The 57,671-nt window shown below is 43.4% G+C and carries 61 protein-coding genes and 2 tRNA genes (2 of these 63 cut by a window edge); 11 read left to right on the plus strand and 52 right to left on the minus strand.

Going from position 1 to position 57,671, the window contains the following annotated elements; genetic code table 11:
• The 9 genes from rplP to rpsJ all read right to left on the minus strand — a co-directional run.
• Positions 1-139, minus strand: the 5' portion of a protein-coding gene (gene rplP, locus QU661_RS07280) for a 50S ribosomal protein L16 (RefSeq protein WP_094233374.1). It extends 293 nt beyond the left edge of the window; 139 of the gene's 432 nt are visible here — the first part of the coding sequence; the start codon lies at positions 137-139; the stop codon falls past the left edge of the window.
• A 22-nt stretch (positions 140-161) separates the two neighbouring features.
• Positions 162-1,025 carry a 30S ribosomal protein S3 gene (gene rpsC / locus QU661_RS07285; protein ID WP_304989563.1) on the minus strand — a complete coding sequence of 288 codons (864 nt, stop codon included), beginning with the start codon at positions 1,023-1,025 and terminating at the stop codon, positions 162-164.
• Entirely contained in the window at positions 1,009-1,398 is a 390-nt protein-coding gene (gene rplV / locus QU661_RS07290; protein ID WP_094233376.1) for a 50S ribosomal protein L22, read from the minus strand. Before rplV ends, rpsC begins: the two co-directional genes overlap by 17 nt.
• Positions 1,399-1,415: 17 nt before the next feature.
• Positions 1,416-1,685, minus strand: coding sequence for a 30S ribosomal protein S19 (rpsS, locus tag QU661_RS07295; protein WP_094233377.1), 270 nt, complete (start codon positions 1,683-1,685; stop codon positions 1,416-1,418).
• A gap of 14 nt (positions 1,686-1,699) precedes the next feature.
• A complete protein-coding gene (gene rplB, locus QU661_RS07300; RefSeq protein ID WP_304989564.1) occupies positions 1,700-2,533 on the minus strand; it encodes a 50S ribosomal protein L2 in 834 nt (277 codons plus the stop codon).
• 17 nt (positions 2,534-2,550) lie between these two features.
• Entirely contained in the window at positions 2,551-2,841 is a 291-nt protein-coding gene (gene rplW / locus QU661_RS07305) for a 50S ribosomal protein L23 (RefSeq protein WP_304989565.1), read from the minus strand.
• Positions 2,841-3,464: a 50S ribosomal protein L4 gene (gene rplD, locus QU661_RS07310; RefSeq protein WP_304989566.1), complete on the minus strand. Its 624-nt coding sequence runs from the start codon at positions 3,462-3,464 to the stop codon at positions 2,841-2,843. The genes rplW and rplD overlap by 1 nt, the downstream gene beginning before the upstream one ends.
• A 23-nt stretch (positions 3,465-3,487) precedes the next feature.
• Positions 3,488-4,123 carry a 50S ribosomal protein L3 gene (rplC, locus tag QU661_RS07315; protein ID WP_106057521.1) on the minus strand — a complete coding sequence of 212 codons (636 nt, stop codon included), beginning with the start codon at positions 4,121-4,123 and terminating at the stop codon, positions 3,488-3,490.
• A gap of 80 nt (positions 4,124-4,203) precedes the next feature.
• On the minus strand, positions 4,204-4,515 hold the full coding sequence (gene rpsJ / locus QU661_RS07320; protein ID WP_009644436.1) for a 30S ribosomal protein S10: 312 nt from the start codon (positions 4,513-4,515) through the stop codon (positions 4,204-4,206).
• Between the two features lie 651 nt (positions 4,516-5,166).
• Here rpsJ and QU661_RS07325 point away from each other — a divergent pair.
• On the plus strand, positions 5,167-5,547 hold the full coding sequence (locus tag QU661_RS07325; protein ID WP_304989567.1) for a desulfoferrodoxin family protein: 381 nt from the start codon (positions 5,167-5,169) through the stop codon (positions 5,545-5,547).
• A gap of 185 nt (positions 5,548-5,732) precedes the next feature.
• Here the strand turns inward: QU661_RS07325 and QU661_RS07330 are convergent, their stop codons facing one another.
• The 5 genes from QU661_RS07330 to QU661_RS07350 form a co-directional block, all read right to left on the minus strand.
• A complete protein-coding gene (locus QU661_RS07330) occupies positions 5,733-6,074 on the minus strand; it encodes a histidine triad nucleotide-binding protein (protein WP_106057523.1) in 342 nt (113 codons plus the stop codon).
• Between the two features lie 14 nt (positions 6,075-6,088).
• Positions 6,089-7,441, minus strand: a complete 1,353-nt coding sequence (mtaB, locus tag QU661_RS07335) for a tRNA (N(6)-L-threonylcarbamoyladenosine(37)-C(2))-methylthiotransferase MtaB (protein WP_304989568.1) — start codon at positions 7,439-7,441, stop codon at positions 6,089-6,091.
• A gap of 29 nt (positions 7,442-7,470) precedes the next feature.
• Positions 7,471-10,596: a VaFE repeat-containing surface-anchored protein gene (locus QU661_RS07340; RefSeq protein WP_304989569.1), complete on the minus strand. Its 3,126-nt coding sequence runs from the start codon at positions 10,594-10,596 to the stop codon at positions 7,471-7,473.
• Positions 10,597-10,617: 21 nt separating this feature from the next.
• The gene (locus QU661_RS07345; protein WP_106057526.1) at positions 10,618-10,884 is read right to left on the minus strand and encodes a YdbC family protein; all 267 of its coding nucleotides are present in this window, start codon (positions 10,882-10,884) and stop codon (positions 10,618-10,620) included.
• 415 nt (positions 10,885-11,299) lie between these two features.
• Positions 11,300-11,821 carry a gamma carbonic anhydrase family protein gene (locus tag QU661_RS07350; RefSeq protein ID WP_304989570.1) on the minus strand — a complete coding sequence of 174 codons (522 nt, stop codon included), beginning with the start codon at positions 11,819-11,821 and terminating at the stop codon, positions 11,300-11,302.
• A 219-nt stretch (positions 11,822-12,040) separates the two neighbouring features.
• On the opposite strand from QU661_RS07350, the gene QU661_RS07355 reads away from it, so the two are divergent.
• Genes QU661_RS07355 through QU661_RS07365 form a run of 3 tightly spaced genes read left to right on the plus strand, consistent with a single transcriptional unit; the run spans position 12,041 to position 14,209 of the window.
• Entirely contained in the window at positions 12,041-12,559 is a 519-nt protein-coding gene (locus tag QU661_RS07355) for a YfbM family protein (RefSeq protein WP_304989571.1), read from the plus strand.
• A gap of 9 nt (positions 12,560-12,568) precedes the next feature.
• The gene (locus QU661_RS07360) at positions 12,569-13,198 is read left to right on the plus strand and encodes a hypothetical protein (RefSeq protein ID WP_304989572.1); all 630 of its coding nucleotides are present in this window, start codon (positions 12,569-12,571) and stop codon (positions 13,196-13,198) included.
• Between the two features lie 27 nt (positions 13,199-13,225).
• Positions 13,226-14,209, plus strand: coding sequence for an SMI1/KNR4 family protein (locus tag QU661_RS07365; protein ID WP_304989573.1), 984 nt, complete (start codon positions 13,226-13,228; stop codon positions 14,207-14,209).
• A 209-nt stretch (positions 14,210-14,418) separates the two neighbouring features.
• Here the strand turns inward: QU661_RS07365 and QU661_RS07370 are convergent, their stop codons facing one another.
• From QU661_RS07370 to pdxR, 15 genes are all read right to left on the minus strand, one after another.
• On the minus strand, positions 14,419-14,964 hold the full coding sequence (locus QU661_RS07370; protein WP_106057534.1) for an SMI1/KNR4 family protein: 546 nt from the start codon (positions 14,962-14,964) through the stop codon (positions 14,419-14,421).
• Between the two features lie 216 nt (positions 14,965-15,180).
• Entirely contained in the window at positions 15,181-16,374 is a 1,194-nt protein-coding gene (gene tuf / locus QU661_RS07375; protein WP_304989574.1) for an elongation factor Tu, read from the minus strand.
• A gap of 38 nt (positions 16,375-16,412) precedes the next feature.
• A tRNA-Thr gene (locus tag QU661_RS07380) sits at positions 16,413-16,489 on the minus strand.
• 137 nt (positions 16,490-16,626) lie between these two features.
• Positions 16,627-17,772, minus strand: coding sequence for a butyrate kinase (buk, locus tag QU661_RS07385; RefSeq protein ID WP_304989575.1), 1,146 nt, complete (start codon positions 17,770-17,772; stop codon positions 16,627-16,629).
• Positions 17,773-17,890: 118 nt separating this feature from the next.
• Positions 17,891-21,598: a phosphoribosylformylglycinamidine synthase gene (locus QU661_RS07390; protein ID WP_304989576.1), complete on the minus strand. Its 3,708-nt coding sequence runs from the start codon at positions 21,596-21,598 to the stop codon at positions 17,891-17,893.
• A 68-nt stretch (positions 21,599-21,666) separates the two neighbouring features.
• Positions 21,667-22,992: a phosphoribosylamine--glycine ligase gene (purD, locus tag QU661_RS07395; RefSeq protein ID WP_330692438.1), complete on the minus strand. Its 1,326-nt coding sequence runs from the start codon at positions 22,990-22,992 to the stop codon at positions 21,667-21,669.
• Positions 22,929-23,525, minus strand: coding sequence for a phosphoribosylglycinamide formyltransferase (gene purN, locus QU661_RS07400; protein ID WP_304989577.1), 597 nt, complete (start codon positions 23,523-23,525; stop codon positions 22,929-22,931). Before purN ends, purD begins: the two co-directional genes overlap by 64 nt.
• A gap of 37 nt (positions 23,526-23,562) precedes the next feature.
• Complete coding sequence (purM, locus tag QU661_RS07405; protein ID WP_304989578.1) at positions 23,563-24,597, minus strand: phosphoribosylformylglycinamidine cyclo-ligase; 1,035 nt, start codon at positions 24,595-24,597, stop codon at positions 23,563-23,565.
• 1 nt (position 24,598) lies between these two features.
• Positions 24,599-26,041 (minus strand): amidophosphoribosyltransferase, encoded by a 1,443-nt coding sequence (purF, locus tag QU661_RS07410; protein ID WP_304989579.1) that lies wholly within the window; start codon positions 26,039-26,041, stop codon positions 24,599-24,601.
• A gap of 111 nt (positions 26,042-26,152) precedes the next feature.
• Positions 26,153-26,644, minus strand: coding sequence for a 5-(carboxyamino)imidazole ribonucleotide mutase (purE, locus tag QU661_RS07415; RefSeq protein ID WP_304989580.1), 492 nt, complete (start codon positions 26,642-26,644; stop codon positions 26,153-26,155).
• A gap of 397 nt (positions 26,645-27,041) precedes the next feature.
• Positions 27,042-28,676, minus strand: a complete 1,635-nt coding sequence (locus QU661_RS07420) for a sensor histidine kinase (protein WP_304989581.1) — start codon at positions 28,674-28,676, stop codon at positions 27,042-27,044.
• Positions 28,676-29,371 (minus strand): response regulator transcription factor, encoded by a 696-nt coding sequence (locus tag QU661_RS07425; protein WP_304989582.1) that lies wholly within the window; start codon positions 29,369-29,371, stop codon positions 28,676-28,678. Before QU661_RS07425 ends, QU661_RS07420 begins: the two co-directional genes overlap by 1 nt.
• A gap of 234 nt (positions 29,372-29,605) precedes the next feature.
• Positions 29,606-30,835: an MFS transporter gene (locus QU661_RS07430; protein ID WP_304989583.1), complete on the minus strand. Its 1,230-nt coding sequence runs from the start codon at positions 30,833-30,835 to the stop codon at positions 29,606-29,608.
• Positions 30,836-31,002: 167 nt separating this feature from the next.
• Positions 31,003-32,328 carry a 5'/3'-nucleotidase SurE gene (surE, locus tag QU661_RS07435; RefSeq protein ID WP_304989584.1) on the minus strand — a complete coding sequence of 442 codons (1,326 nt, stop codon included), beginning with the start codon at positions 32,326-32,328 and terminating at the stop codon, positions 31,003-31,005.
• On the minus strand, positions 32,321-33,742 hold the full coding sequence (gene pdxR, locus QU661_RS07440) for a MocR-like pyridoxine biosynthesis transcription factor PdxR (RefSeq protein ID WP_304989585.1): 1,422 nt from the start codon (positions 33,740-33,742) through the stop codon (positions 32,321-32,323). The genes surE and pdxR overlap by 8 nt, the downstream gene beginning before the upstream one ends.
• 169 nt (positions 33,743-33,911) lie before the next feature.
• Between pdxR and QU661_RS07445 the strand changes: the two genes are divergently transcribed.
• Together QU661_RS07445 and QU661_RS07450 are read left to right on the plus strand one after the other, a co-directional pair.
• On the plus strand, positions 33,912-34,514 hold the full coding sequence (locus QU661_RS07445) for an ECF transporter S component (RefSeq protein WP_304989586.1): 603 nt from the start codon (positions 33,912-33,914) through the stop codon (positions 34,512-34,514).
• Between the two features lie 44 nt (positions 34,515-34,558).
• On the plus strand, positions 34,559-35,392 hold the full coding sequence (locus tag QU661_RS07450; RefSeq protein ID WP_304989587.1) for a pyridoxamine kinase: 834 nt from the start codon (positions 34,559-34,561) through the stop codon (positions 35,390-35,392).
• Positions 35,393-35,573: 181 nt separating this feature from the next.
• Here QU661_RS07450 and QU661_RS07455 read toward each other — a convergent pair whose 3' ends face one another.
• From QU661_RS07455 to QU661_RS07465, 3 genes are all read right to left on the minus strand, one after another.
• Positions 35,574-35,843, minus strand: a complete 270-nt coding sequence (locus QU661_RS07455; RefSeq protein ID WP_330692440.1) for a SemiSWEET family transporter — start codon at positions 35,841-35,843, stop codon at positions 35,574-35,576.
• A 122-nt stretch (positions 35,844-35,965) separates the two neighbouring features.
• Positions 35,966-36,823, minus strand: coding sequence for a PHP domain-containing protein (locus QU661_RS07460; RefSeq protein ID WP_304989588.1), 858 nt, complete (start codon positions 36,821-36,823; stop codon positions 35,966-35,968).
• A gap of 100 nt (positions 36,824-36,923) precedes the next feature.
• Complete coding sequence (locus tag QU661_RS07465) at positions 36,924-37,964, minus strand: FAD:protein FMN transferase (protein ID WP_304989589.1); 1,041 nt, start codon at positions 37,962-37,964, stop codon at positions 36,924-36,926.
• 42 nt (positions 37,965-38,006) lie between these two features.
• Here QU661_RS07465 and QU661_RS07470 point away from each other — a divergent pair, with 42 nt between their 5' ends.
• Both QU661_RS07470 and QU661_RS07475 read left to right on the plus strand, forming a co-directional pair.
• The gene (locus QU661_RS07470) at positions 38,007-38,384 is read left to right on the plus strand and encodes a NusG domain II-containing protein (protein ID WP_304989590.1); all 378 of its coding nucleotides are present in this window, start codon (positions 38,007-38,009) and stop codon (positions 38,382-38,384) included.
• Positions 38,365-38,910: a Gx transporter family protein gene (locus QU661_RS07475; protein WP_304989591.1), complete on the plus strand. Its 546-nt coding sequence runs from the start codon at positions 38,365-38,367 to the stop codon at positions 38,908-38,910. Before QU661_RS07470 ends, QU661_RS07475 begins: the two co-directional genes overlap by 20 nt.
• A 189-nt stretch (positions 38,911-39,099) precedes the next feature.
• Here the strand turns inward: QU661_RS07475 and QU661_RS07480 are convergent, their stop codons facing one another.
• Both QU661_RS07480 and QU661_RS07485 read right to left on the minus strand, forming a co-directional pair.
• Positions 39,100-39,720: a hypothetical protein gene (locus QU661_RS07480; RefSeq protein WP_304989592.1), complete on the minus strand. Its 621-nt coding sequence runs from the start codon at positions 39,718-39,720 to the stop codon at positions 39,100-39,102.
• A gap of 96 nt (positions 39,721-39,816) precedes the next feature.
• Positions 39,817-40,017, minus strand: coding sequence for a DUF1858 domain-containing protein (locus tag QU661_RS07485; RefSeq protein WP_304989593.1), 201 nt, complete (start codon positions 40,015-40,017; stop codon positions 39,817-39,819).
• Between the two features lie 216 nt (positions 40,018-40,233).
• Between QU661_RS07485 and QU661_RS07490 the strand changes: the two genes are divergently transcribed.
• Both QU661_RS07490 and QU661_RS07495 read left to right on the plus strand, forming a co-directional pair.
• Positions 40,234-41,121, plus strand: a complete 888-nt coding sequence (locus QU661_RS07490; protein WP_304989594.1) for a DUF2156 domain-containing protein — start codon at positions 40,234-40,236, stop codon at positions 41,119-41,121.
• Positions 41,111-42,079, plus strand: a complete 969-nt coding sequence (locus QU661_RS07495; protein ID WP_304989595.1) for a GNAT family protein — start codon at positions 41,111-41,113, stop codon at positions 42,077-42,079. Before QU661_RS07490 ends, QU661_RS07495 begins: the two co-directional genes overlap by 11 nt.
• A gap of 161 nt (positions 42,080-42,240) precedes the next feature.
• Here QU661_RS07495 and QU661_RS07500 read toward each other — a convergent pair whose 3' ends face one another.
• The 8 genes from QU661_RS07500 to mscL all read right to left on the minus strand — a co-directional run bounded on the left by QU661_RS07500 (position 42,241) and on the right by mscL (position 49,585).
• Positions 42,241-42,648 (minus strand): GNAT family N-acetyltransferase, encoded by a 408-nt coding sequence (locus tag QU661_RS07500; protein ID WP_304989596.1) that lies wholly within the window; start codon positions 42,646-42,648, stop codon positions 42,241-42,243.
• Between the two features lie 105 nt (positions 42,649-42,753).
• Positions 42,754-43,278, minus strand: a complete 525-nt coding sequence (locus tag QU661_RS07505; protein WP_304989597.1) for a hypothetical protein — start codon at positions 43,276-43,278, stop codon at positions 42,754-42,756.
• Between the two features lie 125 nt (positions 43,279-43,403).
• Positions 43,404-44,093 (minus strand): uracil-DNA glycosylase, encoded by a 690-nt coding sequence (locus QU661_RS07510; RefSeq protein WP_304989598.1) that lies wholly within the window; start codon positions 44,091-44,093, stop codon positions 43,404-43,406.
• Positions 44,094-44,116: 23 nt separating this feature from the next.
• Positions 44,117-44,680, minus strand: a complete 564-nt coding sequence (locus tag QU661_RS07515) for a phosphatase PAP2 family protein (protein ID WP_304989599.1) — start codon at positions 44,678-44,680, stop codon at positions 44,117-44,119.
• Between the two features lie 29 nt (positions 44,681-44,709).
• Positions 44,710-45,882, minus strand: coding sequence for an alanine racemase (gene alr, locus QU661_RS07520; protein WP_304989600.1), 1,173 nt, complete (start codon positions 45,880-45,882; stop codon positions 44,710-44,712).
• Positions 45,883-46,021: 139 nt separating this feature from the next.
• Positions 46,022-47,365: an adenylosuccinate synthase gene (locus QU661_RS07525; protein WP_330692442.1), complete on the minus strand. Its 1,344-nt coding sequence runs from the start codon at positions 47,363-47,365 to the stop codon at positions 46,022-46,024.
• A 90-nt stretch (positions 47,366-47,455) separates the two neighbouring features.
• Positions 47,456-48,826, minus strand: coding sequence for an acetyl-CoA hydrolase/transferase family protein (locus QU661_RS07530; protein ID WP_304989601.1), 1,371 nt, complete (start codon positions 48,824-48,826; stop codon positions 47,456-47,458).
• 360 nt (positions 48,827-49,186) lie between these two features.
• Positions 49,187-49,585: a large-conductance mechanosensitive channel protein MscL gene (gene mscL / locus QU661_RS07535; RefSeq protein WP_304989602.1), complete on the minus strand. Its 399-nt coding sequence runs from the start codon at positions 49,583-49,585 to the stop codon at positions 49,187-49,189.
• A 334-nt stretch (positions 49,586-49,919) separates the two neighbouring features.
• On the opposite strand from mscL, the gene QU661_RS07540 reads away from it, so the two are divergent.
• Positions 49,920-49,995, plus strand: a tRNA-Arg gene (locus QU661_RS07540).
• Between the two features lie 242 nt (positions 49,996-50,237).
• Here QU661_RS07540 and QU661_RS07545 read toward each other — a convergent pair.
• The 10 genes from QU661_RS07545 to QU661_RS07585 form a co-directional block, all read right to left on the minus strand.
• The gene (locus QU661_RS07545) at positions 50,238-51,170 is read right to left on the minus strand and encodes a CHAP domain-containing protein (protein WP_304989603.1); all 933 of its coding nucleotides are present in this window, start codon (positions 51,168-51,170) and stop codon (positions 50,238-50,240) included.
• Between the two features lie 2 nt (positions 51,171-51,172).
• Positions 51,173-51,517: a phage holin gene (locus QU661_RS07550; RefSeq protein ID WP_304989604.1), complete on the minus strand. Its 345-nt coding sequence runs from the start codon at positions 51,515-51,517 to the stop codon at positions 51,173-51,175.
• 45 nt (positions 51,518-51,562) lie between these two features.
• Positions 51,563-51,796, minus strand: a complete 234-nt coding sequence (locus tag QU661_RS07555; protein WP_304989605.1) for a hypothetical protein — start codon at positions 51,794-51,796, stop codon at positions 51,563-51,565.
• A gap of 17 nt (positions 51,797-51,813) precedes the next feature.
• Complete coding sequence (locus tag QU661_RS07560; protein WP_304989606.1) at positions 51,814-52,233, minus strand: hypothetical protein; 420 nt, start codon at positions 52,231-52,233, stop codon at positions 51,814-51,816.
• A gap of 10 nt (positions 52,234-52,243) precedes the next feature.
• Complete coding sequence (locus QU661_RS07565) at positions 52,244-52,972, minus strand: hypothetical protein (RefSeq protein WP_304989607.1); 729 nt, start codon at positions 52,970-52,972, stop codon at positions 52,244-52,246.
• Between the two features lie 12 nt (positions 52,973-52,984).
• The gene (locus QU661_RS07570) at positions 52,985-54,172 is read right to left on the minus strand and encodes a Gp37-like protein (protein ID WP_304989608.1); all 1,188 of its coding nucleotides are present in this window, start codon (positions 54,170-54,172) and stop codon (positions 52,985-52,987) included.
• Positions 54,169-55,017, minus strand: a complete 849-nt coding sequence (locus tag QU661_RS07575; RefSeq protein WP_304989609.1) for a phage distal tail protein — start codon at positions 55,015-55,017, stop codon at positions 54,169-54,171. The genes QU661_RS07570 and QU661_RS07575 overlap by 4 nt, the downstream gene beginning before the upstream one ends.
• Complete coding sequence (locus tag QU661_RS07580) at positions 55,018-57,036, minus strand: phage tail protein (RefSeq protein WP_304989610.1); 2,019 nt, start codon at positions 57,034-57,036, stop codon at positions 55,018-55,020. It lies immediately after the preceding gene.
• The gene (locus QU661_RS08405; protein WP_416388971.1) at positions 57,037-57,264 is read right to left on the minus strand and encodes a DUF5361 domain-containing protein; all 228 of its coding nucleotides are present in this window, start codon (positions 57,262-57,264) and stop codon (positions 57,037-57,039) included.
• A 164-nt stretch (positions 57,265-57,428) separates the two neighbouring features.
• Positions 57,429-57,671 carry the 3' portion of a hypothetical protein gene (locus QU661_RS07585; RefSeq protein ID WP_304989611.1) on the minus strand. 33 nt of this gene lie beyond the right edge of the window, so 243 of the gene's 276 nt are visible here — the last part of the coding sequence; the start codon falls outside the window, past its right edge; its stop codon occupies positions 57,429-57,431.

Consider the following 57,671-nt stretch of genomic DNA (forward strand, 5'->3'; position numbering starts at 1 on the left):
TCTGCTTTGAGTCAATCCATGCTGGCTCTTCAGCAACTAGACCGAACTGACCATATGTAACGGTGTTACCCTTTGTTGCAACACCCTTCATTCTGCCTCTGTGGACTCTTCTGCGTTTAACGCGCTTTGGCATTAACATGGCAAGTCTCTCCTTTCTATGATTATTCTTCTGTTCCCTGTGCAGTTTCAACTACTTCAGGAGCAGGAGCCGCCTCAGTTACCTTTGGAGCCTTTCTAACTCTTGTAGTTGCTGGCTTAACCTCTGGTCTGCTTTCGCGGTTATCATTTCTTCTGTTTCCGAAGCTTCTCTTTTTATCTCTCTTATCGTTTCTTCTCTGCTTACGATCTCTTCTATCGTTTCTGGACTGCTCTTGAATAGCCTCCTTGAGCCCCTTATCTAGAATCTCGCCGTGGTTAACCCAAACCTTAACACCTATCTTTCCATAAGTGGTGTCTGCCTCTGCAAATCCATAATCAATATCAGCTCTGAGAGTATGTAGAGGAACATTTCCTTCGCTGTACTTCTCGCTTCTAGCGATTTCGGCACCGCCAAGTCTTCCGGAAACAAGAACCTTGATACCCTTAGCTCCAGACTTCATCGTTCTCTGGATTGCGGACTTCATAGCTCTTCTGAAAGAAACTCTTCTCTCGAGTGCCTGTGCAATGCTCTCAGCTGTTAGCTGTGCATCAAGCTCAGCTCTTCTAACCTCTTCGATGGAAATATCTACAGTCTTACCTGTTAGTTTAACGAGGTTCTTCTTGAGCTCGTCAATTCCATCTCCGGATCTTCCGATTACCATTCCTGGTCTAGCTGTTGCAATTATCACCTTTACCTTGTCAGCTGCAGATCTCTCAATTACGACACTTGCAACACCGGCAGCGTAAAGCTTCTTCTTAACGTAGTTTCTAACCTTATTGTCTTCAACTAGGAAATCAGCGAAGTTGCTCTTGTCAGCAAACCACTTTGAGTTCCAATTCTTGTTGACTCCAACTCTGAATCCATGTGGATTAACCTTCTGACCCATCTGGCTGACCTCCTTCTACTGTTTCTACTGCCTTAACAGCTTCTCTCTCCTTAAGAGTTACTCCAATGTGGCTTGTTCTCTTGAGGATCATGGATGCTCTACCCTGAGCCCCAGCTCTGAATCTCTTCATTGTAGGACCCTGGTTTGCATAAACCTCTGCAATGTATAGCTCATCACGGTTCATGTCAAAGTTATTTTCAGCATTTGCTGCTGCGGACTGAACAACCTTCTCTACAAGCTCTGCACCCTTTCCAGGTGTGAACTTGAGGATTGTTAATGCCTCGTTCAAATCTTTTCCTCTTACTAGGTCAGTAACAGGCTTTAGTTTGCTAGGAGACATTCTTACATATTTAGCAATTGCTTTTGCTTCCATATCAGCTTCTCCTTTCTTTATTTCGCCTTGTCACCAGCGTGACCCTTATAAGTTCTAGTTGGAGCGAACTCTCCAAGTCTGTGACCTACCATATCTTCTGTGATGTATACAGGAACATGCTTACGACCGTCGTGAACAGCGATCGTATGTCCAACCATCTGAGGAAAAATCGTCGATGGTCTCGACCATGTCTTGATTACACTTTTTTCATTAGACTCGTTCATCGCCTCGATTCTCTTGATGAGTTTCTTTTCGACGAAAGGGCCCTTTTTAAGCGATCTTCCCATTATATGCTCCTTTCTTATTTAGCATTTCTTCTTCTAACGATGTACTTGTTGGAATCCTTGTGCTTGTTACGTGTCTTGTAACCAAGAGTTGGTTTACCCCAAGGTGTAACTGGGCTCTTACGTCCAACTGGCGCTCTACCTTCACCACCGCCATGTGGGTGATCGTTAGGGTTCATTACGGAACCTCTTACTGTAGGTCTCCATCCCATATGTCTCTTTCTACCAGCCTTACCAATCTGGATGTTAGCGTGGTCAAGGTTGCCAACTTCTCCGATTGTAGCTCTGCAGTTGATTCTTACCATTCTAACTTCGCCGGATGGTAGTCTTACCTGAGCATAATTGCCTTCCTTAGCCATAAGCTGAGCACCGTTACCAGCTGATCTTACAAGCTGAGCACCCTTTCCAGGCTTTAGCTCGATGTTGTGAATGATTGTGCCTACTGGGATATTCGCAATTGGTAGTGCGTTTCCTACCTTGATATCCGAATCTGGTCCAGATTCAACTACGTCTCCAACGCGCAGCTTGTTAGGAGCAACGATGTATCTCTTTTCTCCGTCTGCGTAAACTAGAAGAGCGATGTTTGCTGTTCTATTTGGATCGTACTCGATAGTCTTAACCGTTGCTGGAATACCGTCTTTAATTCTCTTAAAGTCGATAATTCTGTACTTAGGTCTATATCCGCCACCTCTATGTCTAACGGTGATCTTACCTCTTACATTTCTTCCTGAGTGTTTCTTCAGAGTTTTAGTAAGGGATTTTTCTGGCTTGTTAGCTGTTATCTCTTCGAAAGTCGAAACAGTCATGCCTCTCAGACCAGGAGTGGTTGGATTATACTTCTTAATTCCCATTATTTACTCCTCCTATTTTACAGTCCCTGGAAGACTTCGATCTCTTTGCTATCCGCAGTGAGAGTAACGATTGCTTTCTTATAAGAAGCTGTTCTTCCTACTGTTCTTCCCATTCTCTTAACTTTTCCATTAACGTTCATGATATTAACCTTAGCAACATCGACTCCGAAGATTTCTTCGACAGCCTGTCTAACTTCGGTCTTGTTAGCTGTATCAGCAACCTTGAAAACATACTTCTTGTCAGCCGACATGTCCATGCTCTGTTCGGTGATGATAGGCTTAAGTATTACGTCGTAACCGCTCTTCATTATGCGTATACCTCCTCAATTCTCTCAGCTGCTGCCTTAGTGAGCACGAGGCTGTAATGATTGATGATCTCATATACATTCATTGTGCTTACAAGTGCAGTTCTCACACCCTGAATGTTAGAAGCAGATCTAACAACGTTCTCGTCCTTCTCATCCATTACGATGAGGGCTTTCTTATCAGCCTTGATATTCTCGAGAACCTTAACCATTTCTTTAGTCTTTGGCTCAGCGAACTTTAGCTCGTCTAGTACGATGACTTCCTTATCAGCAACCTTAGCAGAAAGCACGGACTTAAGAGCAAGCCTCTTTACTTTCTTAGGAACTGCATATCTGTAATCCCTTGGCTTTGGCGCGAAGACAATTCCACCACCTACCTGTGTAGGATCTGTTGTGCTTCCCTGTCTGTGACGACCTGTACCCTTCTGTCTGAAAGGCTTGCGTCCGCCTCCTCTTACTTCACTTCTTGTCTTGGCAGATTGGGTTCCCTGTCTCTGGTTTGCCAAGTAATTCTTGACTACAGTCTGTACTGCGATTTCGTTTGGTTCGATTCCAAAGATTTCGTCGTTCAATGTAACTTCGCCAACCTCAGCACCGGCCGTATTAAGCATCTTTACTTTTGCCATTAGTGATTCCTCCTTTCTGCCTCTTATTTATTCTGTCCTTTTACCGCACCCTTAACCTTAAGGAGTCCGCCCTTCTTTCCAGGAACAGCTCCCTTAACGAGAAGTAGGTTGCGATCAGCAATAACCTTTACGAGAACGATGTTCTGTACTGTAACCGTATCTCTACCCATTCTTCCTGGAGCCTTGTTGCCCTTGAAGACTCTTGATGGATACGTACCAGCAGCAAGAGCACCTGCAAGTCTCTTATGCTTGGAACCGTGAGTCATAGGTCCTCTGCGGTGTCCGTGTCTCTTGATGTTACCCTGCGTCCCTTTACCTTTGGAAACGCCCGTAACGTCAAGCTTCATTCCCTCTTCGAAATCAGCAACTGTGATTTCCTGTCCTACCTCGTAAGTCTCGCCATCTTCGACTCTGAACTCAGCGAGGTACTTCTTAGGAGCTACGCCGCACTTCTCAAAATGACCAGTCTCTGGCTTGTTGAGTCTGTGTGCCTTCTGCTCCTCGTAGCCAACCTGCACAGCATTGTAGCCGTCGGTCTCTACTGTCTTAACCTGTGTTACTACTTCAGGTCCGGCTTCGATTACGGTAACTGGTACTACAGCACCGTTCTCATTGAAGATCTGTGTCATGCCGATCTTCTTGCCCAAAAGTGTTTTCATAATTCTCCTCCTAGTGTCTTACAGCGGATCGCCCTGGTTTGGCCGAATTGCCCTCTCATGCGATCTTTCTAAAATCTAGCTTAGAGCTTGATTTCAATATCAATACCTGCTGGCATATCGAGCTTAGCAAGAGCATCTGTTGTCTTAGTCGAAGCATTTGTAATGTCGATTAGACGCTTGTGTGTTCTCTGCTCAAACTGCTCTCTGCTGTCCTTGTACTTGTGAACAGCTCTGATGATTGTTACAACTTCCTTCTCTGTTGGAAGAGGAATAGGGCCAGATACTGTGGCGCCCGTTCTCTCAGCAGTCTCAACAATCTTCGCTGCCGACTTATCCAATAGAGCATGGTCATAAGCCTTCAGTCTGATTCTGATTTTCTGTAGTTCGCTCATTAGTAGTTCCTCCTGTTTGTTTTGTACTGTTTTCGCTATGCTTGTACAGGACTTCGTCCGTTTTCACTTGCTCCGCTTTAGCCCTTACACCCTTTCGTGCGTTTCCTAAAGGTTTACACAAATTAAAAATGGCGAACCCCCTCGCCCTCGTCTAGCGAGGACAATTCTCCGCAGAAATTACCTGATAGCTCAGCAACTTCCTGCTTCATCGCCTTAAACAAGCTTTTAAATTATACATGACAAGGATTTACAATGCAAGGCTTTTTTGTACTTTTTTGCGAAAGTAATTACAGTGTTTTCAAGTGTTACAGGCAGTCCTTCACTAACACGGTTACGTGCGTTTCCTTGGTGTTGATATTTCATCAAAAACTATTCGTTTTTTTATGTTTTTACATAAATTGTACTATTTTAGGTGTTTTTCATTCATTTAACTCAACTGATTAAACATAAATAATTTATATGTTTTCTCAAAAATACATTATTTTGAAGATAATACTTACCAAATATATCCTTAGCAACCTTTTATCATCTGTTATATTTTATATTTCTATATGTATTTGGTTCTAATATCGATACTATTTGACTTTATATATGATACAATTCATTTATAAGATATTGGGTTTCAGTATTTCTGAAAGGAGAATTAACAAAATGAAGAAGTTATATAAAAGCAAAAGTTGCGGTACTATTGTAGGTAAAGTATTTGATGATGGTGGCATCCTCTCATGTTGCGGAGAAGATATGGAGGAACTTGTACCAAAGACTGCTGATTCAACTACGGAAAAGCATGTTCCTGTTGTCGAGTGTGAAGGAAACCTCGTTAAAGTTACTGTTGGTAGCACACTCCACCCAATGACAGAGGAGCATCATATTCAATTCATAATACTTGAAACTAATCTGGGATTCCAAAGAAAACCTCTTAAGATCGACGGAGATCCAGTTACAACATTTGCCATCCAGAACGGAGAGAAGGTTGTCGCTGCATACGAGTGCTGTAATATTCACGGATTCTGGGTTAACGAGTTAAACTAATATTATATGATTTTTTGGGGGTATGCCACCAAATAGTCTGCCTCAGGAGCTTTGTCCTGGTTGATACAGATTGATTAAAATAATTGGGTGCAAATTTCCTAGAAAAGCATAAGCGGAAGGCAGACGCCTTCCGCTTATTTAATTCCTATACTTTATTTGTTCTTCTATAAGTCTTTAGTATATCTCTAGCCTGGTGGCCATGTCATCTTTCTACGCCCAAGAATATGTATGTGTAGGTGGTGAACAGTCTGCTGTCCGTCTTCTCCAGTATTGATAACGGTTCTATATCCATTATCCAGACCTTCTTGAGCCGCGATATCCTTAATCTTGAGCATCATGTGTCCCATAAGCTCTCTGTCTGCGTCTTCTAAATCATTAAGAGATGCAACGTGCTTCTTGGGAACCATCAGAACATGTACAGGTGCCTCTGGAGCAGCATCACGGAAAACCGAAATCAGATCATCCTCGTATACCATATCAGTCGGTATCTCACCTTTTGCAAGCTTGCAGAAAATGCAATCTTCCATATGACTCCTCCTTTCTAGACCACTTCAGCTAAGCAGCCTTCCTTATAGTTAGCTACTAGCTTAACCTCTGTGAATTCACCCGAGGTAAGCTTCCGCTCCTTATCCTTAATATACACCTTTATATAGTTAGATGTATATCCTGTAGCATAATCTTCTTCAAAAGTTTCCACAAGCACTCTGTGTACTACGCCAAAGTTACGCTTCTGGAACTCCTGTGCGACGTATTCCGCTCTACCGATCAGCTCATTTACACGAGTCGTCTTGTCTGCTGGCGTCACTGTTTCCTTATACTTCGCAGCCTCAGTGCCCTGCCTCGGTGAGAATTTAAATGCGTGTACCCTGCCGAATACCGCTTTATCAACGATATCAAGAGTATCAGCAAAATCTTCCTCTGTCTCCCCTGGAAAACCCACTATTATGTCCGTCGTAATCCCGTACAGTGGATCCACACTGCGTATGGCCTCTACAATCGCGAGGTATTCATCCCTAGTGTATCTGCGTTTCATGCCCTTTAGAACATCGTTACTACCACTTTGTATAGATAAGTGCAGGTGTCTACAAAGTCTCTTGTACTTGACGATTCGTTCAACGTGTTCCTTGTCCACAACATTGGGCTCAAGCGAACTCAATCTTACCCTGAAATCTCCTTCTAATTCATCAAGCCTCTTCAGCACTGCTTCAATACCAGAAAGACCTTCTTCATCATCCTGTCTCTCAAACGTAAAGCCTTTTTCGCTGCCATAGAGAGCTGTATTGATTCCGGTCAGCACAATTTCCTTGTAGCCTCTATCCACAAGCGCCTTCGCCTCAGCGATGATCTCATCTATACCTCTACTTCTAACTGTGCCCCTTGCATAAGGGATCTTGCAGTAGGAACAGAATCGGTTACAGCCCTCTTCAATCTTGATATATGCCCTCTGCATCTGCGACTCACTTGAGATTACAATGCCAGTCTCCTCATAACCGACAAGTTCGCTAAAAGGAAGCACTCTGGTCTCAGTATCAGTCTCTTTGCCAGCTTTCCTAAGCTCCATAGCCTTCATAACCTCATCGCAGATAGTAGATTTGAGGTTGTTTCCAATAACGATATCAACATCAGGCATGACCTCAAGCTCTTCGCTGGCAGTCTGGGCGTAGCAGCCCGTAACGGCCATCACAGAATCAGGACTGATCTTCTTCATGCGTCTTATATATTTTCGTGACTTGCTATCAGCAACGCTTGTCACAGTGCAAGTATTGATGACATAAGCATCAGCAGCTTCATCTTCCCCCACGACTTCAGCACCGCGGGATATGAACTCTTCTTTCATAGCCTCTGTCTCATATTGATTAACCTTGCACCCAAGCGTATGAAAAGCAATCTTCATATGTGTTACCCATCCTTTACAATGATGGGTTAAAGTCTAACACACCTCCTTATAGCGGTCAACGAGGCTAAGGCGATGAATGACGCTAGAAATAGTCCAAGATACATATATAGCAGTGAACCATCGCCAGTTCTTGGAATTGTTGGATGTGTAACTCTGATCGTTTGATCTCGGTTATTTATATCTTCATGTGTTGCAATGAGCTGTCCTTTCTCGTCATACACCTTTTCATATGCTACGAGCTCCTTGCCGGCAATCTTGGCCGTATTAAGTTTAAATGATACTGATGCTGTGCCATTTCCTCCACTTGTAAAAGTGGTACTTCCTGTCACAACTTTTCCGTCTTCTTCGTAGGGCTTGCTGGTCTTCTTGTCCATTAAAACACCTTTTACAGTATAGATACGTCCTGAAATCAGATTCTCATACTTGACTGTATCAACCAGCGGTACATTCTTTGCCTTTGGAACTACTTTCGCGCCGCCATTACCAGTCATCTTGGTTCCAATAGCTGGGTAGCAGATGGATTGCGCAGAATCATTGATATCAGCATGCACTGCCACAGGAACATTTCTGTATGTCAGTGTTTCGAATACTACGGTCACCTTATTCTGGCGTAGGCTCGAGTCGTATCTGAATTCGAGCTCTGTTTCTCCGTCTGCATTCTCAGCTGTGAATTCTTTTTCTGCAGTAATCTCTTTGTCATCCTTATCAAGGATAGGTTTATTCTTATCCTTGTCCATTAGGACTCCTGTCACCTTATACTTTTTGCCGATGATAAGGTTCTTGTACTTAACCTTGTCGATGATTTTCTCTTCCTTGCTAGGGGCACCTGTATTTGTTCCGGACTCAACTGAATGTGCCTGCGTTTTAATCTCCGGATGACGAAGTGTCTGGTTGTCATCGTTTATATTGCGGTGATTTGCAATCTCTTTACCTTTATACTTTAGTGTCTCAAAGACAACAGTGTCCTTTCCAGCTAGCTTAGTAGTATCAAAGGTGAACTCTAGCCCTATCTCTCCACTTGCAATGCTGTCAGAAATGGTCGAATTCTGTGCGGTAATCGTGAACTCCTTCTGAGAAGTAATTTTGTTACCATTCTGTTCAAGCGGTTTTCCTGTACTCTTATCCATCAGCACGCCTTCGAGAATATATGTTTCCCCTTCATACAAGTTAGAGAAGCTCACAACGTCCTTTACCTTAGTCTTAGGACCGTACATCGCAAGTGAATCCTCTGTCGCAATGTCCATAGCCTTAGTTCCGATTTTAGGGATAGCAGGATTGTTGACATGCGAAGATGGCTCTCCTGAGTTGAAGTACACCGCAGCTCCCGCACCATCACCATCGATTTTCTTGGTATATACAGTTTTATCTAGAAGATATCCCGCTGGCGCCTTAGTCTCGCGAATAGTCACTGTTCCGCGAGGCAGTACAGCATCGCCCTGTTCTGTAACAAAGAGAGGATCACTGCCCTTTACGAGGTTCTTATCTCTGAGCTCTGCAGTGTATTTACCAGAAGCATCCTTAGTCGTTCTTAGTTTCCATGTGCGTACAGCCTTGGAATTCTCAATCGGTCCAATAGTATCGTAATAATTAACTTCAAACTCAGCACCAGTCATATCACTAGGGTTCATGTAGCTATCACCACTAGTTTTTTTCTCAAGGAAAATCTTAACAGGCGCAAACACAGGTGAATCATACGACTGCACTGTGCTCGTAGTTTCAGCCTTGCTCTTAACCTCATAAACAGTCTTGTCTAGCTCATATCCGACAGGCGCAATCGTCTCCTTTACAGTGTATTTTCCAGGCTTCACTTCCAAAGTTCCAGTTCTACCCTTCTCGTCTGTCGTCAGTTTTCCGACTGCAGTTCCTGCTTCATCGTAGACGGTATACACTGCACCAGCTAGAGAATATGTGCCTTTACACTCTCCAGCAATCTTGATATTATTGCCGATGGATTTAACAACTTCGATCTTTCCATATGGTTTTAACCCCCATGCCAGCATCATCTGTGATCCATTCGTTGGATAAGCTAGATAAGATTTAAAGTTTTCAGGAATTTCGCCCTTGTAGGCCTTCGCATCCTGCATCATTAGATTGATTAGAGGTCTTGAGTTAACTCTTTCATATGCAGGTCTGCCATTAACTCTTCTAGCCGCACATACTAATGCAAAGTAATACTCTTTCTCATCATAATTGCTCTTCTGCCACTTATCTGTACTGGCAAGGTACGCGAATTTTGCAAACAGAGAATCAGATGCCTGCTTTGTAAGTGTCACGACCTGCCCTGCTTCTGCAGTTCTAAAGTTCTTACCATCTGCACATGCCGCATCATGGATAAGCCCATCGATATTCACCTTGAATATACTCGCATGATTACGGTTATTATCCTTGTACTGCTTATGCCAGGTTACTGTTCCTCTCGTTGGTTCAGTCGCTGAACTTGCTGCCACAGACCTAAACGAGGAGGCGCCTCTAGGAGTTGCTGCCCCTACGCTCATAGTCATCCTTCTACTGACATTATCATATGACGCAGACTCTGGTATTCGCTCTAAAGTATTAGTATTATGAACATTTCCTCTTCTGCCTGTTTCGTTATCGAACTCACCTTCCATTACAATGTTCGCTTCGGTACTACGCGCTTTACCATCTGACTCGATATTAGCTGAATCTGCTACGCTTGAACCTTCATTGATATTCACCGCTTTGATAGTAAAATCCGCATGACCACCTGTCAGCTTAATAATGAATTTTCCTTCGCTATTTTTATTTACAAAGCGAGTAGCCGAGTCTCCTTTCATATCCACATCGCCGTACACGCTCGCGTTCTTTCCACCATCGAGAGCTATAATTTCAAGAATTACGCCTCTGTCCAGCTTGTAATTAATCTGGTACTCATCTCCCGTCCTTGCACTGCGGGCAAATGTCTCTCCATTTGATAGATTTGCAGTATCTGAAGTCCCAGACTTCAAAGCTGAAAGCTTCGCCCCACTTCCAGTTACCTTGAGCTGAAGTCTCGCAGCCGTATCAGGCGGAATGATATTTACACTGCCATCAGGAGCTTTACTTGAACTTAGCGCAAAAACCTGTGATGTTCCAAGAAGCATCACTATACACAGCATCGAGACGATGCAATTATAAATACGTTTAATATTCATTGCTCACCTCAAAATCCAGTTCTAATTGCCTTCATCTTCTGAAGCTGGCATATCCTCGAACCTATCAGCGAGGAGCCTAGAGAGTTCCCTAGCCTCATCCTCATGCAAAGTAATCCCTCTGCTCATATGCTCGTGATCAGAGTCCCAGTCACGAATATCGAACTTTGGTGTTCTGTCATTCCACTGAATTAGATTAAGTTCCTTGCTCCAATTGTTCTTATAGGTAGCAAGTACCCCGATGTGGTCCAAAATCTTGTAGGTTACACTTCTTTCATTATTAGTTGCCATTCTAAAACTCCTTCCATTTATACACGGTGCTCTCGCACCTCACTTTCACGTAAATTATATGGTTTAAGATGAGTTCGTAACAATGCAAGAAGTGCACTATAAATAGCGAGATTATCCTTTTTATGAGAGTTTTTATAATGTGATTTAAAGCGACCTAGAAATATTAGTTTTAATACGGATTTTATGATACGAATTAAAATTTAGAAACAAAAAATTAAAAGGACCTCTGCACGGTAGAGATCCTAAGCGCCCTTTGGCGGTTTTTATATTTAACACACTTATTGTGTCTAAATATTAGCATAAGTATGTCACATAAAGTTCGTTGATGTAATGAAATGCACATTTTATGTTCCGAATGACACAAAAATGTGTTTTTCATGCCATCGGGACTCGATTTTGGTTCTTCATAGGCTCTCTAATCACGAATACTTTTCATCTCTTTGCGAGCTGTCTCCACATACGAAGCTGCTTCACCAGCGATTTCCGCTCTTTCTGCAGGGCTGAGTTCTCTGATCACTTTGGCCGGACGACCCATTATGAGCACGCCATCGGGGAATTCTTTGCCCTGAGTTACGAGAGAGCCCGCTCCGACGATACATTCACACCCGATTTTTGCATCATCCATTATTATCGACCCCATACCGATAAGCGTCGAAGCGCCTATCGTACAGCCGTGAATAATCGACATATGACCTATTGTCACATCAGCTCCTATGTATGTCCCGCCATTTGTCGCGATATGAATTACAGAGCCATCCTGGATATTGGTTCTGTCCCCAATTACAATGTCTTTGCCACTAGAGCGCAGCACAGAATTGTACCAGATATTCACGTCCTTACCAATTTTAATATTCTCAGGTCCGCTAAGCTGCACACCATCAGCGATGAATACGCTATCATCGTATAACCCTAGCTTTTTTACCTCTCTATTATCCATATTATTTATGTGATGCCTTTCTATTTTCTTTAGCCTCTAGCCGCAGACTGTTTTCCTTATAAATTATTTCAATACTAAATATACACCTCTTTGCAATATTCTACAAAGTTTGTATTCCAAACTCACCTCGCGAGGTGTACAATTCAAATAATAAATGTATTGTAAATCTCGTAGCTTAAGCTAGCAACCAGTAATTAGCTTGTGATGGAGGATAAACCAATGGGATTGATTGCTAACTACCAATATATCGATGACGCAAACCTCGACGTTCTTCTGCGCCTTGCGAATCTCGATGATGAAGAAGAAGTTTTTGAAACTATTGAAGATTTAAACGAAGAAGCTGAAATTTTTCTTGATACTGATAAGATGTGGGATGTGATGCACTTCGTTCTAACAGGGGTGAGCACCGATGAGAGGTCTAGTAATAACCCCCTCAGCGTGGCAGTTATCGGCGTGGACTTATTTGAAGATTTAAGCCAATTCGTCGCATGTGTAAAAAATGACCGTGTCCCTGAAATAATTTCGGCGCTCGAGGGTTTCGATTATGAAAAAGCTCTTGAAAATTTCAATATGGAAGATTGTGCAAGTGCTGGCCTGTATCCAAACATATGGGATATGGATGATGAGGACTTGGTCGATGAGCTAATAGAAGAAATCGCTGATTACATCGAAGGACTTCGAGACTTTTATAAGAAGGTGCTCGAAGCCGGAGGACATGCACTTATTACGATTTATTAAGGGAGATATATGACGATTAATTTAGCGGATGCGATTTTGAAAACAGCAGGCTTAAATGAAGCCCTGATGCGAGAATGCGATATATTTTTCTGCGATAAGCCTAGAGACACAGAGTATTCGGGGCATGGTGAAGTATATTCGTCTTCGTTTGAAACATTTGCATCCGATGGAAGCGGTGGCGAATATGTAAAGCTTGAAGACGGCAGCATCGGATATATTAGCAGCGAAGGGAGCGTCGGAAGAGTTGCTGAAAACATGGAGGATTTACTTCTGTTTCTAATTCATGCGGGATGCATTTCGGATTTTAACTGTAAATACATCTACAAAAGCGATGAGCTGTTATCCGCATTTTGCAGCGGTTACATCGAGAAATCACGCAAGTCATATAATGAGAAAGGTGCTGATTTCGACGAGATTAGAGGCGAGATTGCGAAGAAGTTATCGCTCGAGTATGATCCTGGTAAGCTCCCCGAGTACGCGAAGAGATTTTACGAAGCTGCCAGCAGAGAGCCTTCATTCACATGCAAGTTCGGAGATGGAGAAGACGAGTTTGTATGTGACGGGATTATTTCGGATATTCTCGGACTATGGGTATATGAGCTGGTGGGTATGACTAGGGATGAGATTCTAAATTATTAGCAAGTGAAATTATTGGGAGACGATAATATGAAACCTTTTGAGAACTTTGACTGGAAATCATTTTGGGACAATTCTGATGGCTATACCGATGATTATACAGGCAAGGCTCCTACTGACTGGGATATATTAGATATAGAAAAAGCGACTGGATATAAGCTTCCAGAGTCCTATATTGAGCTTATCAAGCACCAAAACGGTGGCATTCCTGCAAATAACATCGTAACAACAGACAACCTTTGTGTCAATCTAGTTGGAATCTATGGCATCGATAAGGATAAAGAATATTCCGTTTGTGGTGATTGTGGAACTGAGTTCTGGCTTGAGGAGTGGGGATATCCTGCAATAGGTATTGTGATTGCAGACACCATCTCCGGTGGACACGACATGATATTCCTCGATTACAGCGAATGCGGACCAGAAGGTGAACCTATGGTTACATTAGTTGATCAAGAAGATGACTACAGCCAAGAGATATTAGCAGATAACTTTGAGGAGTTCATATGCAAGATTGAATCCGATAATGTTGTTAATAGTATAGAAGAATTTAATCAGCTCGATGATAAAAAGCAGATTCTTGCTCTGAATAAGCTCCGTAACATGAAGGGTTTTAGGGCTCTGATAGAGCTTCTTGAGCAGGCAGAACCTAGCTCATATAGTGACGAGGTTCTCGGCATGCTCGCAAGTTCATATAACAGCACAGACCAAGAGGATCTTGCTATTCAGACTCTAGGCTTAGTACCAGAAGCTAACCGTGATGCGATGTGGTATTGCCGTTACGGCTACTCTTATGCTCTTAAGTCTAAAAAGGCAGACAACGCTCACCACGAGAAGAAAAAAGCCGCTGTAAGGAATCTTGAAAAAGCAATCGAGTTAGCCGAAGGTAGTAGGGAAGATGACGTAATCGACCACTGCATGATGATCTTTGATAAAATACTATACCTCAAACCAGCCGACTTACGCGGTGGATATAGGCTAGCTTATACGTACTACCACCAATATACCGAGGATTAATCGTCAACCTACTTCACTGAATCTCATAGGACAGAATTTAAAAATCTAATATTAGTAAGAATGGGGGCTTGCCTTTGCAACCCCCACCTTTATTTTATATGTGATTGAACTCTTAAATTTAGTCCACTTTTATATATGACGTGTTCTCAACGCTGATTTCCGCTGAATTTTAGTATCATCTTATCGCCGATGCTATAATATCTGAATTCTTATCTGCCAGCTCTATTCTTCAGCTTCTCGACCTTCTTATCCTTACGTTCCTCTAGCTCAGCGATTTGACCAAGTAAAAAGCTCTCAAAATCGCCTTCAACATCATGCATCTCATAGCCATCGAAAACAACTATCTTGCCTTCTCTATCGAAACAGAATATCTGCTCACCGTCACCTATTACCGAGAAGAACGGGATGCAGTCAGATAGCCCACTTTCATGGAAAGCCCTTGTATTTGCACGTAAGTCTAGGTACTCTGGGACTTCGCTTGAGATGCCGTAAACCATGATTCCTCGGCAAAACTCCCAGAATGGTGCAACTTCATACTCCTGTGCCATAGGCCAGATTTCTTCTCTTACTTCCATGTATAGACCACCAAGCGGAGACATTGTAAACTCTTTGAAATCCTCCGGTAGCTTTATATTGAACTCGCTCTCGAAAGCTTCTATATCTTGTTCTGATGGCGTGTCATCTCCACATGCGAAAACCTGATATGTTTCTTTGTCGTAGCTTCTAAAATAATCGTAAATCTTTTCTATAGACATATTTCACCTCGTTATACTCCCGACAATTTGCCTGGATACTGATTTCACTAATATATTCATTATACTTTCTGTCATATATTTATTTTAGTGATTCAGTATAAAGAAATCAATAATATCCAAGTTAGTATGCCAGGTATACAAAGTAAGCAACATAAAAACAGGGGCGCATGCGCCCCTGCTTCTTAATATACTGGTGGTCTACCTCGTAATCTATGATTACTCGATAATCTCTGTAACTACTCCGGATCCTACTGTTCTTCCGCCTTCTCTGATAGCGAAACGTAGTCCCTCTTCGATAGCTACTGGTGTAATCAGTTCGATCTCCATTACTACGTTATCTCCAGGCATGCACATCTCTGTACCCTCTGGTAGCTTTAGATCTCCTGTTACGTCTGTCGTTCTTAGGTAGAACTGTGGTCTGTATCCATTGAAGAATGGTGTGTGTCTTCCACCCTCTTCCTTCTTTAGTACGTATACCTGTCCCTTGAACTTTGTGTGTGGGTGTATTGAGCCTGGCTTTGAGAGTACCTGTCCTCTTTCGATTTCGTCTCTCTGGATTCCTCTTAGTAGTGCTCCGATGTTGTCTCCTGTTTCTGCTGCATCAAGAGTCTTCTTGAACATCTCTACTCCAGTTACAACTACCTTTCTCTTCTCGTCGCTTAGTCCTACGAGCTCTACTTCGTCTCCTACCTTGAGGGTTCCTCTCTCAACTCTTCCTGTTGCTACTGTTCCACGTCCTGTGATTGAGAATACGTCCTCGATTGGCATTAGGAATGGCTGATCGTTTGCTCTCTGTGGCTCTGGAATGTATGTGTCTACTGCTTCCATTAGCTCGCAAATCTTATCTCCCCACTCTCCGCTTGGATCCTCTAGTGCCTTTAGTGCGGATCCTCTGATGATTGGTGTATCATCTCCTGGGAACTCATACTCATCTAGTAGCTCTCTTACTTCCATCTCTACGAGGTCTAGTAGCTCCTCGTCATCTACCATGTCACACTTGTTCAGGAATACGATGATGTATGGTACGCCTACCTGTCTGGATAGCAGGATGTGCTCTCTTGTCTGAGGCATTGGTCCATCTGTTGCTGCTACTACTAGAATAGCTCCGTCCATCTGAGCTGCTCCTGTAATCATGTTCTTTACATAGTCAGCGTGTCCTGGGCAGTCTACGTGTGCGTAGTGTCTGTTTGGTGTCTCATACTCTACGTGTGCTGAGGAAATCGTGATTCCTCTTGCCTTCTCTTCTGGTGCCTTGTCGATCTGGTCGAATGCTACGTCTGCTCCGAGTCCATATCTGTCGTGAAGAGTCTTTGTGATTGCTGCTGTTAGAGTTGTCTTGCCGTGGTCAACGTGGCCGATTGTACCGATGTTGATATGTGGCTTGGTTCTCTCATACTTCTGCTTTGCCATGATATCCTCCTTAGAATTGTGATTAAATTTAAAATAATTGGAGCTGTTGAGCAGACTCGAACTGCCGAACCTCTTCCTTACCAAGGAAGTGCTCTACCAACTGAGCTACAACAGCACGTATACAAGAATAGTACACGAAATAATACAGACTGTCAATAAATGAAAAGCCACCATCACGCGTTGGAATGCACCCAAAATTCTGGCCACATGTCGCATGGGTGGTGGCTTTACATTTAAATCAACTTTTTCTAATTACTTCGCTGGTGTTGTATAAGGCTCCACACCCTTGCAGATGCGGATTCTGTCAACTGCCGCAGCCTTGATTTCTCCGAAATCCTGAAGCTTCTCTTCGCCTCTCAGAACTCTTAAAGCTCCAGCTGCTAAAGCTTCCATCTCATATTCGCCAGGCATCATCTCAACTGGAGCAATCCAGCTTACCATGTCTTCGATGATATCTGTGAGGAACTTGGAGTAAGCTACTCCGCCTGTGAGGATGATCCTATCAACCTTGCCAGCCACTGGAGCAGATAGTTTAGCGATGTCTTTGGCAATTCCGTATGCCATTGCCTCGTATACGACCTTTGCATACTCGTTACCTGCATCTATCATCTTCTCTACCTCTATAGCATCTGTAGTGCCGAGATGAGCTTTGAGTCCGCCCGCACCGTGGAACTTCTTCATTACAGTCTTTGCATCATTACCTGATGTGAAGCAATAATTTACGAGATCCTTGCAGCCTACTGCACCACCACGTTCTGGAGAGAAGTTTCCTTCATCGTCGTTTACACAGTCGATATTTACACCATTGTGATACAGTCTGATTGAGCTTCCACCACCCATGTGAGCGACGATGAATGTGCACTCGTCAAATGGCTTCTTAAGCACCTCTTCAGCACACTTGATAGCCATTGCTCTCGTGTTTAACGTGTGTCCAACTGTGTAACGAGGAATCTCCGGAACGCCGGAAACTCTTGCTACTGCCTGCATCTCATCTGTTCCGATTGCATCATAGATGCACGCAGGAATTCCAAACTCTTTTTTGAGATCAAAAGCAATCATGCTGCCGAGCAGCGACGCATGCTTCGCTGTGTCCTCAGGTCTCGTCAGGTAATCGATCATCTCCTGGTCGATTCCGATAGCACCGTGTGGGCAAGCGATAATATTTCCACCTCTCGAGCATACTGCTGTGAGTGTATTCACGCCGATACCGTTGCTCTCAAGAGCCTCTCTTACTTTCTCATTACGGAAGTTAAACTGCTCAAGCACATCATCGAACTGAGCCATCTCCTCCTGTGTATGTCTGATTGTTTCCTTAAAAACCTCCTGAGCATCATCGTATACAGCAATCTTACTTGATGTAGATCCTAGATTAAGCACAAGAATTCTTTCCTTACTCATTTTTCCAGTTTCCCTTTCTGAATAAATTATACATACGTTACCTTCGTATTACGAAAAGTAGTATATCACACTCGCAGGCCTCAATGTCAGCACGAACTGAACGTTTTTTTCACTATCCCTATTCTTCGCCTCTGAAGTACGAAACCGCTGACTCAAATAGCCCTAGCTCAAACTCCCCTGGTACGTTCTTGTATAGACCCTCTCCAATTCTCTCGGAGTGTCCCATTTTGCCGAGAATCCTTCCATCTGGCGAGAGTATTCCTTCGATAGCCATAGATGAACCGTTTGGATTGAACTGGATGTCCATAGTTGGATTTCCTTCAAAATCAACGTACTGCGTCAGGATCTGCCCATTCTCGAGCATTGTATCTATATCGTTAGTGTTAGCTACAAATCGTCCTTCGCCGTGAGATATTGGCACAGTCAGGATCTGTCCAACACTTGCTTTCCTCAGCCAAGGCGATCTAGTCGAGCAGAGTTTCGTTCTAACAAGCTTCGACTGATGTCTACCGATGTTGTTGAATGTTAGAGTTGGACTATTTTCCTTCTGCACGCCGATCTCGCCATATGGCAGTAATCCAAGCTTGATGAGCGCTTGGAATCCATTGCAAATTCCCGCAACCAGTCCGTCTCTTTCATTGAGCAGTTTCATGAGTTCTACAGAAATCGCTTCATTTCTCAGGAACGAAGTGATGAACTTACCAGAGCCATCTGGTTCGTCAGCACCAGAGAATCCCCCTGGAATGAAGAGTACATTTGCCTTGGAGAGTGCTGTCGCGAACTCCTTAACGGAGTACTTTAGATGATCTGCTGTAAGGTTATTCACAACGAATATCTCTGCCTCTCCGCCAGCCTTCTCAACGGCCTTAGCCGTGTCGTATTCGCAGTTCGTACCTGGGAATACAGGAATTAAGAATCTTGGCTTCTCCACGGTCTCGCTTGGAACTGCATCACTCCTTGTTCTGTATATCATCTCAGGGATTCTTTCCTCTGAAGTATTGATGTTGCAGCTATATACAGGTTCTAGCTTGCCCTCGTAAAGTGCGTTAAGAGCTAGTAGGCGCACGCGTCCCTTCTTGCTGCCTATTGATTCGCGAGAAACTGTCTTGCCCATAAGCTTCATATCCGCTGTCAAATCTATATTCTTGCTAGTCTCGATGATGAAGCTACCATACGCATAGCCGAACATCTCTCTCATGGAAACGCCCTCGTCAAATTCGAAGCCGATGTTGTTACCGATTGCCATTTTAAAGACGGCCTCAGCTGGTCCGCCAAATCCAGGCGTGTAGCATGCCGCAACTAATCCGTTATCAACGAGCGTTCTCACTAGCTTGAAGTTCCTGATGAGCGATTCAGCCTTTGGAAGCCCGTCTTCGCCTATCTCCGGTTTCAGCCACACAACTTCATGACCTCTGCTCTTAAACTCCGGTGAAACCACTTTGCTCAGTTCATCTGTAGTTACTGCAAAAGAAATCAGGGTCGGTGGTACGTGGATATCCTCGAAGGTTCCGCTCATAGAATCCTTACCGCCGATAGCTCCGATTCCAAGTTCCATCTGCGCTCTAAATGCACCGAGAACTGCGCTGAACGCTTTGCCCCAAGACTTGTCGTTATCACCGAGCTTCTCGAAGTATTCCTGAAGGCTTAGATATATGTGATCATAGCTAGCGCCTGTTGCTACGAGCTTCGCTACACTCTCCACAATTGCGAGGTATGCACCATGATAAGGGCTCTGCTCTAGGATATATGGATTGAATCCGTATGACATCATCGATACAGTGCTGCACTCTCCCTCGAGCATTGGGATCTTGTGAACCATAGCCTGAATAGGTGTTCTCTGCTTGATTCCGCCAAAAGGCATCATGACCGTATTGCCACCAATTGTTGAGTCAAAACGCTCCGAAAGCCCTCTCTTGGAGCAGACATTGAGATCGGATACGAGTTCCTTCAACCCCTTTTCAAAATCTCTTGGTATCTCTTTATCGAATCTTCGAGCACCCTCAACTACGACGTCAGCTTCTTTCTCTGCGCCGTTAGTATCTAGGAATTTCCTGGAAATATTTACAATCTGCTGACCTCTGAAGTTCATCTTGAGGTAAGCCTTCTCCGTCACAGTCGCTACTGTTGTCGCCTCGAGATTCTCGCTCTCTGCGAGCTTCTTGAACTTATCTGCATCGGATGCTGCAACTACAACAGCCATTCTCTCCTGAGACTCGCTGATTGCGAGTTCAGTTCCGTCCAGTCCATCGTACTTCTTAGGCACGTTGTCTAAAGTCACTTCCAGTCCATCTGCTAGCTCGCCGATGGCAACCGAAACTCCACCTGCACCGAAGTCGTTGCAGCGTTTAATGAGAGTGGTAGCCTCTGGGTTTCTGAACAGTCTCTGAATCTTTCTCTCTTCAGGAGCATTACCCTTCTGAACCTCTGCGCCGCAGGACTCTAGCGATTCCATGCTGTGAGACTTGGATGAGCCCGTAGCTCCCCCTATTCCATCTCTACCAGTTCTGCCGCCTAGCAGGATGATAACGTCGCCTGCTTCTGGCCTCTCTCTCCTTATATTCTCTGCTGGGGCAGCCGCAACCACTGCGCCTACTTCCATTCTCTTTGCCACGTATCCCTCGTGATACACCTCATCTACGAGGCCAGTCGTGAGTCCAATCTGGTTTCCATATGAGCTGTAGCCTGAAGCAGCGGTTGTCGTAATCTTCTTCTGCGATAGCTTACCTGGACGAGTCTCTGACTCAGGCGTGAGCGGATTTCCTGCGCCCGTTACACGCATCGCCGCATACACATAACTTCTACCCGACAGTGGATCTCTGATAGCTCCACCGATACAAGTCGCAGCTCCACCAAATGGCTCGATTTCCGTAGGGTGATTGTGCGTCTCGTTCTTGAACAGCAGAACCCAATCCTGCTCTTCTCCGTCGATATTCGCCTTAAAATCAACTGTGCATGCGTTGATCTCCTCCGACTCCACGACATCTACCATCTTGCCGTTCTCCTTGAGCGCCTTGACTGCGATAGTCGCAACATTCATAAGGCTGATTGGCTTGTGTACTCCTAGCTGCTTGCGAAGCTCCTGATATTCGCTAAACGTCTTGTTGATAGTTTCATCCTTAAACACAACCCCTCTGATTGTCGTGTTGAAAGTGGTGTGACGGCAGTGGTCTGACCAGTACGTGTCGATAACCTTAATCTCAGCGATGCTCGGATCCCTACCCTCTTCCTTGAAATACTCACGGCACATCTTGAGATCCTCGATGTCCATCGCAAGTGAATTTGCCGCAAGATAAGTCTCTAGGTCTGCATCTGTATAATTTGTAAAGTTCCTGATCGTCGCAACTGGTGCTGGATCAGGATACTTCGCCTTTAGTGTTGCAGGAACGCCAAGCGAAGCCTCGCGAGAATCAACTGGATTAATTAAGTAGTCCTTAATTTTCTCGAGCTCCTCATTGGACAGCTCGCCCTCTAGGATATAGATAACCGCTGACTTCACTGTCGGCTTCTCATCGGGAGCAATAAACTGTAGGCACTCCTCTGCCGAGCTCGCTCTCTGGTCGAACTGACCAGGCAGATACTCTACAGCGATTACAACCTGCTTACGGAAGTCCATATCCGTGCAGCTTGTATCGGTAGGCGGTTCTGAAAAAATTGTTCCGCGAGCCTCTTCAAAAGCCTTATCTGATAAGTCCTCGATTAGGTATCTATTAATCACTCTGATGTTCGTCAAGTTCGCAATCTGCAGGCTCTCTCTGAACTCCTTGATAAGCTCCTTTGCCCTATTTGCGAATTCCGGCTTCTTCTCTACGTATAAAGCTTTGACCATGCCATTACTCCTGTCTCTAATCAGTCATTTGTTGTAGCTATAAGTATAAGTAATAAATTATGTATCGGTTACTTGAGCACTGCTAGCGCCTTAGTTCCTATATCTTTTCTAAAATACATGTTATCAAAATGTACTTCTCCGAGCTTCGCATAGGCTTTATTCACCGCCTCGCAGAGTGTCGGAGCTGTTTCAACCACACCGAGAACTCTTCCTCCGCTAGTCACCTGTTTGCCATCTTGGAGCTTGCTACCTGCAATGTATATGTGCTCATGCTCCTCCGGAAGCTTTATCTCAAATCCCTTTTCATATGATGCAGGGTATCCGTCCGAAGCAGCTACTACGCAGCATGCAGCTTCATCTCTAAATGAGAACTTCACATCAGCCAGTGTCCCATCCGTAGTTGCTCGCATGATTTCTAGAAGGTCTCCCTCTAGGAGCGGAAGAACTACCTGTGTCTCAGGATCTCCAAATCTACTATTGTATTCGATAACCTTCGGTCCATCATTGGTGAGCATGAGTCCGAAGTATAGACAGCCCTTAAAAGCCCTTCCCTCAGCTGCCATAGCTTCGATAGTAGGCCTAAATATCTGCTCCATGCACTTCTCGCTAATCTCCTCTGTGTAGTAAGGGTTAGGAGCAACGGTGCCCATGCCTCCAGTATTGAGCCCCTTGTCTCCATCTAGAGCTCTCTTGTGGTCCATCGAGGAAACCATCTGTCTAACTACCTTGCCGTCAGTGAACGATAGCACGCTTACCTCAGGACCTTCTAGGAATTCCTCTATGACTACAGTATCTCCGCTCGCACCGAATTTATGGTCTTCCATAATCGTGCGAAGTCCCTCTCTGGCCTCATCACGAGTCTCTGCTATTATTACACCCTTGCCGAGCGCAAGGCCATCTGCTTTTATTACCGTCGGAATCGGGCAAGTTTCTATGTACTTTAGAGCAGCGTTCATATCGCTGAAAATCTCATACTCAGCAGTCGGTATCCCGTACTTCTTCATGAGCTGCTTGGAAAATGCTTTGCTTCCCTCAATAATCGCCGCTGCTTTGTTTGGACCGAAGCAAGGAATTCCCTTATCTTCGAGCATATCCACAAGTCCAAGAACAAGCGGATCGTCGGGAGCAACGACAACGTAGTCGAGCTTTTTTTCTACTGCAAAATTGACAATCGCACCTAGGTCTTTTGCGCCGATTGCCACGCACTCAGCATCTTCAGCTATACCGCCGTTACCTGGCAGTGCATATATATGCGATACATCATTGCTGCGCTTTAGACTTCTGATTATGGCGTGTTCTCTACCACCGCCACCAATTACTGCAATATTCATTATCCTCTCCTTGCCACTATCTCTGCTGCGACCTTTTCGACTGCCGCTGGCAGAAGCTTCCACTCAGCTTCCTCCATAACCCGTCTCTGGAGAATTTCTGGCGTGTCACCATCCTTAACATCTACTGCATGCTGAGCGATAATCTTGCCACCGTCCGTAACTTCATTTACGAAATGAACAGTTGCACCCGTCACCTTGACGCCGTATGAAAGTGCAGCCTCGTGAACGCGAAGTCCGTAGAAGCCGTCTCCGCAAAACGACGGAATGAGTGATGGATGCACATTGATAATCCTATCTGGATATCTGCTGACAAAATCGCTGCTAAGAATCTTAAGAAATCCCGCCAGCACGATGATGTCTATCTCGTGCTCATCTAGAAGTTTTATGAGATCCTGCTCAAAATTCTCCTTGCCGATATATACATGCTTTATACCTGCTCTATCAGCTCTATCAAGGCCTCCCGCATTATTACGAGACGAAACTACCAGTGCGAGCTCCGCATGCGGAAGCTTACCTGCTGCCGACCTATCTATGATAGCCTGCAGGTTCGTACCTCCTCCAGATATTAGAACTGCGACCTTTGCAAAACTACTCATCTTCACTCTCCACCGTGTATATGCAAGGCTATTATCCCTAGATAATTACGCCTTCATCTCCTTTAACGATTTCTCCGATTACATACGCCTTCTCGCCAGCACCGTTTATAATCTCGAGTGCCCTCTCGCAATCCTCACGAGGCACAACTACAGTCATACCAACACCCATATTATAAGTATTGAACATGTCGCGCTCTGGGATGTTTCCTGTCTCAGCCAGCACCTTGAAAATCGCTTGTATCTCAAGACTGTTCTTATCTATCTTAGCTGTCATGCCTTTTGGTAGTGCGCGAGGGATATTCTCATAAAAACCTCCGCCTGTGATATGCATTACAGCATGCGGAGTCATCTCCTTGAACAGCTCAGTCATCGGCTTCACGTAAATCTTAGTTGGCTCGATAAGTGCCTCACCTAGAGACTTTCCTCCGAGGTCATCTCTTTTTGCCGTGAGATCTACGTTCTCAACGTCGAAAACCTTTCTGACTAGCGAATATCCGTTTGAATGAATGCCCGATGATGCGATTCCGAGGATCACGTCACCCTCGCTCACCTTCTCTATATCGATAACCTTGCTCTTATCTACGATTCCTACTGCAAACCCTGCCAGGTCATACTCGTCCTCAGGATAGAAGCCTGGCATCTCAGCAGTCTCACCACCTATAAGGCAGCACTCGGACTGGATGCATCCGTCGGCAACTCCCTTTACTATGGATGCGATTTTCTCAGGAACATTCTTGCCACAAGCTATATAGTCGAGAAAGAATAGAGGCTTTGCGCCAACGCAGATGATGTCATTTACGCACATCGCCACGCAGTCGATACCCACTGTGTCGTGCTTATCCTGCAGAAAAGCAAGCTTGAGCTTTGTTCCGACACCGTCAGTTCCACTGACTAGGATTGGTTCGCTAATACCTGTGAGGTCTGGCTGCAGCAATCCGCCGAAGCCACCCACGGGAGCAGTATTTCCAAACTGCATAGTCTTGCCGACATGCTCCTTCATGAGTTCTACCGCTCTATATCCGCTGGTGATATCTACTCCTGCTTCCTTGTAGCTCTCGCTCTGGCTCTTCATCTTAGTTCTCCTTTTTCTTGCTTTCGCTCAGCTTAGTTTCGAATTTGAATTTCCCTGTGGTAGCTCTACCTGCAGGGTACTCTCCACCAAAACATGCATCGCAGTATCCCACATTGGGTGCTGTTCCAATCATCTCGTGAAGTCTCTCCATCTTGAGGAATCCGATTGAATCGCATCCGATGAGCGTGCAAATCTCATCCACAGTATGATTCGCAGCGATTAGCTGTGACTTATCCGATACGTCGGTGCCGTAGTAACACTCGTCAACGAATGGAGGCGCAGTCAACATGAGATGTACTTCCTTTGCCCCTGCATGTCTGAGCTTCTCAACGATATTTCTTGAAGTCGTTCCTCTAACGATGGAGTCATCAATCATGACAACTCTCTTACCTCTTACAGTCTCTTCGATCACGTTAAGCTTGATGTTTACAAGCTTCTCACGTTGGGTCTGTCCAGGTGCGATAAAAGTTCGGCCGATGTACTTATTCTTTACAAATCCCATGCCGTAAGGAATTCCCGACTCGCGCGCATATCCGACTGCCGCATCTAGTCCCGAGTCAGGTACTCCGATTACTATATCCGCATCTACTGGATAGTCAATCGCCAGAGCTCTACCTGCCTCAACTCTAGCGCGATGAACGCTGATGCCGTCAATCTTGGAGTCAGGCCTTGCGAAGTAGATGTATTCGAATATGCATATCGACTTAGAATTCTTGTTACAGTGATCCTTGATGCTACGAATTCCTTCGTGGTTGAAAACAACTATTTCGCCGGGCTCTATATCTCTGACAAATTTTGCTCCCACTGCATCAAGTGCACATGATTCAGATGCCACAACGTATCTGCCATCTTCCGTGAGGCCGTAACATAGAGGTCTAAAGCCTCTGTCATCACGAACTGCGATGAGCTTATTTGGCGACATCACACATAGTGAATATGCACCTTTTAGCCTATGCATCGCTGCATTAATCGCATTTTCTATGCAGTCTGTATGGAGTCTCTCCTTGGTAATCAGATATGCGATTACCTCTGTGTCACTTGTAGTCTGAAATATAGAGCCTTCAAGCTCAAGTTCCCTTCTTAGGTCACCGGAATTCACGATATTGCCGTTGTGTGCGACAGCCATGCTACCTTTGATATGATTTACAACTATAGGCTGAGCATTTGCACGTTCGTTCTTGCCCGTAGTTCCGTAGCGCACATGTCCGATAGCTAAGCTTCCTATGCCCAGTTCATCGAGAGTACTGTTGTTAAATACATCGTTCACCAGCCCTAAATCCTTGTGGCTTGCAAATACACCATCATCGTTAACCACGATTCCGCAGCTCTCCTGACCACGGTGCTGTAGCGAATAAAGGCCATAATAGACAGTTCTGCCTATCTCGTACATCTCCCTTGGGGAGAAAACACCCACTACTCCACATTCTTCTCTTAACTCACTCATACTATTCCTAACCTTATATAATCAATCTGTTAAATACTTTTATTTACCTGCTGAAGCCGCTATTCGAATCGCTTTTAATCAATACTTGAAACTATTTTATCTCTGCAAGCTTTAGTTGAATTTTGCACACACTGCAGCATCTTTCTCGATTACTGCATCGTGCGCCTTCTTACGCTCTTCTCTGAGTTTGATTCTAAGCTGTTCATCGGAAACCGCGAGAATTTCAGCTGCGAATATAGCCGCATTCTTCGCACCATCGATTGCAATTGATGCAACAGGGATTCCAGGTGGCATCTGAACAGTGGATAAGAGTGCGTCCATTCCATCCAGTGCGGAAGCCTTAATCGGAATTCCAACCACTGGCAGGATTGTGTTTGCCGCAAGAACTCCACCGAGATGTGCTGCTTTGCCTGCTGCAGAAATAATAACCCCAAAGCCATTCTCTTCAGCAGTCTTTGCAAAATCAATCGCTTCATCTGGTGTTCTGTGTGCAGAGTAAACGTGTACTTCTGTAAGTATCCCATATTTCTTTAGCTCGTTGATGCATTTCTCAACTACTGGCAGATCGCTGTCACTGCCCATGATTACTGCTACTTTTTTCATAAATCTCTTACCTTCATCTTTAATTATTAATGCGAGTGCGTATTCATCCGCCTTTTATCAACGTGTTTTTACTGCTCTGGCAGCCAATGATTTCAGCTTCTTGAGCACGGATACAATTTCTATTTATATCGTAATTTAAATTTATCACATGCATCATCAATGTCAACAATATGGGTTTGCTAAACCCGTATTTTATAGCGATGTTTATCGCCTTTTATGCGGAATTTTGATATTTACCCGAAGTATAATCAGGCTTTCGAGCTTAAGTGTTCGTATTTTATGCATTTGAGGAGTTTTCCATCATAAAAAGGGATTGGCGCAACCAATCCCTAATTGATATTAAATACATTTTCCTCTATATCATTAAAATCGATACTCCAGCAAAAGCCTATAAAACTTACCTCTGTCCAACACGCGGAATCAGAACCCTCGCTTTAAACAGGTCTCCATCGATTCCCAATCTGACATCTCCATCCATCATGTGCATTAAGTCTCTTGCGATAGCAAGTCCAAGTCCACTACCCTCAGTATTTCTGGACTTATCACCTCGTTTAAATCTCTCCATAAGCTCATCTGGATCCATATCGAGAGCATCTCTAGATACATTGCTGATCTCGAGTGCAGCGAATTTGCCCATCTCGCGAACCTTCACATATGCCCTAGTCCCAGGCATGCTGTACTTGCTGACATTGGTTAGAAGATTCTCGATTACACGCCATAGCATCTTGCCGTCGGCATTTACGAATACGTGCTCGTCATTCTTTTCGCAGTGAGCCTCAACATCTGCAGCTACGAAGATATCATTAAGCTCACCAACTACTTGCTGCGCCATCCCGTTTAGATCGATAACTTCAATGCTGATAGGCATAGCTCCACTTGATGCCTTGGTAGCTTCAAATAAGTCACCGCTCAGCTTTTGAAGCCTCTTGGTCTTCTGATCGATAATCTCGAGGTACGACATAGCGTCTGGGCTGTCAAGGCCTTGCATCTTTAGTAAATCTATGTATGTAACCATAGATGTAAGTGGCGTCTTTAGATCGTGAGATACATTGGAAATGAGCTCGTTACGGAGTCTCTGGCTTCGCAGCTCATTTTCGAGAGCGATTTCTTCAGCCTTAGCGATTTCATTTATGTCATTTGCAAGTCTCTCGAACTCACCTCTATGTCTAACGACGACCTTATTGTCAAAATCACCTTCCTTGATTGATCTGAGGCCTTGCCTTACCATCGCGTAATCGTGGTAGTACCTCGGAACAAATATGATTATTAAAATCATGTCGACAAAGATCCATCCCTGCCATATATATATAGGTGCAAAAATCGCAATTATGAGGAGATATATCCTCTTCATCGTGATATCCTTCGACACGAAGATGTTATATACACCCATCAGCACTTTTCCGATGATTGAACGTTCAAAGAAGTCGTCGTTCTTGATATTCTTTACAAGAGAGGTCAGCAGTATCATCGTAAGCAGCACGCAAATGGTCATCATTGCGAGTGAACCAAATCCCTGCACCCATTCCGGCTTAAATACTGAGTATTCTTCACCCAGGCCTGTATAGCTGCGAGTCCTTAATTCCTTGACTGTAATTCCATGCTTAACAATCGTTCTCAGAATATGGTTAAATGACTTGCCCGAAAAGATATAACCATAGAAAACCTCTTCGGAATAAACGACACCAATACCCATCACAAAGATTCCTAGAATCCTTAGTTCTGGGAATATTCGGTCGAGCAGATTTAGCTGAACCCTGCCTTTTCTATCGTATTTTCCAGCGAAATATATCGCGAATATTACTCCTGCAATCGCAAAAGCACCAAACACTATGAGGAGTATGAAGTTCGTCGTCAATATGCCGACTAGCTTGTTCTTGTCGACATATCCGTTAAAGTATTCGCTCGTATACGTCTCATATACGACGATTCTATTAGCTGAGACGATGAGGAACACCATACTCACAGTCGCCACCAAGGTGGCAAATTTAGATTTAAGTCCACGAAACTCGTCCCTTACGACTTGTTCCCTCATTAGTTATCTCCTTCAAGCTTATATCCTGTACCCCACACTACCTTTATGTATCTAGGATCTTTAGGGTTTATCTCGATTTTCTCTCTTATGTGTCTGATGTGTACCGCAACCGTATTCTCCGGATTGTAAGCAGGCTCATCCCATACGGATTCATATATCTGCTCCATTGAGAATACTCGGCCAGGACTCTGTGCAAGTAGCTTCAATATACCAAATTCAGTAGCTGTCAGCATTACACTTCGTCCATCGATAGTAACTTTTTTGCTATTGTCATCCACGGTGAGTCCGCCTACTCTATAGATTCCCTCCTCAGATGACCCATTTGCATTTCCAAACTGAGTATATCTGCGAAGCTGCGATTTAACCCTAGCTACGAGCTCCATTGGATTAAAAGGCTTAGTAACGTAGTCATCTGCCCCGATATTGAATCCGATAATCTTGTCGTAATCCTCGGACTTCGCAGACAACATGATGATAGGAATATCCTTTTCATTTCTAATCATCTGCGTCGCCTGAATTCCGTCGAGCTTAGGCATCATAACGTCCATGATGGCGAGCTTAACATCCTCGTTCTTCACAACATTTAGTGCTTCAAATCCATCGTGTGCCTTCACAACTTCGAAGCCTTCATTATTTAGATATATCTCTATCGCTCTAGCGATTTCTCTATCATCGTCACAAACTAGAATTTTCACGGTATACCCTCCTTAAGTCATGTCTGTAATAGAAGTATATATCATTTGGCATAAGAAATCCGATTGTATTTATTATGATTTCTTTAAATTAAAATAGCAGTGGCTTAAACATTTCGCAAGCGCTTAATTTGCACCTAATCAAAATGGTTAAATACCACTGCCATATTTTAGTTTCATTGTTGTTTTCCGACTTATCGAGTTTGTAATTATTACATACTTTTATCTGAATTCTCTCTACTTATACCCCTCATTATCGCTCTTCTTACTTGTCACATTTAGCGCAATCCATAGCACGAATGCTACTAAGGTGAAAACAATTAGAGCATAGAAGTTCGAATCATACCTTCCACCTGCAGCCTCGAGCAGCTTAGCTGAGATATTAGGTCCGATGATAGCTGCTGGGATCAAGGAGAAGTTTGCGATACTGAAGTTAGTAGGGAAATACTTATGCCCGAATGCCTTATTGATATATGCAGATGTGAGCGTTGGAGTTCCTCCATAAGCTAGACCTACGAAGATAAGTCCAACGACGATTGCGATAAGAGAATGGCTCATGCCACCGACTACAAGCAGGACACCTGCTATAAACATGAATAAGTTATTTACAATAGCAGTTGTCTTTCTGCCAAACTTATCAAAGTTATTACCTGTAACGATTCTTCCTGCTCCGTTAAATAGCGAAACGATCATTCCGAGTACCGCAGATCCACCGTAAGCAAGCGAGATATTAGCCGCGCTGTTGATAACCATCAGCCCAGCTGAGTTAAGTGCAACAGCCCAAATGAAGAATACCCAGAATCTGCCTGTCTTCATCATCTCTGCAGCTGTATAGTGATGAGTATTGTCATCAGATGCAGCAGCCTTGCTTGCGCCTGCTGCAGGTGCTTCCGGTGCCTTAATGATAATAGATGCAACAACCATTACTACGAAAATTGTGATAGCTAGAATCTTGAATGTTGAGAAAATTCCAAATTTCACAATGAACTTAGTTACAACACTTCCGAGGGCAAGTCCACCTAGACCGAATCCCATGAGCATGATTCCTGAAGCAAGACCAACCTTGTCTGGGAACCACTTAGTGATAGTGGTGATAACGGCATTATATCCAATACCTACGCCACCTCCACCGAATACGCCGTAGAATATATAAAGCTTCGTAAGGCTTCCCGAAGCATCTGCTGGATTCAAAGTCGAAACCATGAAGAATCCGATGAGAAGCAGCACTCCAGAGATGAGAAGTCTGAGCTTTACACCAAACACCTTGCCGAGATGACCTCCGATGAGTCCGCCCAAGCAGAACATGATCATCGAGATTGTGAATGTCATCGACATCTGTGCTACTGTCCATGTCTTGAATACCTCTGCAAAAGGAGTTCTAAACAGTGACCATGCGTAAATAAGTCCGAGGAATAGCGTTGAAATAGTCGCCATTCCGAGGTACAACCATCTTTTGTTGTTATTCATTTCTTAAACCACCTGTCCTTACCTAATTGCGCTGCCATTACCTCTATACAGCGCTTATATTATTTAACGCTCCATCGATCCAAGCTGAGCGCCAATGCAAAATATAATAACATTTTTTACGCGCATTTTCTAGCAATTATTATCATATCCTGCACATAACTTTTTATTTATGCTTCAAGGACCTTCTTCACCTTCCTGTACGAGAAGTTAGTGGTGCTGCCAATTTCATCATATATAAATGATTCTAAAGTCGTAATCGTACACCCAATGTCCCGAAGTGTTTTCATCGCCTCTTCGAGGTCGTCCTTCTGCTTAGAAGCACAGCAGTCTTTTATGATCTGAACATCATATCCCTTATCCACAAGACTTCTAGCACTCTGCAGTATCCCGATGTGAGCCTCTAATCCAGCGAGAACGATGCGTTTACCTTTATGAGACTGAAGCAAGCTCTCCATATCTGGAGAAGCCGTGCAGTCAAAATCCACCTTGTCTAGCTTCTCAAAGCTGTGAAATTCACTCTTAAGTTCACCTAAGATCGGTTCTGCATCGTGCCCGAACTGCTCCGTAAGCAGTGTCGGAAGTTCGAGTATGCTCAGGCATTTTGCTAATTTTAATATGTTACCCATGAACTTCTCACCCTTGCGGACCTTGGATATCATGTGCCCCTGAACATCAATAATTATGCACATCGTGTTATCAGAGCTAAGACCACGGAGTTTTGCGAGCAAGCCGTTATCCACGCGGTTCACCTTATATGGAGTGATAGTCGCATATCCCTTTGCAAGGCAGTAAAGGTCATTGTTTGACGGCTGAACGCTGCCATCCGTCACCTCACCATTATACTTATATTCTCCTTCTGAAAAAGGTTTATTCTCGTTTTCTACGTGCTCGCCATCTGGATTTTCTTCAATGACTCTCTCAAATTTATTGTTAAATCCACAGATACCAGCCTCGGCATATCTCACACCTTTAATCTGCCACTTAGGCTGGTCAGGTGCATTTACATTGAGTATGCTTCCCGGCTGCAGCTTCTTCGCCACCTCGAGCAGTTCTGGTATCATCTCGCATATGAATTCAAAGTGCGTCGCTTTTCTATTTGTCACGGATAGCGCTATAGCTCTATAACCATTCACAGCACCTTCGCTTGCTATCGCGAATGTTCCAGAGTAGTTAATATCTGCACCTGCATTTCCACCATGATTTATTCCTCCGATGACAAAGTCCGGTGGAGTCCCAGCATCCCTCATCATATCTATACCGAACTTAGCACAGTCTGCAGGTGTTCCAGATAAAGCAATTGCCTTCATAGCTCCATCCATCTCTACCTGCTTAGCAGTCACTTTGCCACCAAACGTAATCGCTTGCCCACTAGCACTCCGCTGCTTGTCAGGGGCCACAACATATACCTCTGCCATGTGTGAAAGAAAACGTACCAATGTGCGGATTCCGTGTGCCTCTATTCCATCATCGTTGCTAACTAATATTCTAAGCATTGATATTCCTCATCCCCTTCTTAATATTGCCGACAAACATCTTGATGAGTAACCTCAGCAGTGGTTCAGACACTCTATAGAAATAGAAGTATACCACCTGTTCGTCCTTAGTGCAGAGATCCGTAACTGGGTTCATCATAAGCCCAACATCCTTGCCCACCTTGCATAGTTGTTCAACAGGCACAGGAGCCTTGATGCGCAGCATAACAGCCAGTCCAGACTTCGAGTCAAGTGCCTCTATCAGCCCTTCTCCATATTCCTTGAACATCTCCATAGTTGTATGGAGCTTTTCAGAATTTCTCTTTCTGCACTTCTTGATATGCCTGTAATAATAGCCATTATCCATATATAGTGCGAGACAAATCTGCTCCGCCTTGGAGCACGTCTGCGAATACTTGCTCTTGATTCTGTCAAAAATCTCCATGAGTTCCTTCGGCAGCACCATGTAACTTATCTTAATCGATGCAAAAAGTGTCGACGAAAACGAGCCGAGATACACGACTCTCCCCGACCTATCGAGGCCTTGCAGGGCTGGTATAGGCTTTCCAAAGTATCTGAGTTCACTATCGTAATCATCCTCGAGGATAAAGCTATCGTTGTCCTCTGCCCATTTGATCAGTTCATATCTGCGGCCAATCGGCATAACAGCGCCTGACGGAAACTGATTTGACGGATTTACATAGACGAGGCTTCGCATATTGACTGGAAGACGTTCAATCACAATTCCATTGTCTTTCACTGGAATGTTAGAGAGACTGACCCCTTCATCCTTAAATATCTCGCGAACGGGTCCATACCCCGGAGACTCCATCGCAGCATTGCTGATACCGATCTCCCTGAGGATGCGTATGAGGTGCGTCGCGAGCTGCTGAGAACCAGCGCCTATTACGACCTGGTCTGGCGAGCATTTTACACCTCTTCCAGCATATAGATATTTCGCAATTTCATAGCGAAGCGCTGCTTCGCCCTGAACATCAGCTTCAGACTGCAGCGCGTAGGCATACTCATTGAAGACCTTGCTCATGCACTTCTTCCACTTCGAGAACTCGAAGCTCTCTTCATCGTAGATTAGCGAGCGCTCCTTAACCGTCTTGGTGCTCTCTGGTGGGAGAAGTTCATCTAATGTCAGTTCTCCTTCAGCACTTCCATTTCCGACCGCACCAGATATATCATCGCTTACATAGTATCCCGACTTAGGTCTGCTCTCTATGTAACCCTCTACCAACAGTTGGTTATATGCAGTCTCAACAGTAGTGACGCTGATGCCGTTCTCCTTAGCGAGCTGACGTAACGAAGGCAGCTTCATGCCGAGCTCGAATTCGCCGGATAGGATTTTAGCCTTTATGTAATCGAAAATCTGTATATATAGATTTTGATTATTATTGTCGGCAAAATCGAAAATAATGCTTCTCATCGTCTATTTTCCCCTATCTGTATTCTAAAATTTTACATAAATTGTATGTTTTTATAATTGCACTATATTGATATTATAATACTTGTCGAAGAACTGCACAACGACAATTCAATAATAAAAACAGCATTTCTATAAGTTTTTATAGATGGCTATATGGAGGGTAAAAAGTATGATTGAAACTAATAACCAGACAGACAGCACTAGCCGTGCTGACAGAAGCGATAAGACTTTAATTCTAGTAACCACAGCGATGTTGACTGCAATGGTTATGATTGCGACTACATTCTTCAAGATCCCTAATGCTATGGGATACATCCACCTCGGTGATGGATTCGTACTCCTCGCTGCAATAATTTTGCCAAAGAAGTACGCTTGCTTCGCTGGCGGCGTTGGTGCTGGACTGGCTGATATCTACGGCGGATATGCGGTATGGGCACCTTGGACATTGGTGATTAAGATCATCATGGTACTGATAGTACAGCTATTCTTTGACTTGCTGAATAGACGTGCAGCAAACGGAGGTCACGTAGCTAAAATTGCAGGACTACCTTTTGCAGAGCTATTCGCATATGTGCTTGCAGTTCTCTGGACTGTATCTGGTTACTACGCAGCGCAGGGCTTTATATATAGAAATTGGGCTGCCCCACTCGCTGATGTTCCCGGCAATGTCCTGCAGGCAACTGTTGGTGCAGTTGTTGCTATCGTAGTTTCGGCGGCATTAGGCAAGACAGCACTAGGAAAAAACTTCTATTATAAGAGAACTTCTCTCTAGGCACTGAACTATTTCTAGGTCAATTACAGAAATCGAGGTTAATAATGGAATATAAGAGAATATTATCTATACAAGATATATCGTGCGTTGGACAGTGCTCGCTGACCGTCGCACTCCCTATACTTTCAGCATGCGGACACGAGACAGCAATTTTACCAGCAGCCGTACTTTCGAATCACACTGGTGGATTTAAAGGGTTCACTTGCAGTGACTTAACTAGTGATATGCCTGATATCATCAAGCAATGGGGGATTGAAGAAATTACATTTGATGGAGCTTATACTGGATATCTCGGAAGCAGCGAACAGATTACATACGTCAAGGATATATTTGCAAGGCTTGTATCTCCGTCTGGTCTACGGATAGTCGATCCTGCTATGGCTGATGAGGGCAAGCTCTATCCAGCATTTGACATGGACTTCGTAGAGGTTATGAAGTCGCTAGTTGCTGTAGCAGACGTAACACTTCCTAATATCACAGAAGCTTCACTTCTAACAGGGAACGAGTACAAGGAAAGTTACGATGAAGAGTATGCTGAGAAGCTTGTAAAGGGTCTGCACGGGCTAGGTGCTAAGACTGTAATCATGACCGGCGTCAGCTATGATGATAAAAACACTGGAATTCTCGTATCGGACGAAAACGGTATAAATTATATAAAGCATGAGAAGATGCCTATTTCTTGCCACGGAACAGGTGATGTGTTCGCATCTGCATTTGTAGGATCTTACCTCGCAGGTAAAGATAAGGCTGAAGCAGCTAGAATTGCTGGCGAATACGTCCTCAGCTGCATCAAGAATACGATAGATGACAAAGAGCACTGGTACGGTGTAAAGTTCGAACCATTACTTGGAGATTTAATTTCAGCCATTCGCGGTTAATCCGCTAGGGCATGTAGCCATATGTTTTAACGACATGTAGTCGGGAGCGCAAGTTCCCGGCTTATTGTTTTGCCCGCATTTTTTGATACCTTTAGTTCGCACGTTGTTATCTAGATATTTCACAAGAAAAATACCACCCCAGCACTTTGGAATGGTATTTACACGCTCATTATGGTTTTTATTAAAATGATGTTATTACTGCTCCGAGTCCGAAGAAGATTCCCGGAACGTTAGCAAATACAATCGGATAATCTCTATCCTTCTTGCAAAGTCCGTATGTCACCCACAGCGTGCAATTTATTGCTGCAGCTAGTGGCTGAATGAAGCTACCCTTGTTCCCATTTAGATTGCTAATTATCTGAGCTATGTATGCTACGTACATTAGAATGGACATGCATGTTCCCGCCCAGCCTAACTTTTTTGCTGTCTTTTCACTCATTTCTTTACCCATTTACTTTCTGCATAAATATTTTCGTCTTGCGAACTTGCGTATTATATACAAATGACATAGCCCATTCAATACTATAATTTAATTAATACAATATAAAAGTGCACTTAATATCGCACAAGTCTCTAGCGCTTTTGTCTAAGTATCTCTATAAGGTTCAAGTCAGAATCAAAGACAGGCTTCCTGCTCACACGAAGCTCCCCAATTCCTACATTTTTATTCTTACCATGAAAATCACTGCCCCCACTCACTAGCAGTCCTCGTCTTCCTGCAATTTCTAAAAGCATCGCTATTTCGCAATCGTTGTATCTAGAATAAAAACACTCTAGGCCTTCAATTCCTATACCTTGCAGAGCATCGAGTTTCACCTCAAGTTCTTTCCTATCCATATGAACTTCATTCTCTCCGCCGAGAGGATGAGCCCAGATTGCAACTCCACCAGATGACTTGATTGCCCCAATTGCCAGTTCGGCAGGAATCCTATTGTCCACTCCGAACTCAAGATATCTGCTTATAATTTCCGTTCTGGTGCCAGCAATCCCTCTCCTCATGAGAATGTTAGCTATGTGTGGCTTTCCTGCTGACGGAATAGCTTCTAGCTCTGCAATCTCTTCTGCAGTCAGCTCTATACCATCCACTTCCCTTAGGTGTTCAATTCTAATCGCGAGCTTATCTTCTCTCTTTTCCTCTGCCGAAGCAAGTACCTCCATAAAATCAGGGTGACTATCATCGTACGAGTATCCGAGGATATGACACTTGATATCACCAGCTTTGCAGGAGAATTCAATGCCTTTGAAGAATTCCATTCCCTCCGGGATTCCATCCTCTACTTCGCGTATTCCAGCAGTTGTATCGTGATCGGTTAGGGAGAACACCTTGACGCCAGACTCCTTCACCATCTGCACAACCTCTGCAGGGCTAAACGAACCATCTGATGCTGTGGTATGGAGGTGCATATCGACCAGTAACTTACTCGTATTCAAACCGTGCACCTCCCGATTATTTAATGTTTGATTTCTATATATTGCATACCAATCCACTACATTTGAGATTGAGATTATCTATTAACTGTGCTTTAATCCACTATTCAGCCGTGAATTTCATACCCTTAGTCTTGGCAACTTCCTTGCCCTGTGCGCTAAAGACAGCCTCAACACCTTTCTGCTTCTTGATAAATGCCTTTCCGCCGTCTACACCCTTCATCAGGCAGATTGTACTCATAGCATCGATATCCATCGAGCGTCCCTTCTTAGCCACCAAGCTGACAGCCTCAAGTTGAGTCTCGACTGGATATCCAGTCTTGCTGCTTAGCACATGATGATAAATTTTACCATCCTTTTGAAACTGTCTCTCATATATTCCAGAAGTTACAACTGTCTGATTATCCGCTGTCGTCGTTCCGATAATTTCAGTCCTATCCGTGTATGGTTTCTCTATTCCGATGATAAATGGACTGCCATCCGGTTTACCACCTATCGTTGAAATATTCCCTCCGAGATTAATTACAGCCGATGTTACACCTTCCTTCTCGAGAAGAGTCGTAAGTTCATCTGCAACATATCCCTTTGCAATTCCGCCTAGGTCGAGTTTAGCCTCAGGATCGATGATTCTTATCTTGTTTCCGTCGAACTGAATATTCTTATAGTTTACATGCTTGAGCGCCTCTGTAATCTTAGACTGATCTGGAACTGCTGGATTCTCAGCCTGAAAGTCCCATAGCCCTGAAACTGATCCAATAGTTATGTCGAAATCGCCATCGGATAGCTCACCATACTTCACACCAGCCTTCACAACCTTGAGCGTATCTTTTCCTACAGTTACCCACTTGCCACCAGCATTGTTGATTTGACTGACTTCACTCGACTCGATTGTATTGCTTAAAGTATTCTCGAGTTCGCGACACCTTTTATAAGCCTTGTCGATTGCAGCCTCTGCTTTCTCCTTATCTAGGTCTCCATCCATGTCATATATCGAAATCTTGCACGCTGTGTCGAGATAGAAGCCTTCCTTAGATACTGGCTCAACATCCTTGGTGTTCTTGCAGGCTGTCTGTGTTATAATAACCGTTGCAATTATTATGAATATTAACGAAAGTTTTATGGTTTGTTTGCTAATTTTAATCAATTTATTACCTCACAGTTAAGGGGTTACAGGGGATAACGAACAATGTTAAAAGGATTTATAAGAAAAGCTGATATCGTCCTCTTCATAATCCTCGTTTCACTTGGTATAGCCTCCTCTGTGTGGCTCAGCATGACGAGTCATTCAGGAGACAAAGTCACCGTGACAGTAGATGGCAAGAAGTACGGAGTGTACAGCTTGTCAGAGGATAAAACTATCGCTGTAAAGCAAGGAAATAAGCTCAACGTAATCAGAATTAAGCACGGCTACGTAACTATGTCCGAAGCATCATGCCAAAATCAAGTGTGCGTAAAGCACAAAGCTATAAGCAAGACCGGGGAAAGCATAATATGCCTCCCTAATAAAGTTGTCGTTTCGATAGGCGGAAAGGAGGCGAATAAGTATGACTCAGTATCGAGTTAAACACTCAACCGAGCCTTCGCGCAGGACTCCTCGTAACCGCAGCAATAATGTCGCAACCGTTGCGCTACTAGCTTCACTGGCTCTAATTTTATCGTATGTCGAAGCTATTATACCATATACCCCAGGCATTCCGGGGATCAAATTAGGGATAGCTAACTTAGTGGCTGTTGTTGCGCTGTATAAGTTATCCGCAAAATACGCAGTCATGTTAAATGTCATTAGAATAGTAGTCGCAGGCCTGCTTTTTAACGGTGCGTTCGGTATGCTCTACTCCCTAGCAGGTGCAACAATTAGTTTGATCGGCATGATTTTACTCAAGAAGACCAATCTCTTCAGCATTACCGGTGTCAGTATGGCAGGCGGTTTCCTGCACAATATGGGACAGCTTGCAATTGCAGCATTGCTCATTAATGACATCAGGATTTTCTACTACCTACCAGTGCTGATGATTTCTGGAACGATTGCAGGAGTTGCCATCGGTATAGCTGCAGAATTAGTGATTAAAAGAGCAAAATTTATACGATAGATTATTATTTTAGTAATAAATATATTAAACTAATATAGTGGTTTATCGCTATAAAATTTTATAATCAAAAATGGCTGTGAGAAGTTTAATCTTGTCTCGCAGTCGTTTTTTCATGTGTTTATTCTTTCACACCTTGCCTATTCGTATTATTGCAAGAAAAATGCCCCTAATAATACACATCTGTATAAATTATAGTTCCGAAATTTTATCGTGTACGGTATATATGATCATCCCACCGGTCGGTTTACAACCAGTGTTCCAAAGTCCCTTGAGATCAAGCCATTTATAGCCGCTGTATGTCACAGCCTTAACCTTAAGCCCCTCCTGTGTCTCATCATATCCATTTACAATATACCAATGCCATACATAGTCGCTGAAGCGTGTATCATTGTGCCTAAGTGTTAAAAACGGGATAGGTAGTCCTGAATCTATCTGTTCCTTCACTTTTTCTGCTGCCTCCTCGTAAGTATGGTCTCCAGAGAATTCACCCACATCCACTCGGTATTCGCCAGCATCTCGAAGATATTTTACATACCCATTTATATAAATAGATAGTTTGTTAATACCAGTAAGTCTTGGCCATAGGTAGTCTTCCATCATATGCGCGAAGTCTACATACTCTTCTCGCTTAACATCATCAGAGTTAAATGGATATAGCTTCGTGAATCCAAGCTCGCGCGCAAAATATAAACTGCTCTCACATGCAGTCTCCGCACCGCAGCCACCTATTCGCAGCCACAATGTACGAAACCAGTCCTGGTTACCTCCATACGATTCACCTATGTAATGGTGATTTAACTCTCTCTTCATCCTAATATATCCCTATACCTATAACTAAAAACAAAAGCAGGGCAATCACACCCTGCTATATAACGAAATCTAATCCATATATGGAATGTATGTATCTTATGCGTCAATTGCAGCATTAAGAGCATTAACCAGGTGGTCTCCATCAAGTCCGTGAACCTGAGCAGCCTGTCCAATCGACTCTCCCTGGGAAGCAGGGCAACCGATGCACATCATTCCGTTCTGGAAGAATACCTGAATTAGATCTGGATGTTCATTGATAACATCACCGATAATCATATCCTTTGTAATCTTAGCCATTTATCTTTCATCCCCTTTCCGAATGTCATTTCTATATTTCTATTGCAACAGTAACATTTTGAAGTTATAAAATCAATAGCATGAAAGTATCTTTTTAAATTCCTACTTATTCACTCGGAATTCACTTTACATGTTGGTTTTTAGTGCTATAATGAGATGTTAATTTTGTAAAATAGAATCGTATACTTTGATTAAGAAATTAAAAGGGAGAGACTAATGCTAGAATTTAGACCTGTCAGGTTAGATGACCAGGACTTTGCAAAGACCGTAATCTGTTCGAGCGGATGTCATGGTGCCGACTACAGTTTTGCAAATTTATATATCTGGAGGCACGCATACGAGCCAGAAATCGCTTTTATCGGCGAGCGTATGATCATAAGAATGCCTAAGTTTGGATACATCTTCGCATATCCTAAGGGAAGCGGTGATGTTGAACCAATTATTGAGGAACTGCTAGAAGACGCACATTCGCGTGGGCAGAAATTGATAATGCGTGGTCTCACACCTAAAACCCTTGAAGAGTTTGAACCTGTATACGGCGATCAATTCACAATAGAGGAAAATCGTGAAGATGCTGACTACATATACACAGTTGAGAAGCTGCGTGACCTTAAGGGGCGTAAGCTTTCGTCAAAGCGCAATCACATCAAGCATTTTGAGAGAAACGGTGAATGGGAGTTCAAGCTCATCGAGAACGGATCAGATATAGATTCCGCAAGAGCATTCGTCTCTGAATTCTACAAGGAGAAAGGCGATCCTGACCTTGTCAAAGAAGCGGATGCTATCGAGCAGATGTTCGAAAATTATGAAGAGCTTGGTTTCTTTGGCGGAATTCTGTACCAAAACGGAGAGCCTGTTGCATTCACTGCTGCTACTCAGCTTGATCAACTCACCATGGACGTCCATTTTGAAAAGGCACTACCAGGTGTTGAAGGTGCGTATACTATGATCAATCGTGAATTCGTAAAGGCTATTTCCGAGAAGTTCCCTGATGTAGAATACATCAACCGAGAGGAAGACATGGGTCTTGAAGGCCTTAGGAAAGCCAAGGAAAGCTATCACCCAGATGTCTTGCTTATGAAATACACTGCTTATGAAAAATAACTATATAATAAGACCGAGGGAGGATTCAGACCTCGCGAGTTTTATCTCACTTCGCAGCAAAGTATTCGGAGATGATGAAGGGTTTATCGAATTCTTTGACGATTGCTTCCGTGATGACTATCTCGACTTCTTAATTATCGAAGAGCAAGGTGATGGCGCGGTGCTTCAAGCAGCGCTCACTCAGTTTGACATGGGAAGGTTAGTCATCCCCACAGGCAAAAAATCAGAAATAGCTGGAAAATCAATAGAGATGAGTTATGCGATATGCACTGACCCTGCCGCACGAGGCAAAGGTTACGGTTCACACATAACTGTGTATGCAAGAGAAATTGCTGAGAGTAGCAGGAAACTATCCATGCTCTCCCCAGCTGAACCGAGCCTAATAAAGTTTTATGAACCGCTGGAGTATAAGAAGTTCATGTATGCCGAGCAAGGTTTTATCCATGTGTCTGAGCAGGATAATTTTGAGTTCTTACAGCTTCAATTTAAAATCATAACACCGCAGGAATATAATAATTATAGAGAAAAGATTCTGGCGAATCGCGTCCACATCAAGCTTTCAGACGGGGCTCTGAGGTTTGTAGCAGGGCTGGTGGAGGCAGATGTTTCGGGCTCTGCGCCTGCTGAGGATGACGGTTCTGGGCTTATGCTGATTTCTGATGGCGCAGAGCCTTTGGCTATCGCAGCGTGTGAGACCGCAGGGCCGGGCTCTCTCTCTGTGTCCGAACTCCTCACCTTCAGTGAAGATGGTGGCCACAAGGAGCTCGGGCTTGCAATCGCGAAGGCACTCGCAGCTAGATGCGGCGCTCAGCGCTGTGACTACATGATGCCTAGCAGGGCTGGAAGTGAATCGTCCGCTCCTCTGGGTATGATTTCAGCTAGCTACAAGGAACTAGCTGAGGTATATAGCCCCGAACATGGCGAATGCCCTCCTTATATGGGCTTCACCTTCGGTTAGCACTCAATCATTTATAAAGCCTAATCTTCGGACTGCAGATACGATTTCGTATTTCAACATCTGGTTTCAAATTGCGCAAATCTTCTCGATAGACAGTGTGCGATTGAGATTCATATTCCATATTATCGGCTTGATGTCAGCACCTCCTTACGATCAGTCGGTTATTCCCTGATCATCACAGTTCGATAATCGGGATCCATGTATTCGTAGCCGAAGGTTCTAAATACAGATTCATATTTCTTATTAGTCATTGCAAGAACTCTACTATCGTTAGGTGCTACAGCGAGAAGGAAATCATCTATCTCCTTGTACAGTTGCACATCGACACCACTATCTTCATAAGCTGGGTCTACCATCACATCGGTAATAAGGAAATACATCGCCCCATCTCCCGACACCCTGCCAAAAGCAACAAGCTCACCATCCACATAAAGACCCGCCATAAATAGACCGTCCCTCAGCGCTTTGATGACAGTCTTCGGGCTGCGTTTACGCTCCCCACACTTATTCATTAATTTAATCAGCTCTGTAGGGAGCGTTCTATTTATACGAATCTCTGCCTTAATCATATTACAATTCCCAATTATTGTATCGAAACATCATCTGAAGCCTATTGCATAACGCAACAGCTCATAATATAGATTATTGATTAGATTGCTCATCTAAAGGCGATATTACTTGACCTTGAAAGCATCCTCAACTACTTCTTCAGCTAGTTCTTCAACCTCTTCTTCTACTGCTACTTCTCCAAGCTTTGCTGACTCTACTGCAGCCTCAGCCTTTGCAGTTTCCTTAGCGACCTTTTTAGCCTCCTTAACTGCCTTAGCTTCTGCAGTCTTTGCAGCCTTATCAGCCTTTACTTCTGCAGCCTTTGCTTCTTTCTCTGCCTTTTTTACTGCTAGAATCTGTAGTTCTTCCTGGCTGAGGTAGTTATCAGGATTTAGCTTTCTAACCTCATGCAGAACTGTAGCTGCTGCAAATAGAAGGACAGCAAATGCGATGTATGACAAGCTCTGATTTAGGATATAAGAAAGGGCATCTCCGAAGTGCTCTCCAATTGATGATCCATATGTCTTGAAGTAATTTCTGAGGTATGTGATCGAATTGAAAATTGCATATAGCGCATATACTGAAACGATTCCAGTGCATACGTAAAGTCCAATAATAACCTTTGATGTCTTAAGTTTCTTGTTGTTCATGATTCCAACCTTTCCTTAAATAAAATTTATAAAATGTTTACTAATCCTTTGAAATATAACATATCCGTCCATATAATATCATGAATTCCTCGTGGTTGTTATGTGAACGCTTATCACGAATGATATCACTGCTGAATATCCCAATTAACCGTAGGTATTCCGTGCCTCTCGAGGAAATCGTTAGCACGAGAGAAGTATTTGCCTCCGAAAAACCCCCTATATGCGGAAAGCGGACTAGGATGCGCACCCGCTATTACAAGATGTTGTTTATTCGTGATGAGTGGCAACTTAGACTTGGCATTAGATCCCCATAATATAAATACCAGGGGTTTCTCGCGTTCATTTAACTTTCTTATAACCGCATCCGTCAGCTGTTCCCATCCCTTTCCGCGATGAGAATTAGCCTCGTGTTCCCTGACCGTGAGAACTGTGTTGAGAAGCAATACCCCAGACCGAGCCCACGGAATCAAACAGCCGTTATCAATAGGCGGCGGAGCAATCCCTAGGTCAGAGTTTATCTCTTTAAAAATATTTACCAGCGAGGGTGGCTGTTTCACGCCCTTCTGAACCGAGAAAGCCATGCCGTGGGCTTGTCCTTTTTCATGGTAAGGATCCTGTCCCAGAAGCAGCACCTTTACTTCGTTATACGGAGTGTACCTGAAAGCTGTAAATATTTCATCACGCGGTGGAAATATTGTATGTGCCACATATTCTTCGTCGAGGAATCTCTCGAGCTCGTTATAATATGGTTTCTCCCTCTCTTCGGCAAGTATGGTGTCCCATTCATTTCCAATTTTTAGTCCGTCTGCACTCATAAAGCCTCCTGCCATAATACTAGCTACTTCCTTCTATGCTTTGCCGGATGTAGCGCTTCCTGCCTTGCATCATACACTTTATATACTAGCCACGCCATGAGCGAACCTATAATCGCTCCTGTCACTATATCTCCAGGATAGTGAACTCCTACATAGAGTCTCGAAAGTGCAATCAAGAGCGCTAGCAAGAGTGCTGGGATTCCGTATTTCTTAGGACCATTCAGATATATACACATAGCTGCAGCAAACGAACTGGCCGAATGGCCTGAAGGGAAAGACGCATCATGTTGCTTACCAATAAGCCGCTGAACATTATCAAACATCTCGTATGGCCTAGTTCTATCGATTAAATCTTTAAGAAGCAGATTGTTTACAAGATATGTCAACACCAGCGATGCGAACATCAGTAGTCCATACTTTCTGGTGCGCTTAAAAAACATAAGTAGTATTGCAATAACTATCCACATAATGCCGACATCTCCCAGGTGAGTGAAGACCTTAACTATAGGTGTCAATGAATCATGGACTGTAAGGTGCTGAAACTTTATGAGTAGCGAACCGTCGAAATTTCGAATAGTCTCTAACATTTAAAACTCCAATCTACTGTACTCCTAGTTTAGATGAGGGTATCGTCATCATCTGCAGCATAAATATATATCTTGTGTAACCTCATGCCAAAATCGCACAGAATCTCATAGTTGATAGTTCCAATCTTGCCAGCGAGCTCTTCAGCCGAGATTTCATCATCTAGAGAACGTCCCATGATTACGACTTCATCTCCTGCTGCGACATCTGGTACATCAGTCACATCTATCATGCACTGATCCATGCAAATGCTTCCTACGACTGGAACTCGATGCCCATGCACAAGAACCTCTGCCTTTCCGGTGAGAGTCCTCGAATAACCGTCTGCGTAGCCGATAGAAATTGTCGCAATCTTGCTCTCTCTCTCCGATACAAACTTTCTACCGTAACTAATTGACGTCCCTGCTGGCACTGTTTTAATGTGGATAATATATGCTTTTACAGACATAACTGGCTTTAAATCCAGTCTCGTCTTATCCACCTCTTCAGACGGATAACATCCGTAGAGAATTATCCCAGGTCTGACTGCATCGAAATGGGTCTTTGGGTAGTTCATAATAGCAGCGCTATTAGCGATACACAGCATTGGAACATTGATGCCACAGCCTGCGAGTTCCTCATAGAAGTCATTAAACAGTGAAAGCTGCTTGTTCGTATACGTTGAATCAGCTTCATCAGAAGTCGCAAAGTGCGAAACCATACCGTTGATGCGAAGTCCCTCAAGCTCGTCGATCTCTTCAATTTCAGTTCTCGCAAATTCCTTTTCCAGCGGTGTCTCTATCCTATATCCAATCCTACCCATACCAGAGTCAATAGCGATGAAACAGTCTATTATCGCACCTTTATTTACCGCAATTTCGGATTTTTTCTTAGCTCTATCCAGACTTCCGACAACAATCGTAAGATCCTGCTCTATTATTATGTCGGTGCAATCCTCTGGGACTAACCCTAGGATGAGTATGCTCTCGTCAAATCCAGCCTCGCGTAGCTCGAGTGCTTCCTCAATTGTTGCAACCGCAAAACGTCTAACTCCATTATCACGAAGTACTTTCGCACAGCGCACACTGCCGTGTCCGTAAGCATCTGCCTTCACGACACCTATTATCTCATTGTTGCCGACTACTCTTTTGATTTCTTTGATATTGTGGTCTAGCGCCGATAAGTCGATTTCTACCCATGTCTGGCGCATTGATTCCTTATACATTTTTACCCCTTTAAGTATTTAGTTCCTGACAGCTAGGCCGTCAGGAACTGTCTCTGTCAGTAGGTTATACATTATAAACTGCATCGCCTCATGCAAAATGAAGGTTATTCCTTACAAATTGCCGTCGCATCCTCGCAAATTATCGGATTATTAGCTCTTCGCGCGCTGGTCCGTTTGAAACCATAGATACGCGAACTCCAACTTCCTTTTCAATCCTCTCGATATAAGCCTTGCACTCACTTGGCAGATTATTGTAGTTCTTGATTCCCCTGATGTCTGTCTTCCATCCTGGAAGAGTCTCATAAACCGGCTTAGCCTTCTCAAGCAGCGGCGTGTTAGGAAAGTCCTTAGTCACCTCTCCATCAATCTCATATCCTACACAGATCTTAAGCTCATCCAGATAGCCAAGAACATCAACAACTGTAACTGCAACCTCCGTGGCACCCTGCATCATGCAGCCATATCTGGTAGCAACAGCATCAAACCAGCCGACTCTTCTAGGTCTACCTGTAGTTACGCCGAATTCACCACCATCTCCGCCACGCCTACGAAGCTCATCTGCCTCATCTCCGAACAGCTCGCTTACAAAAGCCCCTGCTCCAACCGCAGAAGAGTAAGCCTTTACAACTGTAACTATCCTCTCAATTGCATATGGTGGAAGTCCAGCGCCGATAGAACCGAAGCCTGCGAGTGTCGACGATGATGTTACCATCGGATAAATGCCGTGGTCTGTATCCTTTAGTGCTCCAAGCTGACCTTCTAAGAGAATATTTTTACCCGCATGTAGCGCATCGTTTAGCACCTGTGAAGTATGAGCAACGTATGGTCTAAGCAGCTCCGCATACTCCATCAGCTCATCGTAGATGTCTTCCGCCTTAATCAAGGGCTTGTGATACAGGTTCTCGAATAGAACATTCTTGATAGTACACACGTTCTCAATTCTCTCCATCAGGGCTTCCTTATCCGCATAGAGATCTGCAACCTGAAAACCAATCTTGGCATACTTATCGGAGAAGCACGGTGCTATTCCAGCCTTGGTAGAGCCAAATGAGTGCCCTGCAAGTCTTTCCTCTTCATAAGCGTCAAGCGCCATGTGATATGACATTACTAGCTGTGCTCTATCTGAAATGATAATTTTGCCATGCGGAACGCCCGCTTCCTCAATGGATGCAAGTTCTTCAATGAACTTTCTGGCGTTGACAGCCACTCCATTTCCGAGAACACTTACAGCTTCTTTGTTAAAAATGCCTGATGGCATGAGGTGAAGACCGAATTTACCAAACTCATTCTTGATAGTGTGGCCCGCGTTACTTCCACCCTGAAATCTCACGATATAATCGGATTCCTGTGCGAGTACGTCTGTGATTTTACCCTTACCTTCATCGCCCCAATTAGCACCTACAACCGCTGTAATCATAAAAACCTCCTTGTGCATTGCGCCACCGCACCTCTGCCACGACTTTATGACCCCGTCGATTCGCATCGCAAACCGACCTTCTGTAAAGCCTTGCTATAAATCCCTCCCCCCGCACTAATAGTGCTTGAGGATTATTAAATATGAATTAAATACACCTTAAATATATTCAATCTTACTTGTATTACGCCAAATCCCCATCTTCTCGGCTTCCTGAATCAGGTCTTCCCTAAAATCAGGATGCGCTACGCTGATGAGACTCTCGGCTCTTTGCCATGTCGACTTGCCCTTTAAATTGACTGCCCCATACTCGGTTACTACATAGTGTGTCGCCGTCCTTGGAGTAGTGATAATCGACCCTCTCGGTAGCGTAGGGTGGATGAGAGATACAACCTCACCGTTAGGCTTAGTCCTTGTCGAATGCGTGCACATGAAGCTCTTGCCATTCTTGGATAAGAAAGCTCCGAGCACAAAATCTAGCTGTCCGCCAGTTCCTGTAAGCTGCCTGAAGCCTGCGCTCTCTGAACAAACCTGCCCATACAAATCGACCCCAACACAGCTATTAATCGAAATGAAGTTGTCTATCTGTGAAATGGTGTGCACGCTATTGACGTAATCAACCGGTGCCGCGCAGCAGATAGGGTTGTCGTCGATAAAATCGTATAACGCCTTACTGCCGACTGCTGCCGTATATACGGTCAGTCCCTTATCAACCTTCTTTTTGTTGGTAAGCTTACCAGCGTAATAGAGATTCATAAATGAATCTACGATTACCTCACTGTGACCACCGAGGTCTCGGATGTCGGATTCTGCGAGCAGTCCACCTATAGAATTTGGCACGGCTCCAATTCCCAGCTGGAGCGTGCTTTCATTTCTAATGCGGTCCACTATCGACTCGGCAATCCTTCTGTCCTCAGGACTCGCTGGTGCTGCCCTGAACTCTGCGAGCTCTGGGCTTTCTCCCTCGATTATGTAGTTTACATCGGATATATTGATATGCGACTCGTATCCGAGTGCTATCGGCATCTTCTCGTTGACCTCAACTATGACAATCTTAGAATTCCTAATAATTCCGAGTAGATCAGCATTAGTAGGCCCAAAATTAAAGTTACCATACCTATCCATCGGCGCAACCTGAATGCAGCAGATGTCAAACCCGTTGCCTTCCTGCCCCCAATATAATGGCTCTTCGTTGAATAGAATCGGTACGTACCAGCAATTACCTGCATCGGCCATCATCCTGTCCATAGATGTGTAATGAGATGAATAGAATCTAACCGTGTTTACGTCCCTCGTTGCCTTGAAAGTCTCTAAAAAATCATTTCTCACAGCAACTTCAGTCTGAATCTCTAATCCGCGAAGGAGCGTATCGGTCTTGAGGCGTTCACCAAGAGCCCTGTCCATGTAAATGGAGCTCCCTGTTCCCACGCCAAAGTGCAGCCTATAGTTACTCTTAACAAGGCTGGCAGCAAAATCTGCATCGATCAATTTAGTCTTGTATTCACTCTGCACTTGACTGATATCGTACATAGTCGTCCCTCCGTTTTCCTAAATTGTCACTATTTACCACAAACTTTTTTGTGGCAAAATGACAAAGCTATTTTAGCCCATTTATGGCTTTTTTTCAAGCATTTAAGCCTCTTCAAGCCCCGTCAAATCTTAAAATTTACTTATCTTTCAGTGTTGAATTCTAGTAGTTATTGCTCATCAGTGGCATATAAATCACTACGCATCATACCGAATTCTCGAGTATTCGCGTACGAGAAAAGGACATGGTGTGTGGTCCCATGTCCTTCGTTTTTGATTAGTTAATTTGTCTCTTTAGAGCCCTTTTATATCTAGCTACTCGCCACCTTTCCAATGGATGAATACTGTGGCTATATGCCCGAACTAGTCGCGTTTCGACAGAAGGTCTCTGATCTCTGTCAGGAGTTCAACCTCTGGTGTTGGTGCTGATTCTTCCTCCGCTGGCTCCTCTGCCTGTTTTCTCTTAGCCTTGCTTAACGCCTTGATTATAATGAATACTGTAAGTGCGATGAGCAGGAAGTTGATGATCGCCTGAATGAACACACCGTAGTTAATCGCAGCACTTCCAACTGTAACCTTTAGTCCCGAAAAATCAATTCCTCCGATAATAACACCGACGATTGGCATGATGATATCATTAACAAGCGAAGTAACGATTGCTGTGAATGCAGAACCGATGATGATACCTACCGCCATGTCTAGCACGTTTCCACGAGCGATGAATGCCTTAAACTCTGCAATAAATCCCTTTGTCTCTTTCATTTTACCCTTTTTCTCCTTTCAATATTGAACTTATATAACACTTATTGAGACTATGTTGTACAAAAATGTTATGAATTAATATTTCACTACATAATGAATTACACTATAAATGGCTTCAGGTCAAGCATTTTAGGCAAATTAATTGAAAAAAATTTAATTGCACATATACCCTTGTAGCCTCATCGGTTTTCCCTTTATCTTCTTATCGCTTGTACTACACGCAATTCGGTGATATTATAATTAAGCTTGCATTTGACGCTGATGATTGTAGTTAATCAGAGATTTATCCGGGATTACGTTCACAGGAGGTGTCATTCGCAAGCGCCCAACCCATGTCTCGATAGCTCAGGGGACAGAGCACCGCTCTCCTAAAGCGGGTGTCGGAGGTTCGAATCCTCTTCGGGACACCACCTCAAAACACTGCAATTCTAACGAGTTGCGGTGTTTTTCTTTTTTGTTGATGCAGTGTCTATTGTCAATATTTACCGATATTTATCGTTATTGGTGTGTTACAAGGTGTGTTACATATTGTGTGCAATTTGTTTTAATAAAAAAAGAAGGAGGGCATTTCTGCCCTCACAACTTATGTATAAAGAGCAGGCGACACTCACCTGCTGAACCATATTATATATATTATGATAAATATGTCTACCTATATGACTGATATCTCACCATTTTCATTTGCCTCTACATCGACCTTACCATCAGTGATAAGAGTTCCGTCCTTGATGGCAAATATTGCATTATCTCCCTTAATGAGACCTTTCTCTATGCGACCTCCATCACTGTTGTAGAATTGCCATTTACTATCAACTTTCACCCATCCAATCTGCATCGTTCCACCAGAATTGAAGTAGTAATTTTTACCTGATATTGCATACATACCACTTGTGTAGGCACTTCCGTCGTTAGGTTCTAGATAATACCACTTACCATCTATTGACAGCCACCCTGTGTGCATCTTGCAGTTACTATCAAAGTAATACCATTTGTCTTTGATTTGCTGCCAGCCTGTAACAGCATAGCCTGAACTGTTGAAGTAATACCACACACCGTCTAACTGCGCCCAAGTTGATTTATAGTAGCTGCCTTCTTTAGTTCTGTACCACCATCCCTTGGAATCTTGTATCCATCCTACAGTTGGAGCAGTTGAGTAATCTGGCCTATAAATGTTCCTAATATTCTTTGGATATCTTATTCTTATAGCTACTCTTGAGCCACTTGTGTTTCCCTCAAGCGTTGTAAGTGTGCCATTCGCATTTCTACTTATCACGAACCCTATGTGATCTCTCGAACCGCTCCCGGAGTTATTTCCTTTTCCCGACCAGCAAAATATGACGATATCACCAGCTTGTGCCTCTGACAGATTTACCCATTTCAGATTTTTGCTACACCAAATCTGTGCGTTAGCGACATTGTTATTCTTCTCCCACTTAATTCCCAAATGGCTGAGTACATATGATACAAAGACTGCGCACCAAGCCCAACCTCTATATGAGGTTGAGCTGTAGTACCAGTCAGCAAATGTTGCAGAGTCTTGCCCGAGGAATTTTCTAGCATACTCTATAACTTTATTTCCGTTCACAATTACACCTCCTTATCTGTTGGTGCATCTGATGGATCATGTTCCTCTTGTGATATTGCTGTAAATCCTGGTGTATGTTCTCCGCCAATCTCGTCTCTAGGCTTTATGTAAGTCATGGCCATTTTAGAATCGCTTGTGCCTTTTGTTGTAGGATCAACGATAACTCCTATCTGTACTAGCCATGTAACGAGCATTTTGGCTGTTTCAATCATGAACTCTTGTGGAGGTAGCCCTTGTTTAGCTACTTCATACACTTTTACTGTCTGGTAAAACATTGCAATAAGTCCTAGTAAAAAAGTTAGTACCCATGCTTTGTTTTTAAATCTAACTTTCCAATTTATTCTCATTTATTTTGCCTCCTTTTAGCAATAAAAATACCGAGTGCAACTCGGCTAATTACCTTTTAACTTGTTTTCGAGGTCTTCAAGGCGGTGATTTACCACCTTAAGCCTCTCTTCAATAACAGGGATGCGACTAGCGAAATCGTTATGCCTTCTAACTTCCTCGGTCAATCTGTCAATCTTGAAGTCCGTTAAGCAGCTAGTCTTACGGATTCCGTATAGTGATCCTGCGCCTGCGCCTGTAGCCGTCACAACAGCCACTATAATGCTTGTCCAATCAATCATCTATTTTCCCTCCGCTACTAATTGCCAAGCTTCTTGATACCATATATTCTCACAGGAATCATCGCACTACTTGTTGTCGCTATAGATGTATTCCCTTGTGTTTTGTAAGTTCCGTTTCCAAATGTAATTCTGTGTGAGCTGCCGTCCCCAGAGCTGGTGACTTGTCTTGCATTTACCCAAAAATTTGTGCCACCACCGCCAATTGATGATGTGCAAAATTTTACCGATTCGCCTTTTTTTAAACTCATGCTAGAGCGTGTATATTCTCCAACATAATCACTCCATTCTATGATGTACTCATCATAGCTTCCATCAATCGCAAGTGATTGTGCTGCAAATTGCGAATTCGGGCTCGAATTGCTCCATAGCAGTTTTCTAGTTTCGACTGTTGCTAACATTTTCTTGATTTCAAGTAACGTATTTAAAACACTTATCATATTGCACCTCCTACGCTCTTATTGATGATCCAAAAAACGAAGCAAGCTCATTCTCTGCACTATTATTATCAATTCGGATATCATTCGTTGATGCCTTTAATCTTTGGATATCTTCTTTCAACTGAGCAATTCCATTCTGTAATTGCCCCGCTACGGTATTGTTGACGGCAGCCTTTAACAAAGCAATGTATTGTGTTGTTATCGCCTCTAAGTTCATCGGTGTAGGAAAAGCAGGGATAACCAATCCGCACAAATCCCTATCCTGCCTTACATCAACAATGTTAGCATTGGTTATCTCTGTAGCTCCTGGCATTACATATATATCCGCTAGGGCTATCTCGTAATAATTTGATTCTCTTACAAGGTCAGGAGGTGTTGGCGTTGTGGACGAGACTCCTTCCTTTTTATAAATTTCAATACTTCTTACGCTATCGGAATCATCCATCCTGGCAACAATTCTATCTATCCTCTTCAGCGAGGTGTGCGCAGTACTGATAGATATATTCCGCTTGTTTTGCTCATATCCTCTTGTTCCTTCGATATGACAGCCTCCAGGCATTACACTTACTGTCATTCCTCCGTTTGCTACAACTTGCAAGTTGCTACCATCTGCACTTGTCATAAACACACCATTACTCCAACACATTTTATTAAATGTGCGCTCCATCCTATGGTCGATCGCTCTATCCCCATATGGATCAGATGGTGTAGTTTTTGATATAAATGGATAACTTATCATATGCCCTCCTTCCTATATGCTGACTGGAATATACTTGGCTTTTCTAGGCGTGCCAAATGTGATTTTTAACTCCAGTCTGTTTTTGCTATACGTTTCATTTACTTCTACAATTCGAGCTTTGAAGGTCTGCTCAATCTCATCAAATGAGATGCTGCATAAATCACCGATATCATAATCATGTAGATAATAAATATTGTTCTGGATGATATCTGCCACTATTGTTTCTTGTCTATAATGATTAAGCATATCAACCTTAGCTTGCTGTCGCATTTGCTCTCTTATCTGTGCTTCGTTCGCAGGCTTAAGTTCGATTCCAGATACATTACCCTCAATTACTTTTTTTGGGTAATAATCTACATCTATCGGTCTGTTGTTCTCGTCAATGTAGAATTCTGTAATTCTACCTCTGCTATTGCCACCTTCATCTGTGATTATTGCTTCATTTGAGAATCCGGTTGTCTCCATAGTTTGAATGATTTGATAATATGGGAAAGCATCGCTATCATCATATTGATATTCAACTCTGGATACGTTTTCATATCCTTTACCAAAAATAATTTTATCGCTTAAATCTCTACCTACTTTTGGTCCAATAAGATAAGTGAAGTGTGGCTCATCTGGATTCATTAGCCACTTGTCTAGTTCAGATGCGAGTGGCCACTTCCTGATTTCAATTATCGGAGACATGTTGTGTAGCAATAAGTAATTGCGTAGAGCTTCCCCTATGTTGTCACCTTGCTTTATAGATAAGTCGACTTCATCTGGCCAAGGACTTCCATCTGCCGGGTGAATACCTCCAAGAAACGATGGTCTAGGTTGATGCGTTACCCCAATTACATTGTTGGCTAGAACGTGTGCATCTATTTCAAGGCTTACCCAGAATTCCCACTCTGTGTGATCTGCTGCTTTTGCAAATGCGTTACTATCTTCTCTTGCTTGTACAAGGTCTAGCAGTTTTTCTAGAAAATACCCTTTTACTGTAACAAATGTTCCCTCGATTTTTTCTTCAATAACAGTCTTTTTCACAATGCCGGTTTCTGGACGACCATCTATATTTACATATTTGATTTTGTCATTCCATTCACTTGCAGTGGTGTATATCGTAAAATCCCCAGCTTCATTCCACTTTCTATTCCATGTGATTTCGATAAACTCAATTGGCTCCAGTGGATTCATAGCTTTGTCATAAAAGTTGATCATATGCCATCATACCTTCCTGTATATGTGATTTTAGACTTGAACGCTGTTCCACTCGGTGATGTTATCGATATCAAATTTACACCTGGCACAAGCTTCAATTTCCTATAGTCCACAGGACTCTTTATCATCTCACCATTTAGTGTTGCGTATGCTTTGGAACCATCAATGCTTACGATATCTCCCTTTTTCAAAGTTACTTCCGCAACACATGTTGCATCTCCAACTTTTACAACTAAGTCTTTTACATAACCATCTGCTATGATTTTAATAACAGGATTTGTTTTTGCAGTTCCCTCGTATTCTATCAATACACTATCTGATCTATCTTCGGTTGAGTACAACATTTTCTTACCTGATGTATAAGCTCTTGTAACTGACCATCTTGCTGTTACACTAGATAAGTTCGATTGTTCTTCTCCAACGGCAAAAAGTTCGCCATAAGGCGATAGATAGGATACTTTTAGCGATGCATTTTTTCGATACCTTTCTGTTGGAAATGTCAGTCCTTTAATTGCACATCCTTTTGCTATTTTGACATCTCCCATGTATGTTATTTCAACATCATAGGTAAACGCTGGGTTGTGAAAGAAAAGTGCCGCTCTACGTAGCTCTCGATAATTTCCATCATCATAATTTCTAGGAACTGTGGCAACTTCTATCGTTCTAGATCCTTTACGTCGCCCAGTTATTAAATCACCATCACCTATTCCTTTAGCCTCGGTAAATACTTCAATTTGAGGAAACTCTGCTCCCTCAAGCGATGTCATCATCCAATCATCATTTTCATAATTAAATGTTAAGCCATCACTACGGATGGCTCTAACACAATATCCTTTATTCCTCATTTATATATAATCCCCCGCAAATGCATACTTAGCTGTATTCTTTATAGCTTCTGCCGTCTCTCCAGGAGTCTTTACAGGCTGGTAAATGTTGATGTTCTGCACAACATTTCCTGTTTGATTTGCAGCATTATTCTGTGTTGCTCCGCTCCAGCTAATCTGCGCATTACGTACAAGATTTGGATTAAATGAAGCTGTCATACTCTTTGCAGTATCATCCATAACACTACTTAATATTCCTGAATTTTTGGTTACTCCAACAGCTATACCTGCAGGAATCCATCTTCCAACCTCTGCAGCAAATACTCTTGATGGAGAATTAATCCCCAGCACCTTTTTAGCTGCTGAAAGCGCCTTCGAGGCAAGATTCTTCATCGAGGAAAATAATTTACCAGCTGCGCCAGCAATACCTCTTATTATTCCAGATATGATGTGTGTGCCAACGCTTCCCCAGCTTACGGCTCTAAATGCGCTAAGCATTCTTGACGCAGCACTCTTTGCACTACTCCACATACGACTTGCAAGACTTACAAGTCCCGATATTACAGCAACAACAATACGACCGCCAATACTAGTAATTACTCCCCAAGCGGATCTAAACCCTTGAATCAAGTGTACAATTGCTGTTGCACCTGCATTAAATAGCACTGTAGGTAAGTTGATAAATGCGTTAACTATTGTTACACATAAACTTTGTGCTGCACTAAACAGTGAGCCAATTCCACTTCTTAATGCTCCTGCTATGCCACTTATCATAGTTGAGCCTAGACTCATCCAATTGAATGCTGTAAATGCATTCCACATTGCCCTCAATATTTGAGGTATATTTGCTATCAATGTAGGGATTGCATTAATTAACCCCTTGACTAACGTAATGATAATTTTCCCACCAGTTATCATTATCTTCGGAGCATTATCATTTATAAGGCCCGCAATATTGGTTATTATCTGTGGGATTTTTTGTATCATCACAGGCATAGAATTTGCCCATCCCTGTGCTAGTTTCAAGAGCATTTCCATACCAGCGCTAACAAACTTTCCGGCATTTTTTCTTAAGCTTGCTGTGAATTGGGTAACCATAGTTAATCCCTTTGATATAAGTCCTGGCATGCTTGCCCCAAGGCTATTACCTATCTTACTGAACATCTGCGGAAATGTAGTGCCAATTACATTTACAAGTCCCTTCGCGATATTCCCTAATGCTGGCAATAGATTACTGAGGAATGTGCCGGTTGATGTAACAAGGTTCTCCATTGACTTGCTTACATCCCTTCCTAACGTTAAGTTGCCTAAGAAGTCTTTTGCAGAAGCTTTCATCATGTTGAACGAACCGGATATGGTGCTTGCCGCTTCTTTAGCTGTTGTTCCAGTTATTCCCATCTGCGTTTGAATAGCATGAATAGCTTGAGTTACATCTGAGAAACTGCTGATATCGTACTTCTTACCGGTGAGCTTTTCGGCATCATTTAAGAGCCTCTGCATCTCACCTTTAGTACCGCCATAACCTAATTTAAGATTATCAAGCATCTGGTACTGTCCACGCGCCAATGACTGATATGTCTGAGTAACCATACTGAGATCGGTTCCCATTTTATTCGCATTGTCAGACATATCTGTAATTGCCTGGTTTGATAGTTTGGCAGCTTTCTTGGTATTTCCTCCCAAGGAGCTAATCATAGCTGCAGAAAACGATGTAACATTTTCCATGTATTCATTTCCTGACATCCCAGCAGTTCTATATGCTTCTGCCGCATACTTCTTCACTCGGCCAGCAGACCCTTTAAATAGTGTTTCTACACCGCCTAGCGACTGTTCTAGTTTCGCTCCCTCGAATATCGCAGTTTTTAATACTTTTCCAATTCCAGCGGCAATTATCGCTGCTTTTATCTTGCTTCCTAATCCTTTTCCAAGCGATGTGCCAGCACTATCCATATCGCCGCCCATCGACTTTTTAAGCATTCCTCCAATTCCTTTTGCGGATGGGATAACCTGCACATATGCTTTTCCTAATTCTGTTGCCATTTACTTATCCCTCCTGAATCTTTCCCTTGCTGCCTCAAACTCCTCTGCAGAGTCAAATATAAGCGTTTCGTGAGTATTTATCTTTTCACTAGCAAATTCACTCACCATGTTGGCTGATATTCTTGTAGGACGATTTCTTCCCTTTTCTCCGTCCTCTGTGCGAGACCACAACAGCAGATTTACAATGTCAAATATCGATGCTAATAAAAAAGTATCGGGAGCTACCACTAGTCCCGATACTTTGGTTTTTATTCTGCTTGAATCTTTTAATCCGGCTGCTAACTTGGCTACAAGTCTTGCCGGGAGAGCACGATAATCATATATATGATAAGTCTCTACAAAGTCACATATTAACGCATCCTCATCAACATTAATGAAGCTAGCAAGGCAGATTAGTTTTTTAGCTCTTGTGATAACGTGAATATTTCACCTAGTTCTTTTTCGATTAGTCCGCTAGGAACCATGCCCTCATCCGTCCTAACATGATCATACAGTCTCTTTTTATCCTCTTTGCCCAACAGCAATCTGATAACAGTAGACATCTGCAATGGATCATCTTCGAGTTCTGCAAGTGCATCAATTAGTTCCATGTTATCCAAGCGTTCTACTTCGATGTTGAAAACAAAACCACTTTC

It is taken from the genome of Mogibacterium neglectum (genome assembly GCF_030644205.1).
Taxonomy (GTDB): Bacteria; Bacillota; Clostridia; order Peptostreptococcales; family Anaerovoracaceae; genus Mogibacterium; species Mogibacterium neglectum.

Bases quoted from the DNA above. Each gene is read 5' to 3' on its own strand.
- rpsC (WP_304989563.1), bottom strand. From the start codon at position 1,025: ATGGGTCAGAAGGTTAATCCACATGGATTCAGAGTTGGAGTCAACAAG.
- rplV (WP_094233376.1), bottom strand. From the start codon at position 1,398: ATGGAAGCAAAAGCAATTGCTAAATATGTAAGAATGTCTCCTAGCAAA.
- rpsS (WP_094233377.1), bottom strand. From the start codon at position 1,685: ATGGGAAGATCGCTTAAAAAGGGCCCTTTCGTCGAAAAGAAACTCATC.
- rplB (WP_304989564.1), bottom strand. From the start codon at position 2,533: ATGGGAATTAAGAAGTATAATCCAACCACTCCTGGTCTGAGAGGCATG.
- rplW (WP_304989565.1), bottom strand. From the start codon at position 2,841: ATGAAGAGCGGTTACGACGTAATACTTAAGCCTATCATCACCGAACAG.
- rplD (WP_304989566.1), bottom strand. From the start codon at position 3,464: ATGGCAAAAGTAAAGATGCTTAATACGGCCGGTGCTGAGGTTGGCGAA.
- rplC (WP_106057521.1), bottom strand. From the start codon at position 4,123: ATGAAAACACTTTTGGGCAAGAAGATCGGCATGACACAGATCTTCAAT.
- rpsJ (WP_009644436.1), bottom strand. From the start codon at position 4,515: ATGAGCGAACTACAGAAAATCAGAATCAGACTGAAGGCTTATGACCAT.
- QU661_RS07325 (WP_304989567.1), top strand. From the start codon at position 5,167: ATGAAGAAGTTATATAAAAGCAAAAGTTGCGGTACTATTGTAGGTAAA.
- QU661_RS07330 (WP_106057523.1), bottom strand. From the start codon at position 6,074: ATGGAAGATTGCATTTTCTGCAAGCTTGCAAAAGGTGAGATACCGACT.
- mtaB (WP_304989568.1), bottom strand. From the start codon at position 7,441: ATGAAGATTGCTTTTCATACGCTTGGGTGCAAGGTTAATCAATATGAG.
- QU661_RS07340 (WP_304989569.1), bottom strand. From the start codon at position 10,596: ATGAATATTAAACGTATTTATAATTGCATCGTCTCGATGCTGTGTATA.
- QU661_RS07345 (WP_106057526.1), bottom strand. From the start codon at position 10,884: ATGGCAACTAATAATGAAAGAAGTGTAACCTACAAGATTTTGGACCAC.
- QU661_RS07350 (WP_304989570.1), bottom strand. From the start codon at position 11,821: ATGGATAATAGAGAGGTAAAAAAGCTAGGGTTATACGATGATAGCGTA.
- QU661_RS07355 (WP_304989571.1), top strand. From the start codon at position 12,041: ATGGGATTGATTGCTAACTACCAATATATCGATGACGCAAACCTCGAC.
- QU661_RS07360 (WP_304989572.1), top strand. From the start codon at position 12,569: ATGACGATTAATTTAGCGGATGCGATTTTGAAAACAGCAGGCTTAAAT.
- QU661_RS07365 (WP_304989573.1), top strand. From the start codon at position 13,226: ATGAAACCTTTTGAGAACTTTGACTGGAAATCATTTTGGGACAATTCT.
- QU661_RS07370 (WP_106057534.1), bottom strand. From the start codon at position 14,964: ATGTCTATAGAAAAGATTTACGATTATTTTAGAAGCTACGACAAAGAA.
- tuf (WP_304989574.1), bottom strand. From the start codon at position 16,374: ATGGCAAAGCAGAAGTATGAGAGAACCAAGCCACATATCAACATCGGT.
- buk (WP_304989575.1), bottom strand. From the start codon at position 17,772: ATGAGTAAGGAAAGAATTCTTGTGCTTAATCTAGGATCTACATCAAGT.
- QU661_RS07390 (WP_304989576.1), bottom strand. From the start codon at position 21,598: ATGGTCAAAGCTTTATACGTAGAGAAGAAGCCGGAATTCGCAAATAGG.
- purN (WP_304989577.1), bottom strand. From the start codon at position 23,525: ATGAGTAGTTTTGCAAAGGTCGCAGTTCTAATATCTGGAGGAGGTACG.
- purM (WP_304989578.1), bottom strand. From the start codon at position 24,597: ATGAAGAGCCAGAGCGAGAGCTACAAGGAAGCAGGAGTAGATATCACC.
- purF (WP_304989579.1), bottom strand. From the start codon at position 26,041: ATGAGTGAGTTAAGAGAAGAATGTGGAGTAGTGGGTGTTTTCTCCCCA.
- purE (WP_304989580.1), bottom strand. From the start codon at position 26,644: ATGAAAAAAGTAGCAGTAATCATGGGCAGTGACAGCGATCTGCCAGTA.
- QU661_RS07420 (WP_304989581.1), bottom strand. From the start codon at position 28,676: ATGAGGGAACAAGTCGTAAGGGACGAGTTTCGTGGACTTAAATCTAAA.
- QU661_RS07430 (WP_304989583.1), bottom strand. From the start codon at position 30,835: ATGAATAACAACAAAAGATGGTTGTACCTCGGAATGGCGACTATTTCA.
- surE (WP_304989584.1), bottom strand. From the start codon at position 32,328: ATGCTTAGAATATTAGTTAGCAACGATGATGGAATAGAGGCACACGGA.
- pdxR (WP_304989585.1), bottom strand. From the start codon at position 33,742: ATGAGAAGCATTATTTTCGATTTTGCCGACAATAATAATCAAAATCTA.
- QU661_RS07445 (WP_304989586.1), top strand. From the start codon at position 33,912: ATGATTGAAACTAATAACCAGACAGACAGCACTAGCCGTGCTGACAGA.
- QU661_RS07450 (WP_304989587.1), top strand. From the start codon at position 34,559: ATGGAATATAAGAGAATATTATCTATACAAGATATATCGTGCGTTGGA.
- QU661_RS07455 (WP_330692440.1), bottom strand. From the start codon at position 35,843: ATGGGTAAAGAAATGAGTGAAAAGACAGCAAAAAAGTTAGGCTGGGCG.
- QU661_RS07470 (WP_304989590.1), top strand. From the start codon at position 38,007: ATGTTAAAAGGATTTATAAGAAAAGCTGATATCGTCCTCTTCATAATC.
- QU661_RS07475 (WP_304989591.1), top strand. From the start codon at position 38,365: ATGACTCAGTATCGAGTTAAACACTCAACCGAGCCTTCGCGCAGGACT.
- QU661_RS07480 (WP_304989592.1), bottom strand. From the start codon at position 39,720: ATGAAGAGAGAGTTAAATCACCATTACATAGGTGAATCGTATGGAGGT.
- QU661_RS07485 (WP_304989593.1), bottom strand. From the start codon at position 40,017: ATGGCTAAGATTACAAAGGATATGATTATCGGTGATGTTATCAATGAA.
- QU661_RS07490 (WP_304989594.1), top strand. From the start codon at position 40,234: ATGCTAGAATTTAGACCTGTCAGGTTAGATGACCAGGACTTTGCAAAG.
- QU661_RS07495 (WP_304989595.1), top strand. From the start codon at position 41,111: ATGAAAAATAACTATATAATAAGACCGAGGGAGGATTCAGACCTCGCG.
- QU661_RS07500 (WP_304989596.1), bottom strand. From the start codon at position 42,648: ATGATTAAGGCAGAGATTCGTATAAATAGAACGCTCCCTACAGAGCTG.
- QU661_RS07505 (WP_304989597.1), bottom strand. From the start codon at position 43,278: ATGAACAACAAGAAACTTAAGACATCAAAGGTTATTATTGGACTTTAC.
- QU661_RS07510 (WP_304989598.1), bottom strand. From the start codon at position 44,093: ATGAGTGCAGACGGACTAAAAATTGGAAATGAATGGGACACCATACTT.
- QU661_RS07515 (WP_304989599.1), bottom strand. From the start codon at position 44,680: ATGTTAGAGACTATTCGAAATTTCGACGGTTCGCTACTCATAAAGTTT.
- alr (WP_304989600.1), bottom strand. From the start codon at position 45,882: ATGTATAAGGAATCAATGCGCCAGACATGGGTAGAAATCGACTTATCG.
- QU661_RS07525 (WP_330692442.1), bottom strand. From the start codon at position 47,365: ATGCGAATCGACGGGGTCATAAAGTCGTGGCAGAGGTGCGGTGGCGCA.
- QU661_RS07530 (WP_304989601.1), bottom strand. From the start codon at position 48,826: ATGTACGATATCAGTCAAGTGCAGAGTGAATACAAGACTAAATTGATC.
- mscL (WP_304989602.1), bottom strand. From the start codon at position 49,585: ATGAAAGAGACAAAGGGATTTATTGCAGAGTTTAAGGCATTCATCGCT.
- QU661_RS07550 (WP_304989604.1), bottom strand. From the start codon at position 51,517: ATGAGAATAAATTGGAAAGTTAGATTTAAAAACAAAGCATGGGTACTA.
- QU661_RS07555 (WP_304989605.1), bottom strand. From the start codon at position 51,796: ATGATTGATTGGACAAGCATTATAGTGGCTGTTGTGACGGCTACAGGC.
- QU661_RS07560 (WP_304989606.1), bottom strand. From the start codon at position 52,233: ATGATAAGTGTTTTAAATACGTTACTTGAAATCAAGAAAATGTTAGCA.
- QU661_RS07565 (WP_304989607.1), bottom strand. From the start codon at position 52,972: ATGATAAGTTATCCATTTATATCAAAAACTACACCATCTGATCCATAT.
- QU661_RS07570 (WP_304989608.1), bottom strand. From the start codon at position 54,172: ATGATCAACTTTTATGACAAAGCTATGAATCCACTGGAGCCAATTGAG.
- QU661_RS07575 (WP_304989609.1), bottom strand. From the start codon at position 55,017: ATGAGGAATAAAGGATATTGTGTTAGAGCCATCCGTAGTGATGGCTTA.
- QU661_RS07580 (WP_304989610.1), bottom strand. From the start codon at position 57,036: ATGGCAACAGAATTAGGAAAAGCATATGTGCAGGTTATCCCATCCGCA.